Source organism: Rhizobium sp. CB2179, assembly GCF_057653455.1.
In genome coordinates this window covers 1,685,645-1,741,116 of record NZ_CM172781.1, presented here as the reverse complement: position 1 = coordinate 1,741,116, position 55,472 = coordinate 1,685,645, and the positions used below count along the sequence as shown (strand labels likewise).

Here is a 55,472-nt window from a genome sequence, read left to right as displayed (position 1 = left end):
CATGAGCGCATGAAGGAATCCGGCGTTCCGCCATCTTTCGACGAAATGAAGGATGCTCTGGACCTCGCCTCGAAGTCCGGGATTCATCGCCTGATTACAGCGCTCGAGGAGCGAGGCTTCATTCGCCGCCTACCGAACCGCGCCCGTGCGCTCGAGGTCATCAAGCTTCCGGAGGCCTACAGCCCCAGCATCCAGCCGCGGCGCGGCTTTTCGCCGAGCGTCATCGAAGGCAGCCTGGGCAAACCTCAGCCGGTCGCCGCCCCTGCTCCCGCAAAACCCGTCGCCGACAACGGCAACTCGGTTTCCGTGCCGGTCATGGGCAGAATCGCCGCCGGTGTGCCGATCTCGGCGATCCAGAACAACACCCACGACATCGCCGTTCCGGCCGACATGCTCGGTTCCGGTGAACATTATGCCCTGGAGGTCAAGGGCGATTCGATGATCGACGCCGGCATCTTCGACGGCGACACCGTGATCATCCGCAATGGCAGCACCGCAAGTCCTGGCGACATTGTTGTTGCACTCGTCGATGACGAAGAAGCGACACTCAAGCGCTTCCGCCGCAAGGGCGCCTCGATCGCACTGGAAGCGGCCAACCCGGCTTACGAGACCCGGATTTTCGGACCAGACCGTGTTAAGGTGCAGGGCAAACTCGTCGGCCTCATTCGCCGCTATCACTGACATCGGTTAGGCCGGATTCGGTAAAGCTGTTGCTGCGCCAGTCAAAGGCGCGATGGCGCATCCATGGTCGCGACAATGCGTCAAATGCGGTTGCCACCTCCAGGCCGGCGTCCGCGAAGCGCAACTCGATGGATCCGGTCCTGCGCAGCGTCTCGCCGGTGAAGAGCGTCGCACCTGAGCGGCAGCTGTTGAAACGCAGGCGGACCGACGTCACGATGATATCGGCCGCGTCGCATGCCGGGCCGAGATAGGCGGCATTGTCGATGACAGCAACCACACGACCATTGCCAAGCCTTGATGCGCACCAGGCCCTCTTGACGCAGGAAAAGCGGTTTGCTTCACCGGCCGCTGCGGCCGCCCGCATCGCTGTCCTCGCTTCGTTCTGCTGATCGCGGGAAAGCTTGACGCGGCGGTCTTCTCCTACCTGCGGGATAGCAGGACCATCCAGCATCTTCGGCGGATCATGTCTCGGCAGGACCAGGGCTCTCTGCCACTGGTCGAAGATGAAATCCGGTGGTCTTTCACGGTTGGAAGCCATTGCTGCCGCTTCGACCACCGCGACGAGACTGCCATCCTCCGAAATCACCAGATCCGGCGGCCGGGGAACCGGTAGAAGCAACAGGATGAGCGTTGCGACCGCGATGATTGATGTGCCGATATGGCGCAGCCGGGTGCGGAGCAGCGTCAGCAGCAGAAAGCCTGCGACGGCTATCGCGAAATACCAGGCGGGCAAGCGGCCGACGTCGATATTGCCATCCCAGCCGGACACCGTCTTTGCGACCGCGATCACCAGATCGAGGCCGAATCCGACGACCTTCCAAGCCCAAACATCCAGACCGAAAGGCATGAGTAGCATCGCCAGCAAGCCGGCCGGCATGATGATGAAGGAGATGATCGGCATTGTCGCGAGGTTTGCCGGCAGGCCATAGGCGGTCAGGCGATGAAAATGCTCGATCGAAAACAACGCGGTGGAAAAACCACCGATCAGCGAGGTCAGGAAGACGCCGCCGAAGAAGCCCGCAACAGTAACGAAGGGCCTGATGATCGGCAGCTTCAGAAAGGCGTTTTCGCGGATGCGCCGGTCCTTCCACAGCTGATAGCCCGAGACCAGCGCCAATGTGGCGGCAAAGGACATCTGGAAGCTCGGACCTAAGACCTCGGACGGTGAAATGAGGATGATGACGAGGGCGGAAAGCGCGACATTGCGCAGGCTGATCGACGGCCGGTCGAAGAAGACGGCAATCAACATGATGGCCATCATGATGAAAGCGCGCTCGGCAGAGACCGCAAAGCCCGAAATCAGGAAATAGGCAGTAACGGCGATGAGCGCGCCGGCGGCAGCGATCTTCTTCGTCGGGTAGGCCTCAGCGATACCGGGAAAGATGCTGAGCAGCATCCGAAAGCCGACGAAGAAGATGCCGGCCGACAGCGCCATGTTGAGACCGGAGATGGCGATGATATGAGCCAGACCGGACTGGCGTAGTGCCTCCGTCGTCGCATCCGAGATGGCGCGCCGCTCGTCCGTCACCAGTGCGGCGGCAAAAGCGCCGGTATCGCCGGGCAGGATCGACCTTATTCGGTCGCCAATGCCGCTGCGCAGCCGGTAGAGCCCTTCGAGCAGCGCTTCCACCGCCGATCTTGCAGCCTGCGGACCTGCCTGCGCATCGACCTTCGTCGGCGCACCGTAGAAGAAGCCGTTGGCGCCGATGCCGTCGAAATAGGCACTGAAGGAGAAGTCGTTGAGCTCGGGAAGTGCTGGGCCCGCCGGCGGCGTCAGCCGCGCCCTGCCGGTGATGATATCGCCGATCTCGAAGGCTGCGTCCGCACCGCGGGCGATGGCGGTGATGCGTTCCGGCGGCCGCTTGACCTGAGGCGCTTCAGTGCCGGTGACGGCAAGAATGTAGCGCCACCGGCCGCGACCATCGCCTTCGCGCCGCTCGACGCGGCCGGTCACCGTCGTCGTCACTGATGAATCGAGGATCACGGTCGAAGCCCGCCAGCTTTCGAACTGCGCCGAGACTATGCCGCAAGCCACGAGCGAAAGCGCCAGCAGCGCTGCCCGCAATGCCGCCCGGTTGCGGCTGGCGATGAGAACTGCGACGGTCAGCACCAACAGGCAGAGCAGCGATGCAGTGTGCGGAAAATCCGAAGCCGCGAGAAACCAGATGGCTGACCCGGCGCCGAGGAAGACCGGCGAGAACAGCAGCAGGCGGCCATGGTCCGTCTCCTCGCCCAGCATGCGCATGCCGGCACGCAGCAAGTGCGAGGCTGCGGCCGGCAGCCGGTGGCGCAATGGTATTGCCGACTGCGTCCTTGCCGGTCGCGTCACCACGACTGGTGGTGAAAAATTGGAGGAGCCGGCAAGGCCTTCGCCTGTTTCCGGCCGCAATTCGACTGACGTCAACTCCTGCATGAACCGCCCAAGCCCGGCTGCGAAGGCAGTCAGAATGCAACCTTCAATCAAATCCGGCAAGCATAATCGATTGAAATATGAGGCAAAATCGCGAGCCCCAAAAGACCAGTCGAATCATCGGCTTCCGATATGCGTGTGGCTCATCGCTGCAGTGCCTAAAAGGTGATACCGCATTGCACAAAATGCCATCACAGTAACTTGGCATTAGCTTCGCGATCATATAGCTATCGGTGAGGACGCTTAACCCCTATGGCGCTTTTATGGCGCCACCGCCATTTCGGAGGATCAGCATGACGGATCAAAGCGCTACAATAAAAATCGGTGACAAGTCTGTCGACCTTGCTGTCAAAAGCGGCACGATCGGCCCGAGCGTCATCGATATCGGTGCCCTCTACAAGAACACCGCTTCCTTCACCTACGATCCGGGTTTTACCTCGACCGCATCCTGTGAATCGAAAATCACCTACATCGACGGCGACGAAGGTGTCCTGCTGCATCGTGGCTATCCGATCGAGCAGCTCGCCGAGCATGGCGACTTCCTCGAAGTCTGCTATCTCCTGCTTTACGGCGAACTGCCCACCACCGTGCAGAAGAAGGATTTCGATTACCGAGTTACGCACCACACCATGGTGCACGAGCAGATGAGCCGCTTCTTCACCGGCTTCCGCCGCGATGCGCATCCGATGGCCGTCATGTGCGGCTGCGTCGGCGCACTGTCGGCCTTCTATCACGACTCCACCGACATCACCGATCCGCACCAGCGCATGGTCGCCAGCCTGCGCATGATCGCCAAGATGCCGACGCTTGCCGCGATGGCCTACAAATACCATATCGGCCAACCCTTCGTTTATCCGAAGAACGACCTCGACTATGCCTCGAACTTCCTGCGCATGTGCTTTGCTGTGCCCTGCGAGGAATATGTGGTCAATCCGGTGCTTTCCCGCGCCATGGACCGCATCTTCATCCTGCATGCCGATCATGAGCAGAACGCCTCGACCTCGACCGTCCGTCTCGCCGGTTCATCGGGTGCCAACCCGTTCGCCTGCATCGCCGCCGGCATTGCTTGCCTCTGGGGGCCCGCTCACGGCGGTGCTAACGAAGCAGCCCTCAACATGCTGACGGAAATCGGCACGGTCGACCGCATTCCGGAATATGTCGCCCGCGCCAAGGACAAGAATGATCCGTTCCGCCTGATGGGCTTCGGTCACCGGGTCTACAAGAACTACGATCCGCGCGCCAAGATCATGCAGAAGACGACGCATGAAGTGCTCGGCGAACTCGGCATCAAGGACGATCCGTTGCTCGAAGTGGCGATGGAGCTGGAGCGCATCGCGCTCACCGACGAATATTTCATCGAGAAGAAGCTCTATCCGAACATCGACTTCTATTCCGGCATCACGCTGAAGGCGCTGGGCTTCCCCACGACCATGTTCACCGTGCTCTTCGCGCTCGCCCGCACCGTCGGCTGGATCGCGCAGTGGAACGAGATGATCGAGGATCCGGAACAGCGCATCGGCCGTCCGCGCCAGCTTTATGTCGGCGAACCGAAGCGCGACTACATTCCGGTTTCGAAGCGCTGATCGCTTCAGAAAGAACCCAAAAGAAAACCCGGTCAGAAACGACCGGGTTTTTTCTTTTTCAGCACGTCGAGAAGGATCTCGGCAGCGTGTTCGCCGGGCGGCTTTTCGGTCTGCATGCGTTGCCAGACGAGATCATAACCCTCGTTCATCGCCTTCAATTGGAACGTGTCGGCCGACAGCCGCTCCATCCAGCGCGCCAGGCTGGCGCCGCGGACGATCTCGTTCAGATATTCCGGCACGACGGCATAATCGGCGATGATATTGGGCAATGCGCCCGTCCATACCTTGATGCGCCGGGCGAGCAGGCGGATAATCCAATCCGTCTTGTAAACGGACACCGTCGGCACGCCGGCAAGGGCGAGTTCGAGGATCACCGTGCCGGAAGCTGCCATCGCCGCATCCGCCTCGGCAAGGGCCTTCCACTTCTGCGCCGGCCCGACCGCCACCTCCGGCGGCGTGGCCCAGCCGGCGACGAGCCCTTTCACCAGCGCTTCGTTGTGCGGCACGGTCGGCAGCAGGAATCGCATCGGGCCGTTGCGTGCGACAAGTTCTTTGGCCGCATCCTCGAAGAACGGAAGCAGTTTGGCGATTTCGGAGGATCTTGATCCAGGAAGCATCAGGATCGCCTTGCCGGCTCCCTCGACGGGTGCGCGCATGGCGCGCTGCCGCCGCACTTCGAGCAGCGCCGGATCGGCGGTCAGGCGATGGCCGACATAGGTGGTCTCAGGCCCGCCGAGCGCACGCATTGTTGCCGGCTCGAAGGGCAGGACGGCGAGCACATGATCGACATAGGCGAGCATGCGCGTGGCGCGATATTCCTTCCAGGCCCAGACGCTTGGACAAACATAATTGACAACCGGCAGATCCGGCAGAGCGATGCGGACACGCTTTGCGACGCGATGGGTGAAATCCGGGCTGTCGATGATCAGAAGAATATCCGGCCTTGCGGCGATGATGGCAGCCGTCGTCTGGCGGATCAGCGTATAGAGCTTTGGCAGCCGGCTCAGCACCTGGGTGATACCCATGATCGACAGCTCGGAGAAATCGAACAGGGATCGCAAGCCTTCCGCCTGCAGCCCCTCGCCGCCGACACCGACGAGCTCCACCGGTCCGCTATGAACCCGCTTCAGCGCGGCGATGAGATCGGCACCGAGCAGATCCCCCGACACCTCGCCGGCAATGACGGCGATCTTCAGCGGCGCCCCGTTCATTCAAGCCCCCATGCCGGCAGGCCGCGATCGATGCCACAGACGAAGAGCCCAGCCTCATCGGCGGCTTTGATGACGGCGGCGCGATCGAGCACCAGCGAGCGGCCGGCCTCGACGGCGACGCCGGCAAGGCCGGCTTTCCTCGCGTTCAGAACCGTGGAAACGCCGATCGCCGGCAAGTCGGCGCGGATATCCTGTTGCGGCTTGCAGAGTTTGACGAGTGCGCCACGGCGGCGCGGCGAGATGCGCCCGGCGGCTCTGAGACCCGCGACACGCTCCAGCATCTCGTCCGTGCCCTCAAGACCCTCCAGCGCGACGATACGCCCGCCGATGGCGACGGCGCCCTGACCGACATCGAGCCGGCCCAGCATCTCAGCGGCATCGGCTGCGCGCCTGATATCGCGCCGGTCTTCCTCGCCAGGCGCTGCAGCGCCAAGCGGACCGACGTAGGCAAGAAGGTCGGGAGCGATCTCATGAGCGCCGACGACCCGGCGGCCGTTTCCCTCGATCAGCCGGATCACCATCTGCAGCACCGTATCGTCGCCACCGGACAGCAAGGTGCGGATCACGGCCGGCATCTTCATCAGAGTGCGCAGCGTCGGGCGCACCTCGCGCCATTCCGGCCGGCGCCGCACGCTGCCGGACATGACGACACGGCCGATGCCGTAGCGGTTCAAGAGGCCCTCGAGAGCTGCAAAATCGCCGACGCCGATGACGGCATGGTCATACCCTTCCCAGCGCCGGTCGCTTTCGTCCTTCAGCGCGACGATGACGGGATTTTCGCCCGCCGCGCGCGCAGCTTCGGCGACATAGGAAGGCAGAAGGCCGCCGCCGGCGATGATCGCCAGCCGGCCCGCAGCGGTATCGCCGGAAAGAGTCACGGACTAGCCCTTCTGCCCCCGAGTTGGCGAGGACAAGGCGCGGTCGCTGTCGGCGGCGATGAAGTCGAGGATGTGGACCGCCTGCTCGCAATCAGCATATTCTTCGCGGATGGCGGCGGCGTTTTCGCGGACGGAGCCCGGTCCTTCGAAGATCGACTTGTAGGCGCGCCGCACCCTGTGAATGACGGCGCGGTCCACGCCGGCGCGCGTCATGCCGACGACGTTGAGGCCGCTCAGCAGCCCGGGATTGCCGTTCAGCATGCCGTACGGAATGACGTCGTAACTCACTGCCGAGAGCCCCCCGACGAAGGCCTGACGGCCGACGCGGGTAAACTGGTGAACGGCCGAGCCGCCGCCCAGGATGACGCGATCTTCGATGACGACATGGCCGGCGAGCATGACGTTGTTCGACATGATCACATGGTTGCCCACCCGGCAGTCATGCGCGACATGCGAATTGGCAAGGAAGAGGTTATTGTCGCCGACGATCGTCTGGCCGCCGAAATCGGCCGTGCCCGTATTCATCGTCACGCCCTCGCGGATCGTGCAGTTGGCGCCGACCGTCAGCGTCGTCTCCTCGCCGCCGTGATGCACGCTCTGCGGATCGCCGCCAACGACCGCCATCGGGAAGATGCGTGTGCCCTTGCCGACCACGGTGCGGCCGGTCACGACCGCATGCGACAAAAGCTCGACATTCGCATGCAGGACGACGTGCGACCCGACATGGCAGAAGGGACCGATCTTGACGCCCTCACCGATGGTCGCGCCGTCTTCGACGACAGCCATCGGATGAATGCGAGCGCTTTCGGCGATAGTGCTCATGCCTGATCCTTACGAACGATCATCGCGCCGATATCGGCTTCGGCGACAAGTGCGCCGTCGACCTTGGCGTCGCAATGGAATTTCCAGATATTGCCGCGCTGCTTGTGCTTCCTGACATGGAATTCAACACGATCGCCGGGTACGACGGGCTTGCGGAAGCGCGCATTCTCGATGGTCATGAAATAGACGAGGTTGCCTGGCTGGCCATCCTTCTTGGCACAGATCGCACCCGCGGTCTGGGCCATGCCCTCGATCAGGAGAACGCCGGGCATGATCGGAGATTCCGGAAAATGACCGGTGAAATGCGGTTCGTTCACCGTGACGTTCTTGATGCCGATCGCCGTGTTGTCGCCGTCAATCTCGATGATCTTGTCGACCATGAGAAACGGGTAGCGATGCGGCAGCAGTTTCATGATCTCGATGATGTCAGCCGAAGAAAGCGTTGTCGTGGCTTCCTCAGTCATTTTTCTTGCCTCCAGGTTTCGTCCCGCGCAGCTTCGTCCTTGACATCTGTTGCGCGACATCTCTCAGATAGTCATTCAGCGGGCGCCCAGGTGTACCACCATATTGTCCGCCGGCGGCAAGATCGGTCATGATACCGCTTTGGGCGGCGATCTGCACGCCGTCACCGATCGTCACATGCCCCTTGATACCGACCTGGCCGCCGATCTGAACGCCATTGCCGATCTTCGCGCTGCCGGCGATGCCGACATGCGCAACGATCGCGCAATGGCGGCCGATCTGAACGTTGTGGCCGATCTGTACCTGGTTGTCGATCTTGGTGCCTTCGCCGATGACCGTATCGTCCATGGTGCCACGGTCGATCGAGGTGTTGGCGCCGATCTCGACATTATCCTGGATGATCACTCGGCCGATCTGGACGATCTTGATCATGCCGCGCGGGCCCGGCGCATAACCGAAACCATCCTGGCCGATGCGGGCGCCGTTGTGGATGATGACGCCATTGCCGAGCAGCGCGCAGAGAATGCTGGCGCCGGCCGCAATCGAACAATCCCGGCCAATCTTGACATTCGGACCGATGATGCTTTGGGCGCCGATGCGCGTCCCTTCGCCGATCTCGGCATGCGCTCCGATGACGGCCATCGGCTCGACGATCACGCCCTTTTCAAGCTTGGCGCTCGGATCGATCACCGCGCTCGGCGCGATCTCGCTTTCACCGGAAAAGACGACCGGGCGCAATGCCGCGGGATAAAACAGGCCGCCCGCCATCGCGAAAGCCGCATGTGGATTGGACGACAGGATGACCGGGATATGGGGGGGTACGAGATCGGCGAGCGCCTTATCGCAGATCACTGCCGAGGCCTCGCATGTCGCCAGTTCATCGCGGTTACGACGCGACAGGATATAGCAGACGTCTCCCGCCCGAGCCCGGCTGATGGGGGCAACGGACCTGACGACAACATCGGCATGGTCGGAATTGGCGAGTTCCGCCCCAAGAAACTCTGCCAGCTCAGCGAGCTTCAGACCTTCATGGGGCAGAAAAAAAACGTTTTGCTCCATCGGCAATGCTCCAGAACGGAATTGAGTCTTACAGTTCCGGACTGCCGATATCAGAATTGGTTGTTGATGCCAAACTTGAAGTTCTGCGTCTTGTCGAAGTCTTCCTTGAGAACCGGGATCGCGTAATCCAGACGCAATGCACCGAAGGGAGACTGCCAGACGACGCCGACACCGACGGAGGCGCGCAGCGAAGCGCTGGTACCGTCGGCCTGGTCTGACCCAAGAAGCTCGACGTCATTGCCGAACAGCGTACCGGCATCGGCAAAGACTGCGCCGCGCAGGTTGAAGTCACGCGGGAAGCCCGGCATCGGGAAGGTGGCTTCTGCAGACGCCGTGAAATAGGTCGTGCCACCGAGCGGGTCATCGTGATCCCCGCGGATGCGCGGGCCGATACCCTTGTTCTCGAAGCCGCGAATATCGCCGTTGGTCAGCGTGAACTGGTCGAAGACGTTCAGATGGTCGCCCAAGGGAACGACATAACCAGCCGAAGCGGAGACCGAGCCGATGATATCGGCATCGTCAGCGAGCAGGTGGTAATAACGGGCCTTGCCGTAGATCTTGTAGAACTGCGAGTCGCCGCCGAGGCCGGCAAGTTCGTGCGTCGCCGTCGCATAGATGCCTTCACGCGGCAGGACGGTGTCGTCAAGCGTGTTGTAGGTCAGCGTCTGCGAGACGGAAGAGCGTGTCCACGGGCTCTCGTCGACCAGATTGGCGTAGGTCGCCGAAAGATCAGAGGTATCGCCGTCATACTTCATCTGCTTGTAGTTATAACGGAAGGTCGTCGCCAGATCTTCGGTGATCGGCGCAGTCACACGCAGGACGACGCTGGTTTCTTCGTAATCGTAGTCGTCGTTGCTCGACGTTTCGCTGCGGTTGACGTCGAAGCCTGCCGCCAGACGGTAGCCGAGGAAATAGGGTTCAGTGAAGCTGACGCCGTAGGCGCGTGAGCCTTCCTGGCCGCCACCGGCCGAGATGCGGATGTACTGACCACGACCGAGGAAGTTCTTTTCCTCGATCGATGCTTCGAGCAGCAGGCCGTCGCCGCCGGCGGCATAACCCGCGCCGACACCGAACGAACCGGTCGACTGATCCTGCACGTCGACGACCACCACGACACGGTCAGGCGAACTGCCCGGCTGGGTGGAGATATTGACGGAAGAGAAGTAACCGAGCGCTTCGAGGCGACGCTTGGCCTTAGTGATCATCTGCTGGTTGAAGGCATCGCCTTCGCTCATGTCGAATTCGCGGCGAATAACGTAGTCGCGCGTGCGGCTGTTGCCGCGGATCTCGATGCGCTCGACATAGGCGCGCTCGCCCTGGTCGACCAGATATTCGACACCGATCGTGTTGTTGTTGAGGTCGCGGTTACCGCGCGGCGTGACGCGCGCAAAGGGATAACCGGCTGACGCCACCTGATCGGAGATCGCCTCGATCGACTTCTGGACTTCCTTGGCGTTGTAGACCTGGCCTTCGCGGGTGCGCACCAGCGGCTGCAGCTGCTCTGAGCCGACGCCTTCAACGGTCGATTGGACGGTCACCGGTCCGAAGTCGTAACGCTGGCCTTCCTCGATGTTGAAGGTCAGCGTGTATTTGTTGGTCGCGTCGTCGAAGGTGGCATCGGAAGAGACGATGCGCATGTCGGCGTAGCCGCGATTGTAATAGAACTGGCGCAGCGCTTCTTCGTCGGCGTGGAGCTTGTCTTCGTTGTAGACATCCTTGCGAGTCAGGAACGACAGGAAGTTCGAACGCTTGGTGGCGATGACGGCAGCCAGGCGGCCGGCGCTGTAGGCATTGTTACCGACGAAGTTGATCGAATCGATCTTGGTGCGGTCGCCCTCGTTGATGACGAAGGCGAGGTTGACACGGCCTTCGCCGAGCGGCACCACCTGCGTCGTGACTTCGACCTCGCTGCGGCCGGTGGCAGCGTAAGCTTCCTTGATCGACTGAATGTCGGCCTGGATCTGGGTGTCGCTGTAGGGACCGGCAGCGTGGGTCTGGACGATCGTCGCGAGCTTGTCGTCCTTGATCTTGCGGTTGCCGTTGAAGACGACCTGATTGACCAGCTGGGCTTCCTGAACGTTGACAACCAGCGTGCTTCCGGAAACCGAGATCTTGACGTCGGAGAAGTAACCCGTGCCGTAGAGCTGCTTGACCGAGGCATCGATATCGCTGTTCGAAAAACTCTTTCCGGGAGCGATGGTGAGGTTCGACCGAACGGCTTCCGCGCCGACACGGCTTGCGCCGCGCACATCGATGCGCTGGATAACCGCGGCCTCAGCGGCCGTAGCGGAAACGAACGTCAAAGCACCTGCGCCCGAAGCAACAACACTAGCAGACAGCGCAACCGCCGATACTGCGTTCAAAAACTTTGAACCAGCCTTCATTTCACCCATTACCTTTTGTTTCCCTCGTCCCCGGCTTCAGGAAACCCCGATTCCGGTCACGTGTGTCGTTTTACCCGCTTTTGACATACAAGCAAGGCAGGTCGTTAATTTCTGTTTACTTCATTTGCAAGCGTGACCCATTCGCCACTACAGCCTTGAAACATCGTAAATAAATAGTAATTAGCCTCGCCTTGCTCGTTTACCCTCTTAACGAGCCAATGTCGTTCCAGGTCGTGAAAACCATCAATGTCAGTATCATCGCCAGGCCGATGCGAAATGCAATTTCCTGGGCCGAAGAGCCGAGCGGTTTCCCCCTCACCGCTTCCACCGCATAGAACATCAGGTGGCCGCCATCAAGTACCGGAACCGGCATCAGGTTAAGCAATCCTATCGAAACAGAAAGCACCGCCGCAAGCTGCAACACTGCGCCTATTCCAAGCGACGCCATCTGGCCCGAAGCTTGCGCCACGCGGATCGGCCCGCCCAATTGATCGGCGCGCATCGTTCCGCTGAAGATGTTGCCGATATATTTGAAGGTGCCGGTGACAATGTCACGGGTCTCAATCACAGCCTCGCGCAACGACTCCAGCGGCGTGTAGGTCTTCAGACGGAAGTTGCCGGCCTCCCGGCTGGTGACGATGCCGATCTGGCCGAGCTCGACCTTGTTGCCGAACTGGTCGGTCTGGTCTACGCGCTGCGGCACCATCGGCACATCGAGCTTCTGGCCGGCGCGCTCGATCGTCACGACGATCTTCTGGCTCGGGCGGATGCCGACATAGCGGCGCACGTCGTCGAAGGTCTCGACCTTGCCGCCGTCGATGGCGACCAGCAGATCGCCTGGAAGGATGCCGGCGGCAGCGGCTGCGCCGTCTGGCTTGACCTCGGCAACGACGGGATCGGCGATCGTGCGGCCATAGACCGAGAAAAGAATGGTGAAGATGGCGATCGCCAGCAGAAAATTGGCGATCGGGCCAGCCGCGACGGTTGCAGCGCGTTTCCACAGCTTGGCGCCGGCAAAGGAGCGCGCCCTGTCCTCCTCGGACATGGCGGCGATCTTGTCGGTGTCGGGCTTGCTCGAGGCATCCTCATCGCCGAAGAACCGGACGTAGCCGCCAAGCGGGATTACCGCAATCTTCCAGCGTGTCCCGTGGCGGTCGGTGAAGCCGAAGATCTCCGGACCGAAGCCGACGGAAAAGGCAAGGATGCGAATGCCGCTCCAGCGCCCGACGAGGTAATGGCCCATCTCATGCACAAAGACGAGCAGTGACAGCACGAGGATGAAGGTAACGATGTTCCCCATCAGAAATGCGTATATGCCGCTCATCGTTTCCATGAGTCCCTTCCGTCAGACTGCCGCGTTGTCAGAGTCCGAACAATGCCGCACCAAGCGACGTCATTCCGGCCCCCTTTATCAGGGAAAAAAGCCCAGCAAGCAAGAACGCCGAAAAACAGGCGAAAATCAGTCCGTCGACACGGTCCATGACGCCGCCATGACCCGGAATGAGACGGCTCGAATCCTTGACGCCGAATTTTCGCTTGATGAACGATTCGAAAAGATCGCCCGACTGGCTGCAAACCGAGAGAACCAATGCCACGCCGGCGGCGATGATTTCAGCGCCCGGAAGGAGAAAATGGACGAGAACGACGCCGGCTACGACCGCCGAAACGGCGCCGCCGATTGCGCCCGACCAGGTCTTTCCGGGCGAGATCGAAGGGGCAAGCTTTGGCCCGCCGAGCGCCCTGCCGACGAAATAGGCAAGGATATCGGTTGCCCAGACGACAGCAAAGACGAAGAGCATGGCGTAAAGGCCAAGCCCGTCATCGCTTCTGATCGCGGCAAGCGACAGGCCGGTGGCGCCGGCATAAAACAGGCCCACTGGCAACCAGCGGCTCGTGCCCTGCAGGATGATCAGGGCGATGCCGACGGCGGTGACGCCGGCCAGCATGCCGGCGGCGAATTCGAAATTGCCGACAAGCACGAGAAAGGCAATCGCCGCCTCGCCGATCCAGCCGACGGCATTGGCGACCCAATCCCGCGCGATGCCTGTCATTTTCGACCATTCATAATAGATCAGCAGGCCGATCACGACCGCCAGGATACGGAAGGCAAGGCCACCATACCAGGTGGCGGCAAGAACGATGGCCGCAAGAATCAGTCCTGAAACGATGCGGAGCTTCAGTTCCTGCTGCATCAGGTGCCGACCGCGGCCGCCTGCGACGACAGGCCGCCGAAGCGCCGGTCACGAGAGGCGAATGTATCGAGCGCCGAGCGGAAGATCTCGGGGCTGAAATCCGGCCAATATTCCGGAAGGAAGATGAATTCCGAATAGGCGGCCTGCCAGAGGAGGAAGTTGGAAAGCCGCTCCTCGCCGCTGGTGCGGATAATGAGATCCGGATCGGGGATGCCGGCCGTATCGAGACGGGCGTTGATCAGCGCCGGCGTAATATCTTGCGCTCTCAGGCGGCCGGCCTCGACATCCCGGGCGAGGCTGACGACGGCGCGGGCGATCTCGTCGCGCGAGCCATAGTTGAAGGCGATGACGAGCGTCAGCGACGTGTTGTCCTTGGTCGTCTCCTCCGCCTCCAGCAAGAGGCCCAGAATGTCGCTGCGCAGGCTGTCGCGGTCGCCAATCACCTTGATCCGCACGTTCTGGCGATGAAGCTCGGCGAGGTCGCGCCGGATAAAAGCCTTGAGCAGGCCGAGCAGATCGGAGACCTCTGCTTCGGGCCGGCGCCAGTTCTCCGAGGAGAAGGCAAAGAGGGTCAGATATTTTATGCCGGCCGCACCAGCGGCGCGGACTGTCTCACGCACCGCCTCGACGCCCTTGCGATGGCCCATCGTGCGCGGCAGGCCACGTTGCTTGGCCCAACGGCCATTGCCGTCCATGATGATGGCAACATGCTCTGGCACAGTCACAAATACAGATTCCGACATTTCCCGTCCGGTCTTTCCAGGCAAAGGCACAGATCCACTAGACCTGCATGATTTCCTTTTCCTTCTCGCCAAGCAAGCGGTCGATTTCGGAAATCGTCTCGTCCGTCATCTTCTGTACACGTTCCGACTGCGCCCGGCTCTCGTCCTGGCCGATTACGCCGTCCTTTTCGGCTTTCTTAAGGCCGTCCATGCCGTCGCGGCGGACATGGCGAATCGCCACTTTGCTCTTTTCGGCATAGTCGTGCGCCACCTTGACGAGCGACTTGCGGCGCTCCTCGTTCAGCTCCGGCAGCGGAATGCGCAGGTTCTGGCCGTCGATGATCGGGTTGAGGCCGAGATTGGATTCTCGGATGCCGCGCTCGACGGCGCTGACCATCGACTTGTCCCAGACGGAAACCGACAGCATGCGCGGCTCAGGCACGGTGATGTTGGCGACCTGGTTCAGCGGCATGCGCGAACCATAGGCCTCGACCGTGACCGGGTCGAGAATGTTGGCCGAAGCACGGCCGGTGCGCAGCGATGCGATGTCGCCCTTGAATACGGAAATCGCGCCGTCCATGCGGCGCTTCAGTTCCTTGATGTCGATACCTTCACTCATGTCGATGCTCCCGTCCAGAGCATGATGCCGAAAAGTGTCAGCGGTTTTCGGGCGACATCATGCTCTTACTATTTAATGTAGAACATGATTCAGCTTTCAGGCCAAACGGGCCTAAAATCATCATGTTCTAGCGAGGGCTGCGCCGAAACCGCGGCGCAGCTTTATCAGTTGTCGGAGACGATGGTCTTGAGGCCACCGCCCGTCAAGATTTCAGCAAAACCACCCTTCTCGTGGATCGAGAAGACGATGATCGGAATGGAATTTTCTCTGGCCAGCGCCACGGCGGCAACGTCCATCACCGCCAGCCCCCTGTCCAGCACTTCCTGGTGCGTCAGCCGGTCGAGGCGGGTCGCATCAGGATATTTCTTCGGGTCGGCGGTGTAGATGCCGTCGACCTGCGTGCCCTTGAAGATCGCTTCCGCACCCATTTCGGCGGCGCGAAGTGCTGCGGCGGAATCGGTGGTGAAGAAGGGGTTGCCGGTGCCGCCGGCAAAAATCACCACGCGTCCCATCGACAGATGATAAAGGGTCGCGCGCTGCGAAAAGCTCTCGCAGATCTCGGGCATGGAGATGGCCGAAAGCACCACCGTATCGATATTCAGCTTGCGCAGCGAGGTCGCCAGCGCCAGCGCATTGATGATGGTGCCGAGCATGCCCATATGGTCGCCGGTGACCCGGTCGCCGCCCTTGGACGCTACCGCGACACCGCGGAAGATATTGCCGCCACCGACGACGACGCCGACTTCCACGCCCATATGCCGTGCCTCGGCGATGTCTGATGCGATGCGGTCCGCCACCGTCACATCGATCCCGAAACCCTGGCCACCCATGAGCGCTTCGCCGGAGGCCTTGAGTAGAACGCGTTTATAGACAGGCTCTAAAGACATCTTGGCTCCTCGTAAATTGCCGTGAATGCCCGATACACGAAGGGCACCGCGTTGTCACGCGATGCCCTTCGTGTTTTCCCAATTATGGCTGGAAGATCAACCCTTGACGGCAGCCGCGACTTCGGCCGCGAAGTCGGTCTCTTCCTTCTCGACGCCTTCGCCGAGCAGAAGACGGGCCATGCCTGCGACTTCGATCGGCGCGCCGACGGCCTTTTCAGCTTCCTTGATGGCGGCAGCGACCGTCAGATCCGGATTGATGACGAAAGCCTGCGAGAGAAGGGCGACTTCCTCGAAGAACTTTCGCATGCGGCCGTCGACCATCTTCTCGATGATATTGTCCGGCTTGCCGGAAGCGCGCGACTGCTCGATGAAGACGTTGCGCTCGCGCTCGGCGACAGCGGCATCGACTTCTTCCGGGCGGATTGCCAGCGGCGCGGTGGCGGCGATGTGCATGGCGACCTGACGGCCGATGGCGTTCAGGGCATCCTTGTCACCGGTCGACTTCAGCGCGACGAGAACGCCGAGCTTGCCGAGGCCGTCGGAAACAGCATTGTGGATATAGGTGGCGACGACGCCGTCTTCGACCGAGAGAGCGACCGAACGGCGCAGGTTCATGTTCTCGCCGATCGTTGCGATCGCATCCTTGATCGTGTCGGACACGGACTTGCCGGATGCCGGGTAGGTCGCAGCGGCAACGGCATCGACGGTTCCGTCGGTCGAGGCGGCGACCTTGGCGATGCCGCGGACGAGTTCCTGGAAGGCATCGTTACGGGCGACGAAGTCGGTCTCGGAATTGACTTCGACGACGACGGCCTTGGTGCCCTGGCTCGCAACGCCGATGAGGCCTTCGGCAGCGGTGCGGCCGGACTTCTTGTCGGCCTTGGCGATGCCCTTGGCGCGCAGCCAGTCGATCGCCGCTTCCATGTCGCCACCGGTTTCAGCAAGAGCCTTCTTGCAGTCCATCATGCCTGCGCCGGTCTTTTCGCGCAGTTCCTTCACCATTGCAGCCGTAATCTCGCTCATTAGCTTCCTCTTATCGGTTCATACGGTGGGCCGCAAAGCGCGGCTCGGCACCGGATTGAGGCACGAAATGTACCTGTATGTATGACAGCGTGATGAAGACGCGTCATAACGAAACTTATCGGACGGAGAGCCTGACGCCCTCCCCTTGAAACAGGCAAGGCCGCCGAACTTCGATGAGTCGCGAGCGGCCTTTCCCAGTCTCTGTAAGCATTGGCGGACCTTTTCGATCCGCCCGCTTTCATCAGCCTTCGGCTGCTTCCTCGAGAGCCGGCTCGACCGGAACTTCGGAGGATGCGCCGAGATCGCGGCCGGAAGAGCCCTGCTGACGCGCGATGCCGTCGATGGCGGCGCGGGAGATAAGCTCGCAGTAAAGAGCGATGGCGCGCGATGCGTCGTCGTTACCCGGGATCGGATAGTCGATCAGGTCCGGATCGCAGTTCGAATCGATGATGGCGACAACCGGGATGCCGAGGCGCTTGGCTTCGTCGATCGCGATCTTTTCCTTGTTGGTGTCGATGATGAACATCAGGTCGGGCGTGCCGCCCATATCGCGGATACCGCCAAGAGCCTTGTCCAGCTTCTCACGTTCGCGCTCGAGGTTCAGGCGTTCCTTCTTGGTGAAGCCCTGGGCTTCGCCGTTCAGGATCTCGTCGAGCTTGCGCAGACGCTGGATCGAGTTGGAGATGGTCTTCCAGTTCGTCATCATGCCGCCGAGCCAGCGCGAGTTGACGTAGTACTGGGCCGAGCGCTTGGCGCTGTCGGCAATGATCTCAGACGCCTGGCGCTTGGTGCCGACGAAGAGAACACGGCCGCCGCGGGCAACGGTGTCGCTGACGACCTGAAGGGCGCGCGACAGCATCGGAACGGTCTGGGCCAGATCGATGATGTGAATGTTGTTGCGATCGCCGAAGATGTACGGCTTCATCTTCGGGTTCCAGCGATGCGTCTGGTGGCCGAAGTGGACGCCTGCTTCAAGAAGCTGACGCATAGAAAAATCAGGCAATGCCATGCCTTGTTACTCCTTTTCCGGTTGAACCTCCGCAAGGCGAACAGCATCCTCTTCGAGAATGCCACCGGGCGGAACAGTCCGGATTTCTCCCGGACGATCCCATGCCTTACGTGTGGAATGCGGGTGCCCATACATTCGATTTGGCGCAAAAGCAAGGCTTATGCCGAAAAAACCTGGCTCACGCACCGGCCACGGCGCGTGGATCTCAATAAAAGAGACAAAGGCGACTGCCTGCCCTTGGAATGCCGCACTCAGCCTGCCAGCGTCGGCAGCAACATCGACAGGATGAATATCAGTCTCAGGGGCTGCGGAAGGCAACGAGGCCTACTTGCAAACCTCGGCCTTGCGGTCGAGCAACTCCAGCTTGGCGAGCTTGCCGGTCAGGACGAAATCGCCGTAATCCATCGTCAGGTCGCGGGTGATGCCGTTCTCATAGAGCTTGAAGGACATGCGGTAGACCGGCAAAGCATCCGATTTCGCACTCTCGTTGAAATAGGCGATCGTCACCGGCCAGAAGGCCGTCTTGGAGAAGGCGCCGGCATTGCCGGCATCGGCTTCCTCGGCGATCGGTGTCTCCTGCTTGCCGACGATCGTAGTCGTCGCCAGCGATTTGTCACCGTCATCGGAACCGTCGAAGACGCGCGCCTCGAAGAAGCGCTTGCCGTCCTTGGCGTGCTGGATCACATCGAGCATATGTTCCGTGGGAAAGCGGCTTTCTAAAAGCTGCAGCTCGCGGCTCGCCGGCTGCTTGAGATCTACCTTGACACCATCAGGCTGGTCCTGAGCCGCACCGTTGACCTCTTTATCGAGCTGCTCGTCGGTGAAGGATTTGGTGTCGAAGGTGAACTTGCCGTCCTTCAGGTTCTCGAAGGTCTTCGTCTGCTGGTCGCTGACACGCACGCTGTCGCCGGTGTCGATCTGCGTCACGAAGCGGAAGTTGGTGGTGAAGCCCTGGCAATAGCTGCCGTCGAATTCATAGACCATGCGACCGTACATGGCGGCGATGCCGGAGCGGTCCGAAGCGTCCTTCAGTTCCAGATCGTAGACCGCGCGATGGGCGACGAGGCCGGTCGCGATCGCAGCGCTAACCGCGGGCGCAGCCGCCCATGCATTGGCGGAAACGCTGGCGAAAAGCAGAGCGACAAGACTCGATCGGAACATTCATTAACTCCTGTTGGACTCGGTCGCGATGTTATAAGAACGCTTTCGGCCAAATCGAGGCTCGAAACTGTCATATTAAAGATTCTAGTCTTGATGCATAATTTTTGAAGAATTGACAACAAAAGCGGAGACGAAAATGTCCGATGAAATTGCAGCGCGCCTGATTGAGATGGGGATAACCCTGCCCGAAGCTGCAGCACCTGCTGCAAATTACGTTCCCTATGTCATCAGCGGCAATCTTCTCTACATCTCCGGTCAGCTGCCGCTCGAAGGCGGCAAGGTCACTGTCTCGGGCCATCTCGGCAAGACCGTCGACGTAGCAACGGGCCAGCGCGGCGCCGAACTCTGCGCCATCAACATCCTTGCCCAGGCGAAGGCGGCACTTGGCGGCGAACTCGGCCGTATCCGGCGCGTCATCAAGCTGAACGGCTTCGTCGCCTCGGCGCCCGACTTCGTCGAGCAGCATCTCGTCATCAACGGCGCTTCGAACCTGATTGCCAGCGTGCTTGGCGAAGCCGGCAAACATGCGCGTGCCGCCGTTGGCATGGCGGCCCTGCCGCTGAATGCCGCCGTCGAGATAGACGCTATCATGGAAATCGCAGAATGACCAATGTTGGCTGGATCAGGGACCTGCCGGTTGCCCATCGCGGCTATCACGACCTCAACACGCAGGTCTGGGAAAACACGCTTTCGGCTTTCTCGCGCGCCGTCGAAGCGGGCTTTGCGATCGAATGCGACCTGCATTACGCCTCCGACGGCGTGCCGGTCATATTTCACGACGAGGATCTGCAGCGCCTGTGCAACCTCCACGGCGACATCCGCGAGCGCACCTCTCGGGAACTCGGACTGATCGCCGTTGGCGGCACCAGCGACAAGGTGCCGACGTTGCGCCAACTCCTCGACCTCGTCGAGGGCAAGGTGCCGCTGGTGCTGGAGCTCAAGGGGCGCGAGGCCGACGACGAAGGTTTCGCCGAAGCTGTTCTCGAGGTGCTCGAAGGCTATGAGGGCAAGGTGGCGCTGATGAGTTTTGACCACTGGCTGCTGCGCGATCTGAGGGCGCTTGGCTCACCCTACCCGCTCGGGCTGACGGCCGACGGCAACACGCCGGAGGCGTTCAAGACACATGCGAAGGCGATGGAGATCGGTCTCGATTTCATCTCTTATCACTATGGCGACCTGCCGAACCCCTTTATCACCAGCGAACGCGAAAAGGGCATTCCTGTCATCACCTGGACGGTGCGTGACGAAGAGGCGCGCCGGCTTACATTTGCAAACGCAGACCAGATGACCTTCGAAGGCTTCGATCCGCGTGTGGCTGCTTGACGCTCGCTTTTTGGCCAAGATCATGCGCAGACTACTGCATAATTCCTTAAGTCGGATCGATTTCAGGATAAAATTATGCAGGAGCTCAAAGTGTTACAGCGTCCTTTGCGCGTCTGAAAGACTCGCAGCGCTGTAAGGCAGAGCCGAGACTACCCTCCCACAGGTTTCGCATTTGTCCCATGACTGATGAATTATCCATTCGCGTAGAACGCTCCTTCACCGCGATTTCCCCGGAGAGCTGGTCCAAGCTTTCCGGGGCGTCGAAAACCTGTGATACGATTGCCTACAACCCTTTCGTTTCGCACGCCTTTTTATCGTCGCTGGAGGAATCCGGCTCGGCCGACGCCGAGACCGGATGGCTCGGCCACCATCTGCTGCTTGAGACCGGGCGCGGCGAGTTAATCGGCGCCCTGCCCGGCTATCTCAAGAACCACAGCCAGGGCGAATATGTCTTCGACCATGGCTGGGCCGACGCCTTCGAGCGGGCCGGCGGGCGTTATTACCCCAAACTTCAGTGCTCGATCCCGTTCACCCCGGCGACAGGCCCGCGTCTTCTTGTCGCCGAGGGGCTGCAGCGGCTGCCGATCCAGGGCGCGATCGCCGAAGGCCTGAAGGAGGTGGTGCGCCGGCTCGGCATCTCTTCGGCCCATATCACCTTCGTGCCGGACGAAGAGATCGGCGTCTTCGAGATGGACGGCTATCTGCACCGCACCGACCAGCAGTTCCATTTCATCAACGACGGCTATGCCAATCACGAGGAGTTTCTCGAAACGCTCGCCTCGCGCAAACGCAAGGCGTTGCGCAAGGAGCGCCGCGCCGCACTCGAAAACGGTATCAGCATCGACTGGCTGACCGGCCGCGACCTGACGGAACGTATCTGGGACCAGTTCTTCAAGTTTTACACGGATACCGGCGGGCGCAAGTGGGGCCGGCCCTACCTCACCCGTAAGTTCTATTCGTTGATCGGCGAACGCATGGCCGACGACATCCTGCTCGTCATGGCCAAGCGCGACGGGCGCTATGTCGCCGGCGCGATCAACTTCATCGGTGGCGACACGCTCTACGGCCGTCACTGGGGCTGCATCGAGGATCATCCCTTCCTGCATTTCGAGGTCTGCTATCACCAGGCGATCGACTTCGCCCTTTCGAAAGGGTTGAAACGGGTCGAGGCTGGCGCGCAGGGCGAACACAAGCTTGCCCGCGGTTACCTGCCGGTGACGACGCATTCCGCCCATTATGTCGCGCATGCCGGCCTTCGCCGGGCGATCGGCGACTATCTCGCGCGAGAGCGCGCCGATGTCGAACAGATGAGCGAACTGCTGACCGAACACAGTCCTTTCCGCAAGGGCGAGCGCCTGCAGGAGGATTGACGCCGCCGCACCGGCCGCGTTACCCGATCAACCATGAATTGAGGAGATTTCGTGATGACCAGCCCGGCCGCCTATGACGACAACAACATATTCGCCAAGATCCTCCGCGGCGAAATCCCCTCGCACCGTGTTTACGAGGACGAGCATACCGTCGCCTTCATGGATGTGATGCCGCAGGCGCCGGGCCATGTGCTCGTCCTTCCCAAGGCGCCGTCCCGCAATCTCCTCGATGCCGATCCAGCCACCCTCACCCACGCAATTACTGTCGTCCAGAAGATCGCCAATGCGGTGAACGACGTCTTCGAAGCCGATGGCGTGTTCATCGCCCAGTTCAACGAACCGGCGGCCGGGCAAACGGTGTTCCATCTGCATTTCCACGTCATCCCGCGGCATGAGGGCGCGGCGCTGAAGCCGCATTCCGGCAAGATGGAGGACGGTGCCGTGCTCGCCGCCAATGCCGAAAAGATCAGGGCAGCGCTGGCGTAAGGTCAACACCCGTCGATTTCAAAGAATTCAATCCAGACAATCATTTGGAACAAGATCATGATCCGCCATACTGTCGCGTTCCGCCTGAAGCACGAAGCCGGCTCGGCTGAAGAAGCCTCGTTTCTCGCCGACGCGCTGGTGCTTGCCAAGATTCCGAGCGTGCGGAATTTCGAGCAGCTTCGGCAGACGAGTCCAAAGAATGCTTTTGCCTTCGGCTTTTCGATGGAATTCGACGATCAGGCTGGCTACGACACGTACAACCTCCATCCCCTGCATGTCGCCTTCGTGCGCGACCGCTGGGTGCCCGAGGTCGCCGATTTTCTCGAGATCGACTACACCAGGCTCTGAAAAGGGCGCATGCAGATCCGAAAACGAAAAAGGCCGCAGTGACGCGGCCTTTTCCAATTCGGTGACGGTATCTTACTTCTTGCGTGGAACCTTCGGAACCGCGCTTCCCTTCTTCGGGGCGTCGCGAACCTCGGGCTCGGCCTGCGGCACTGCTTTGGCGCGGGTCTTGCGGGCCGCCTTGGTCTTCAGCTCGCCGTCATCCCCATCATCGCCTTCGGGATGCACGACCTCGGCTTCGGGCTTCGGCTTGATCGGCGCCGTTTCCGAAATGGCTTCGAGCACGATGCCGGGCTTGCCGTCTTCCTTCGGGCCGACAGTGACGTTGACGACGCCGCCCTTCTTCAGCTTGCCGAAGAGGATTTCGTTGGCGAGCGGCTTCTTGATCGTATCCTGAATGACGCGAGCAAGCGGGCGGGCGCCCATCTTCTCGTCGTAACCCTTTTCCGCCAGCCAGGCGATTGCATCCTCGTGCAGGTCGAAGGTGACGTTCCTTTCGGAAAGCTGGGCCTCCAGCTGCATGATGAACTTCTGCACGACCTTGTGGATGACGGCCGTCGGCAACGCCGCGAAAGGAATGATCGCGTCGAGACGGTTGCGGAATTCCGGCGTGAACAGGCGGGTGAGCGCCTCCTCGTCCTCGCCGGTGCGCTTGGACGAGCCGAAGCCGATCGCCGCCTTGGCCATTTCGGATGCACCCGCATTGGTCGTCATGATCAGGATGACGTTGCGGAAGTCGATCTTCTTGCCGTTGTGGTCGGTCAGCGTGCCGTGGTCCATGACCTGCAGCAGGATATTGTAGATGTCGGGATGCGCCTTCTCGATTTCGTCGAGCAGAACCACGCAATGCGGGTGCTGATCGACGCCATCGGTGAGAAGGCCGCCCTGGTCGAAGCCGACATAGCCGGGAGGCGCGCCGAGCAGACGCGAAACCGTGTGCCGCTCCATATATTCCGACATGTCGAAGCGCAGAAGTTCGACGCCGAGCGACGATGCCAGCTGCTTTGCCACCTCGGTCTTGCCGACGCCGGTCGGACCGGAGAAGACATAGGCGCCGATCGGCTTGTTCGGCTCACGAAGACCGGCGCGCGCCAGCTTGATCGAGGTCGAAAGCGCTTCGATGGCGATATCCTGGCCGTAGACGACCGAGCGCAGTTCCTTCTCGAGATTGGCAAGCACGGCTTCATCGTCCTTGGAGACGGTCTTCGGCGGAATGCGCGCCATCGTCGCGACCGTTGCCTCGATCTCCTTTTCGGTGATCAGCTTGCGGCGCTTGGACGGCGGCAGCAGCATCTGCGCCGCACCGGTTTCGTCGATCACGTCGATCGCCTTGTCGGGCAGTTTGCGGTCGGAGATGTAGCGGGCCGACAATTCGACGGCCGACTTGATGGCGTCGTTCGAATAACGCAGGTGGTGATACTCTTCGAAATAGGGCTTCAAGCCCTTCATGATCTCGATCGCATCTTCGATCGACGGCTCGCTGACGTCGATCTTCTGGAAACGACGGACCAGCGCCCGGTCTTTCTCGAAGAACTGGCGGTATTCCTTATAGGTGGTCGAACCGATGCAGCGAATCGCGCCCGATGACAGGGCCGGCTTCAGCAGGTTCGATGCATCCATCGCGCCGCCCGAAGTGGCGCCGGCGCCGATCACCGTGTGGATCTCGTCGATGAAGAGCACGGCGCCCGGATATTCTTCCAGTTCCTTAACGACCTGCTTCAGGCGCTCTTCGAAGTCGCCACGGTAGCGCGTGCCGGCCAAGAGCGTGCCCATGTCGAGCGAGAAGATCGTCGCATCGGCGAGTGCTTCCGGAACCTTGCCTTCGACGATGCGCTTAGCAAGGCCTTCGGCGATCGCCGTCTTGCCGACGCCGGGATCACCGACATAGAGCGGATTGTTCTTCGAACGGCGGCACAGGATCTGGATTGTGCGGCTGACCTCGGCGTGACGGCCGATCAGCGGATCGATCTTGCCGCCCTTGGCCTTCTCGTTGAGATTGACGCAATAGGCCTTGAGCGCATCCTGCTGCTTCTTCGGGCCGCCTTCTTCCTCGCCGCCGCGCGCCGTCGGCTTGCTGCTTTCGGCTTCGTCCTCAGCACCGCGCGGGGGACGCACATCCGAAGCGCCCGGCCGCTTGCCGATGCCGTGAGAGATGTAGTTGACGGCATCGTAGCGGGTCATCTCCTGCTCCTGCAGGAAATAAGCGGCGTGGCTTTCGCGCTCGGCGAAGATCGCGACGAGCACGTTGGCGCCGGTCACCTCTTCGCGGCCGGACGATTGCACGTGGATGACGGCACGCTGGATGACGCGCTGGAAGCCGGAGGTCGGCTTCGAATCCTCGTCATAACCGGTGATCAGGTTGGAAAGTTCGTTGTCGACATATTCGACGAGCGTCTTGCGCAGCGCGTCGAGATCGACATTGCAGGCACCCATGACCGCGGCCGCATCGGCATCGTCGATCAGGGCGAGCAGCAGATGCTCGAGCGTCGCATATTCGTGGTGCCGCTCGTTGGCAAAGGTCAGTGCCTGATGGAGCGCCTTCTCTAAACTAGGCGAAAATGTTGGCACGTTCAGATCCTCACTTCTTTTCCATGACGCATTGCAGCGGATGCTGGTGCTGCCGGGCGAAGTCCATCACCTGGCTGACCTTCGTTTCCGCTACCTCGTATGTGAATATTCCGCATTCGCCGACGCCGTGGTTATGGACATGGAGCATGATGCGGGTGGCACTTTCACGATCCTTCTGAAAAAAACGCTCCAGAATATGAATGACGAATTCCATGGGAGTGTAGTCGTCATTCAAAAGCAGCACACGATAAAGATTGGGCTTCTTGGTCTTCGGCTTGGTGCGCGTGATGACCGAGGTTCGATTTGCGTTGTCCCCGTTCCTTTCGCTGTCGTTCTGCATCCGGATCGGCTTTGCGATCATTGTCATTCATTCCTCAAGCAATCCAGCGGAGCATGGGAGGGTGCTTTTCCCGCCGAATATCTGAAACACTAACTTAGTTCATAATAGGCTGATTTTAAGCCCCCTGTCAGACACTGCAATCAAGAAATGGCCGGCATGCACGGGAAAGACCAAAAAAGTCCCCGGTCGATCCCATGCGGGCGCTGCAGCGAAAGTGGAAACAAAAAGACCGGCTACAGATGCGTAGCCGGTCTTCATTTTTCAATATGTAGCGCAGGTTGCGCCTTTGAAATCAGTTCAAGCAGCAGCAGGCGTCGCCGCCGACACCGACTTGGCGGTCTTGACGACCGCAGCGGCGATCGGTGCCTCATAGGGCTTGTAGGCTGATTTGGCGAGATCGGCATACATCTCACTGAGCTTCGTCGTCTCGGAGACAAAGCCTTCAAAATACGCCTTGACGTAGCTCGTCTGCAGCTCGAAGGCAGCCTCGAAGCTCTTGACGCCGGCCAGCGTCTCGAAATGCGTCACCGCGTCCTGAAAAGATTTCTTCGAATATTCAGTGGCTTCGGTGGCGATTGCCTGAAAGCCCTTGGACGTGTCGGTATAGGTCTTCAGGGCCGTGTCGACGGCTTCCTTGCTCTTCTTGTTGGCGTCTTCAAAGTTGAACATGAGCCATCCTCCGTTGGGCTGTTGGTGGCCGCAGGGTAGCTGCAATGCACAAATAGTCAAGTAGTCTTGTGCGTTGCAAAACATCCAACGGTTGCATTACAAAAAGATAACAAAGGCAGCGCGCCGGGGCACGTACGTCTTTAATTGATTTTGCTAAAATATATCAGAATGCCGCAACCGGAAGTTTTGAATAAATTCTCGTTGCGAATCGAAAAAACGAAAAAAGGACCGAACGGATCGCGCCGTTCGGTCCTTTTGAAGCTTTCGAACGCGATCAGAGATCGACGTCGAGGATCGCCATCGAAAAGTTGTAGGAGCGGTCGCCGTCCTCGTCATCGATATAGACGACACCCAGAAATTCTTCGCCGAGATAGACTTCCGCAGAATCATCCTTGCGCGGACGCGCCTTGACGATCATCTGCGGGTTGAACATGCGCTTGAAATAGGCGTCGAGCTTCTTGATTTCTTCTGGCTTCACTCTGTCATCTCCGTAAGCGGTCTTGGTTGGCCGCTTCTTGCACAGGAAATGCAGCGGTGTAAAGGCAAGGTTGCCGTTTGCTCATGGCTCTCCCCGCTCGGATCCCGCCGACTTTTCCTATCCTTGTTTCCAACGGGCGCTCAGATGTCGGCGCCGATCACCTGGTCCATGTTGCGCGACGGCTCGGAACAACCGGCCTCGCCGACGACCTTGGCCGGCACACCCGCGACTGTCTTTTTGGGCGGCACCGCCTTCAATACGACGGAGCCGGCGGCGACGCGTGAGCAATAGCCGATCTCGATATTGCCGAGGATCTTGGCACCGGCGCCGATCATGACGCCGGAGCCGATCTTTGGATGGCGGTCGGCGCCCTCCTTGCCGGTGCCGCCGAGTGTGACGCCGTGCAGGATCGAGACGTTGTCGCCGATGACGGCCGTCTCGCCGACGACGAGGCCGGTGGCATGATCCAGGAAGATGCCCTTGCCGATACGGGCGGCCGGGTTGATGTCGGTCTGGAAGACGCTGGAGGAGCGGCTCTGCAGATAGAGCGCAAAATCACGCCGGCCGCGGTTCAGCAGCCAATGGGCGAGACGATGCGTCTGCAGCGCATGGAAGCCCTTGAAATAAAGCACCGCCTCCATGAAGCGCAGGCAGGCGGGATCGCGGTCATAGATCGCCTGGATATCGACGCGCAGGATGGAGCTCCAGTCCGGCCAGTCGAGGAGCATTTCTTCGAAGGTCTGGCGAAGCAGGTTCGCCTGCATGTCGGGGTGATCGAGACGTTCGCAGATGCGGTGGATGACGCATTCCTCGAGCGAATGGTAGTTGATCACGGTCGAATAGAGGAAGGCGGCGAGAACCGGGTCCCGTTCGGCGGCGAGCCGGGCTTCCTCGCGCAGGCTGTCCCAGATGGGATCCATCACCTTCAGCGGATGGCCTGTGTCAAAAGCACGAATGTCAGTCTTTGCGACCATCGCCGCTCTCCTCGCTGCCAGCCGGAATGCCGTTTTCGGAATGCCAATATATAGAGGAAAACGGCAATAACATAAATGGGTGCCGTCGCCATGGTTTTTTAGCATGGTTTTTCGGCATCACGATGTTGTCAGCAATGGGCGACCCTTGCATAGAAGGCCAGCACCGCCTGCTTGAAAACCCTGTCGCCGACGGCGAGCATATGATCGCGGCCCGGAATATCGAGCGCTTCGGCATTTTGCATCAGCGCCGCCAATTCCTGCGGCGAGCCGGCGATATCATCCTTGGTGCCGACGCCGATCAGCGTCGGCATGTCGAGCTTGGCCATATCGGAGCGGGCGACGAGATCGCGCGAGCCGCGGATGCAATCGGCAAGAGCGACCCGGTCGCTCTTGGTCTGCTCGGCGAAGGCGCGGAACATGCGGCCTCGGGCATGCGTCACCGCGTCCAGCGAGGGCGCCAGCAGCGCATCGGCAATCGGGTCCCAGTCGCCGACGCCGTCGGTCATGCCGATGCCGAGGCCGCCGAGCACCAGCGAACGGACGCGATGCGGATTGGCAAGCGCGGCAAAGACGGAAATGCGCGCGCCCATCGAATAGCCCATGACATGGGCTTCGGGGATGCCGAGATGGTCGAGCAGCGCGATCGCATCGCCGGCCATGACCCATGGGCGATAGGCTTCGGCATCGTGCGGCTTGTCGCTTGCCCCGTGGCCGCGATTGTCCATAGCGATCACCCGGTAGCCGGCATCGCCAAGCGTCTTCAACCAGCCCGGATGCACCCAGTTGACGTTTGCGGTCGAGGCAAAGCCGTGGATCAACAACACCGGCACACCGGCCGGATCGCCCTCATCGAAGAAGGCGAGCTGCAATCCGTCATGGGTGAAGCTTGAAAATGTGGGTGTATTCAGGTTCATCTGGCCTTCCTTTTTGGCGCGACCATAATCGAGCGGCCTTTCATCGTGAAGCCAAAAACTGTGCCTGGCGTAGTGCTTTGGCTCTACACATTTGCGGCGAAGGCTTATAAGGTTCGCGCACATTTCAAAGCATTCGGAGAGCGACATGGCCGGCCACAACATTCCTCACTTCCAGAACGACGGCGGTCACCGCGTTATCGAAGTCGGCGTCAAGGAATTCATGTGCACCGGCGCTTCGGCTCCCTTCGATCATCCGCATATCTTCATCGACATGGGCGACGACAACGAGAAGGTCTGTTCCTACTGCTCGACACTCTATCGCTTCAATTCCGCGCTCAAGCCCAGCCAGACCAATCCGGCCGGTTGCGTTTTCCACGTGAAGGCGGCGTAGTCAGTCCAGATTCGGATCGGACCGACAATGCCGGTCGAACATGCCGCCATCATCGGCGCCGGGATATCAGGGCTGACAGCTGCCCTTGCGCTTTCGCGCCGGGGCATCAGTTCGGAGATCTTCGAGCAGGCGGGCGAACTCACCGACATCGGCGCCGGGTTGCAGGTTTCGCCGAACGCCTCCCGCATCCTTGCCGAACTCGGCATCCTTGAAGGACTGTCAAAGGTCTGGCTCGAGCCGGACGCGATCCGGCTGATATCGGGCGGGTCGCTCCGCCAGCTCGCGGCCGTGCCGGCAGGCAAATTCGCGCGGGAACGCTGGGGCGCTCCCTATGGCGTTCTGCACCGCACTACGCTGCAGAAAGCCCTTTTGGCAGCGGTTACGGCCGATCCGCGCTGCCGGCTTCACCTTGGCGTGCGGATCGATGCGACCCTACCGCCTTTCGAGCGGGCGGCCGATGTCGTGATCGGCGCCGACGGCGTCTGGTCGAAGCTCCGGCAATCCATTTCGGGCAGCCCCTCGCCGCGCTTTTCCGGCAATATCGCCTACCGCTTCACCATTGCCGAAAATGAGGCGCCCGGTTTCCTCGATAGGGCAAGCGTTTCGGCTTTTCTCGGCGGCTCGGCGCACCTCGTCTGCTATCCGCTCAGAGAAAGCGGCAGCTTCAACATGGTGGCGATCACCGCCGGCAATACCGCGCCGCAGGCCTGGCAAAGCGAGCCGACGGCCGAACAGCGCGCCGAGCTGCGGGCACGCCTTTCCGGCTGGAATGCCGCAATCGTCTCGCTGCTCGACAGACAGAATAAGCTAACGTTCTGGCCGCTGTTCGAAACCACATCAGGCACGTGGCAGGACGGCCGAAAGACGGTGCTGATCGGCGACGCCGCCCACGCGATGATGCCTTTTGCCGGACAGGGAGCGGCGATGGCGATCGAAGACGCCTACGAACTGGCGGCGTTTCTTTCGAATAGCCCCATGGCGGAAGCGCTGGCACGCTTCGAAAGGCATCGGGCGCCACGCATTGCGAGACTTCGCCAGCGCGGCGCCTTCAACCGGTTCGCCTATCATGCGAAAGGGCCGATCCGGATCGGCCGCGATCTCGTGCTCGGCCTCAAGCCGCCGCTAAGCCTGGCGGCCGATCTCGACTGGATCTACGGCTATCGGGCTGCAGATCTGCCTTGAGGTTTCACAAGCGACGACAAAGCTTGTCTGATCAGACCGCGCTTGCCGCCGCAAAACCCCGTTCGATATCGGCCTTCAGATCGACCACGTCCTCGATGCCGATCTGCAGGCGGATGACCGGACCATCCGTGGGCGCCTTGGCGACCTTGCGATCGTTGAGATAGGCATGCAGAGCGAGGCTTTCAAAGCCACCCCAGGAATAGCCGAGACCGAAAATCCTGAGGGCGTCGAGGAAGGCATGCGCCTTTGCTCTTGATTTCTCGGGGCCGTCGGCGGCCAGCACGAAGGAAAAGATGCCGCTGGCGCCTTTGAAATCGCGCTTCCAGAGATGATGAGAGGGAAAACTCGGCAGAGCCGGATGCAGCACGCGGGCGACATCCTCCCTGCCCTGCAGCCATTCCGCAATATCAAGCGCGCTTTCATAATGCCGCTCGAGGCGCAGGCCCATGGTGCGCAATCCGCGCAGAATCTGATAGGCATCATCGGGTGCGCCGCAGATGCCGAGCACGCCGTTTGCCTCCTTCAGCCGCTCCCAGTGCTCGGCATTGGCCGAAACCGTTCCGAGCAGGATGTCGGAATGGCCGGACGGATATTTCGTCGATGCATGGATCGAGATGTCGACGCCGTGATCGAGCGGCCTGAAATAGAGCGGCGTCGCCCAGGTATTATCCATCATGACGACGGCGCCGTGGCGGTGCGCGACCGCCGAGATCGCCGGAATATCCTGCATCTCGAAGGTGTTGGAGCCGGGAGCCTCGGTGTGAACGAGCTTCGTGTTCGGCCGGAACAGCGTCTCGATGCCGGCGCCGATCGCCGGATCGTAATATTCCACCTCGACGCCGAGGCGCTTCAGCATCGTGTCGCAGAAATGGCGCGTCGGGCCATAGACCGAGTCGACCACCAGCGCATGATCGCCGACCGCGACGAAACCTAGGAACGGAATGGTGACGGCCGCAAGGCCCGAGGGCACGAGGATCGTTCCGGCCGAGCCTTCGAGTGCGTCGATCGCCTCGCAGAGCGCATCCGTCGTCGGGGTGCCGCGCGTTCCGTAGGTGTATTTCTGCGTGCGCGTCTCCATCGCCCGGGCGTTCGGAAACAACACCGTCGAGGCATGCACGACCGGCGGATTGATGAAGCCGTGATAGTCGAAAGGATCGTTGCCAATATGGGTCAGGCGGGTGTTGATGCCGGCATTCTGTAGCAAGCTGTCTTTGTCTTTCATGTCGGGAATAGCCTTTGCGAGGGGTCGCGAAACCTGACTTTTGGACGCCCGGCCGTTTCGGGTCAACCCCTTGAAGATCGGTTGCAGGCGACGGTCCGAAATGATGGAAATTTCGTTTTTCGCGTTATTTTTCCGCAACTGGACGCCTATTTCCTAGCCAACCGCCCATGAATGCAGCGCTATCTGCCAAAATGTTGCATTTCGCCGCAATTATTAGGCGCGACACTTGACCATAGTGACATTTGCGACTGTGATAGGGTCACTCGCGCCGGGAGGGTGTCGAGACAAATGGGGAGGCGGCACGGATTGTCGGCACGCACTCTCCACAAGAAAAGATAAGACAACGGAAAAGGTTGGGAAAATGAAAAATAAGCTCCTGTCCGCCGCCATCGGCGCAGCAGTTTTGGCAGTTGGCGCCTCGGCTGCCTCCGCCACCACTCTCTCAGACGTCAAGGCAAAGGGTTTCGTTCAGTGCGGCGTCAATACCGGCCTTACCGGCTTTGCCGCACCTGACGCTTCCGGCAATTGGGCCGGCTTCGACGTCGACTTCTGCAAGGCCGTCGCTTCGGCCGTGTTCGGCGACCCCACCAAGGTCAAGTACACGCCGACAAATGCGAAGGAACGCTTCACCGCTCTGCAGTCCGGCGAAATCGACGTCCTCTCGCGCAATACGACCTGGACGATCAATCGCGACACCGCACTCGGCTTCAACTTCCGTCCTGTCACCTATTATGACGGCCAGGGGTTCATGGTTCGCAAGGGCCTGAATGTGAAGTCGGCTCTCGAACTCTCCGGCGCCGCAATCTGCGTACAGTCGGGCACGACCACGGAGCTGAACCTCGCCGATTACTTCAAGACGAACAATCTGCAGTACAATCCGGTCGTCTTCGAAAATCTTCCTGAGGTCAACGCGGCCTACGACGCCGGTCGTTGCGACGTTTACACGACCGACCAATCCGGTCTCTATTCGTTGCGTCTGACGCTGAAAAATCCCGACGAACACGTCATCCTTCCCGAGATCATCTCCAAGGAGCCGCTTGGCCCGGCCGTCCGTCAGGGTGATGATCAGTGGTTCGATATCGTTTCCTGGACAGCTTATGCGCTGATCAATGCCGAAGAGTTCGGCATCACCCAGGCAAATGTCGACGAGATGAAAAACTCGCCGAACCCGGATATCAAGCGCTTCCTCGGCAGCGAGACCGACACCAAGATTGGTACTGATCTCGGCCTGACCAATGATTGGGCCGCCAACGTCATCAAGGGCGTCGGCAATTATGGCGAAATCTTCGAGCGCAACATCGGCCAGGGTAGCCCGCTCAAGATCGCACGCGGCTTGAATGCTCTCTGGAACAAGGGCGGCATCCAGTACGCACCGCCGGTTCGTTAATCGAGCTTTGACATGAAATCCCGGGAAGGCGGCCAAGCCGCCCTCCCATCTTCCAAAAAGCAAAAAGAAAGCCCGAAAACGGGCACAAGGGGATTGGCGCGGCATGACGCATGAGGCTGTGGATACGACACCTTTGCATGGCACCGGCTGGAGTTTCCGGTCGGCAATGTACGACCCGAAATACCGGAGCATATTTTTCCAGGTTCTAACAATTGTTATTCTCGTGGGCTTTGTGTGGTGGGTGGCCCACAACACGGCCGTGAACCTTGCCCGCAGCAATACGGCATCGGGTTTCGGCTTTCTTCGCGGTCGCGCCGGTTTCGAAATCGGCCAGTCGCTGATCGGCTTTTCAAGTGACTCGACTTATGCGCGCGCACTTGTCGTCGGCATTCTGAATACCTTGCTGGTGGCGGTGACCGGTATTTTCACGGCGACCATCATCGGCTTCCTGATCGGGATCGGCCGGCTGTCGCGCAATTGGCTGATTGCCAAGCTCTGCACGGTCTATGTCGAGGTTTTCCGCAACATTCCGCCGCTGCTCGTCATCTTTTTCTGGTATCTCGGCGTTCTCTCCGTCTTGCCGCAGCCGCGCGAGTCGGTGGGGCTGCCGTTCAGCATGTACCTCAACAATAGAGGACTAGCCTTCCCGAAGCCAATCTTCGAGACAGGCATGATAGCGGTCGGCATCGCCCTGCTGATTGCGATTGTCGCGACCATCATCATCGCGCGCTGGGCCCACAAACGCCAAGCCGCAACCGGCCAGCCGTTCCACACCGTATGGACTGCGATCGCGCTGATCGTCGGCTTGCCATTGCTGGTCTTCGTTGTCTCTGGCTTTCCGCTCACCTTCGACGTTCCGGTTGCCGGAAAATTCAACCTCACGGGCGGCTCCGTCGTCGGCCCCGAATTCATGTCGCTGTTTCTCGCTCTGTCCTTCTATACCGCCTCGTTCATCGCCGAGATCGTTCGTGGCGGCATTCGCGGCGTTGCAAAGGGACAATCCGAGGCCGCCGGCGCGCTGGGGCTGCATCCGTCGAGCGTGACGAGACTTGTCGTGGTGCCGCAGGCGCTGCGCATCATTATCCCGCCGCTGACGAGCCAGTACCTGAACCTGACCAAGAACTCCTCGCTCGCCATCGCGATCGGTTTCTCGGATCTCGTTGCCGTCGGTGGCACGATCCTCAATCAGAGCGGTCAAGCGATCGAGATCGTCTGCATCTGGGGTATCGTCTATCTCAGCTTGAGTATTCTCACGTCGCTGTTCATGAATTGGTTCAATGCCAAGATGGCACTGGTGGAGAGATAAGATGTCGGTCGCCGATAAACCCTTCGTCAGAACGTCCATCCTAGCCGCCGAACCGCCGCCCCCCGGCGAGAGGGGAGCCGTCGCCTGGATACGTCGCAATCTCCTGGCAACTCCGAAGGACGTGATCCTCACGATCCTGGCTCTTGCGCTGATCACATGGGCCGTGCCGCATCTCGTCAACTGGCTGTTCATCCAGGCCGTATGGTCCGGGCCGGACCGCACATTCTGCGCGACGACGATCCAGGGCGGCATCCAGCCGGACGGCTGGAGTGGCGCATGCTGGGCTTTCATCAGCGCCAAGTACGATCAGTTCATCTTCGGCCGCTATCCGCTCGGTGAGCGTTGGAGGCCGGCGATCGTCGGGATCCTGTTCATTCTGCTGCTGGTTCCGATGTTGATCCCGTCGGCGCCGCGCAAGGGCCTGAACGCCATTCTTCTCTTCGCCGTCCTGCCGGTCATCGCCTTCTGGCTTCTTCACGGCGGCTTTGGCCTCGAAGTGGTGGAGACTCCGCTCTGGGGCGGGTTGATGGTGACGCTCGTGCTGTCCTTTGTCGGTATTGCCGTCTCCCTACCCGTCGGCATTCTGCTTGCGCTGGGACGCCGCTCGAAGATGCCGGTCATCCGGATGCTCTGCGTTACCTTCATCGAGGTCATTCGAGGCGTTCCGCTGATCACCGTTCTGTTCATGGCAAGTGTCATGCTGCCGCTCTTCCTTCCCACAGGCTGGAACGTGGACAAACTGCTGCGGGCGCTGATCGGTGTGTCGATCTTCACGTCGGCCTATATGGCTGAAGTGATCCGCGGCGGCCTTCAGGCGATCCCGAAGGGACAGTTCGAAGGCGCCGATTCGCTCGGCCTCGGCTATTGGCAGAAGACCCGGCTGATCATCATGCCGCAGGCCATCAAGCTGGTCATCCCGAGCATCGTGAACACCTTCATCGGAACGTTCAAGGACACGTCGCTGGTCACCATTATCGGCATGTTCGATCTGCTTGGCATCGTCAAGCTGAACTTCTCCGATGCCAACTGGGCAAGCGCCGTCACGCCGATCACGGGCCTGATCTTCGCGGGCTTCATCTTCTGGCTGTTCTGCTTCGGCATGTCGCGCTATTCAGGTTTCATGGAACGCCATCTCGATACCGGCCACAAACGATAAGAACGCTACAACGATAAGAATGAGGGAAAATAGTCATGGCTGAAGCTCCAGCGAAAAAGCTTACCGTTTCCGCAACGGAAGTGGCGGTCGAGATCGTCAACATGAACAAGTGGTACGGCGATTTCCACGTGCTGCGCGACATCAACCTGAAGGTCATGCGCGGCGAGCGCATCGTCATTGCCGGCCCGTCGGGTTCGGGCAAGTCAACGATGATCCGCTGCATCAACCGCCTTGAAGAGCATCAGAAAGGCAAGATCGTCGTCGACGGCACCGAACTCACCAACGATCTGAAAAAGATCGACGAGGTGCGGCGCGAAGTCGGCATGGTGTTCCAGCACTTCAACCTCTTCCCGCATCTGACGATCCTCGAAAACTGCACACTGGCGCCGATCTGGGTGCGCAAGATGCCGAAGAAGCAGGCCGAGGAAGTGGCCATGCATTTTCTGAAGCGGGTCAAGATTCCGGAGCAGGCCAATAAATATCCGGGACAGCTTTCCGGCGGCCAGCAGCAGCGCGTGGCGATCGCCCGGTCGCTGTGCATGAACCCGAAGATCATGTTGTTCGACGAGCCGACCTCGGCACTCGATCCCGAAATGATCAAGGAAGTGCTCGACACCATGGTGGGTCTTGCCGAGGAAGGCATGACCATGCTCTGCGTCACGCATGAAATGGGCTTTGCCCGCCAGGTCGCCAACCGCGTTATCTTCATGGACCAGGGCCAGATCGTCGAGCAGAATTCGCCGGCCGAGTTCTTCGACAATCCGCAGCACGAACGCACAAAGCTGTTCCTCAGCCAGATCCTGCATTAAATCGAAGCGTCCTTTGAAAAGACCCGCCGCACCTTCCGGTTCGGCGGGTCTTTTGCGTTCAGCGGGAAGCTGTTGCCTGCAGCAGACTGCAGAGACCGGCAAGACCGGAATCGGAGCCGCCTGAACCGGAGATATCAGCGCAACGGACGAGCATCTTGCGCTGCTCATTGACGGGCCTCGCCCGGAAGGCCTCCAGGGTGCGGATCTGCGACGCGCTGAGGCTGCGCTCAGCCGCGGGTCTGCCGTTGCTGCCTGCCCCATCTACCCTGCCGATGGCGAGATCGGCATCGACGCCATTACCGCTGCCGACCGAGGCCGTGGCGTTGGCATCGAGCCCATCAGAACCGCCGGCGCGTGCATTGAGATCGGCATTGACGCCGCGCCCACCACCGATCCTGGCGTTGGCGTCTGCGTCGAGACCATTGCTGCCGCCGGCGCTGGCATTGACAGCGGCATCGATGCCTCGGCCACTACCGGCATTGGCGGTCGCATCGGCATTGACGCCATTCGAGCCGCCAGCGGAAACATTGGCATCGGCGCTGATGCCGCTCCCGCCGCCAATCGAAGCCCCGACATCGGCGCTGACGGCATTGCCTGCATTTACCGACACACCGACATCGAGCGCACGCGCATCGCCTGCCGGCATGGCAAGGAGGGCGCAGGCGGATGCGAGCACTGCAAAGGAGAGTCTATTGTGGTTATGGGTCATGTTTTCCTCCGTTTCCATTCCGCCGAGCGATCTGCCCGGCAGTCGAAAATCGAGGAACGCGCGTACCTTCGATCGATCGGACGCCTGCAACTACAGGACGTCCATGGCAAGGCAACGTGGAGAGATGACGAAGGTTTCACGAGACGGCGCGGCAAGTCGGTTCGGGGGCGTGCGATGATGTTTTACGGTTATTGGAATACGAATTATCTGACAGACTGTGCCAAAAGCAAACATATCTCGCAGCGCCTGGAGAGCCGACGGAGTATTTCCACCCCCATTGGACCAGGAAACTTAGAGCCAGCAAGCAAATCTCAGTTCGCGATACGATTGGCCCTGATTGATCCATTTGCAGCGTTTTCGTGTAGATCGACTACACCCTTCCCCCGAATGGACTTTTCCACCTCCGATTTAGATTGCTAAAAATAACTCCCCTTCCGTCTGGATATATCAGGCGGGAAGTCCATGTTTCAGCTTGTTCTCATCTGATGGAACTGGAGGTTTAGAATGGGCATTTTCGACAAGATCAAACATGCAATCTTCGGAGAGGCGAAAGCAGCCGAACCCGTTGCTGCCGGCGCGCCGAAGACAGAGCCGGCGCAAGCGCCTGCCTCACCGTCGGCTGCCCCCAGTCCGGCGCCTGCGGCCTCTGCTCCGCAGAGCAAGCCGGTCCCCACGGCCACCGCGCCAGGCACAGCCACAGTCGATATCGTCCCGATCCTTGACGCTGCCGTGAAGAAGAGCGGCCAGAAACTCGACTGGCGCCGCTCGATCGTAGACCTGATGAAAGCCGTCGGGATGGATGCCAGCCTCACCGAGCGCAAGGAACTTGCCGCCGAACTCGGCTATACCGGCGACACCAACGATTCCGCAAAAATGAACATGTGGCTGCACAAGGCGCTGATGAAGCGGCTTTCGGAAAACGGCGGCAAGGTACCGGCCGACCTCCTGGATTGATCGATGACGGATAGCTGCCGCCATTTCTGTGGCGGCAGCTGTGCGGGTAACGTCTCGGGCAGATGCGGACGCCGGAACAGGGCGTCCGCTTGCCCGCAGGCACTGGAACCAATAACGTTCGGCTCGATACTTCGATAATCGATCAGGGGAGAATTAAATCCGATGAGATTGATGGCAGTCGTTGGTGTTGCACTTAGCCTTGCCTGTATTTCGGCCGCAGAATCTCCTTCAAACTATCAATCCTATAGCGGCATTCGGGTCGACACCGACCCGGTCCTCCTTGCTCGATACGACAAGGCACTGCAACGCTGCGTGCCGGAGGCAAGCTCATGGCGACGAGGCTCGCCGAACCCGCGAAGCCTGCATTACAATGCGGCTCTCAGAAATTGCCTCTATAGGCGCAGCTTCGTCGACAGAGGCGTCTACGCCTATCCCATCCCCCAGATCTACTTCGAACATTTCCTGGATCGCTGAGAAGAGCCGTGCCCTTCAGAAGCCTATCAAACAAAAACCCCGCCATTTTGGCGGGGCTGTCTTCAATCGCGACCTCTGCATAGTTCCTTAAATCGGAAAGACGCGCGGCGCTATAGTCAGCGTTTGCCGCCAGCTGGCGGCCGACCCTTGCCCGCCGGGCGATTGCCGCTTCCGGACGAGGTCTTGGCGTCATTGCCCTGACCGAAGTTGGTGCCGCCGAGATGGCCGCCGCCGCTGGTATTGGCAACCTGGCGCTGCGCTTTGCGCAACAGTGCCTCTGCATTGGTCTTGCTCATGAAATTCTCCTCAATGGCTGGAAAACCCAGCCGGAATGCCGCCACTGACATCCGCGGTCAAAGACCGAAGGCATATCAGGCAGCGGCGATGGTGTTGGCGGAGGCTTGCGTCAATCAAAGAATTGACTGCATTCATGACGATTCCCCCTCAACCGGCATGACAATCACCCTCCGGCTGCTGCCGGACGGCGCAGAAATCGATTTTGAAAGGAAAGATCAGCTGGGACGCCGGGGCGCAAACCAAGCTCGACAAGCAATTTCGATAGATGAATCAATATGACGGCAATGTGTTTAAAACAAGTTCCCGGCTTCCTGCCTGGAGAAGCGTTGCCGACTGCTTTGCCGATTCATAGAAGATAATCATCCTGGGGCGTCAGTTGGAACGCTTCTTGCAGAGTTACTAATATGTTTATGATGCAAGGACCAAATGTAATGAATCGGTACACATCGCATCAGTTTCCCGCGCTGAGGATCCTCATGAGCGGCCAGGAAAAATACAGCATCGTCAGAACCCTCGGAGATGCAGCCACCATGCTCATTTCCGAATGGCCGGGCGATGATGGCGAGGAGTACGTCGTGGCGGTCAGGACATGCCTCGACGCCATCCGCGGCACGACGCCGCCAAACGCCGCACGGGAAGCGCTGATGAGAGCGGCGGATGAAGCCGGCATCCGTTACCTCTCAGTCGTTCACTGAGATCGCTCAAGCAGATTCCAGAGAAGAATTTGCGGAAACGCTCGAGCAGTGCAAATCCGCCGCTCGAACAGATAGGGACACCGCGTTCCTGAGCTTTAACGAATAACGGAACGACTGCCGAATTCGAGCCGCGCACATCTTCCTGGCTTCGCCATTTCAAGCGCGTTTGATGCAAGGCATTTCTGCCTTCTGATCGGCCTTCGCAATTTCGCAGATGGTCTATCCCGCGTCACACGAATCGAAATAAACATCAAACGTCGATCAATGGGTCATCAAAGGAATAATATAATAATGCGCGCTGGTATCGTGACAGTATTGATTGCCATGGGATTGCTGACTGCCTGCACGCCAACGCGTCAGGAGTATGATTCTTTCGTCACATTAACGCAGGGCAGTGCAAGAGCGAGAAATGAAGCAGTCAATATTTGCGTGAAGAGCTTCGATGCAAACGCCCGTCACAATGCTGGTCTTGTGACAAACGCTTCGGACAAAGATGCTCCGCGGGTTGCCTGCAGCCGGCTTCTCGCAGCGATGATTTCTGGTCGCGCCACCTATGACGATTTCGTTGACATCAAAAGCCACAGGTTCACACCGAAGCTGATCAAAATTTTTCAAGGTCGCTAAACAGGCTTGCGGTGTCAGGCTCGCAGGCCGGCGACAGATGGCTATCTGTATGCCATCACCAATCTGCCGTGTGAGATGAGATGACCTACGAGAAGATAGCCGGAGGTCCGGAACTGCTGGCGTGGTTCGGCCAGAAGCCGACCTTTCATGACGCGGAAATTTTGAGCCTCACACTCAATCGCACCGGCATCTGCGAGCTGAAGATACACGGCTGGATTTGCACCGATGCCGTTGATCAAGATGGATACCGCATCCTTGACAAGCACGCAGTCGTCACCTTCGCCTTCGAAGATATCATGGACCTGCAGCTGGACGGCTTCAGCCACCAGAACGTGATCAATGGTCTCATCCTCCGCTACGCAACAGATCGTGGCCGAGCCGGCTACTATGCCCTGCCAAAAGGACCGGAAGACATCGAAATCGAACTCCAGCCCTGTTACGGGTTGGATGGTTTCATCCGCGCGAAAAAAGTCGTCGTGACGTTCCGTCCGGGACGGCCTGCTGCAGACAGACCAACTGCCGCAGCGGTCCCTTGAGGAAACCTTTGCTTCTCGGCCCAACTCATAGCCTGTCCCGCCGCTTCTCCCGTGACATCAGTTGGCTGGCGAATGCAGCGGAGAGCGCGTCGTCGGCATATTCAAACGTACCGGCTGTTTTGACCTCCATAGCGGCGCGCATCAACGCACCCAGCGCTGCCCGCGCGAAAGAGCCGCCGACGCTCACGCGCCGTACTCCGGCGCTCGACAGTTCGGCAACCGAGTATTTTCGCCCTTTCAAACCCATGACCACGTTGACTGGCTTGTCCACGGCCCCACAAACGGTTCTGATTGCCTCGATATCAGGCAAGCCGGGGGCGTAAAGCACATCTGCCCCGGCGGCCGAAAATGCTTGCAGCCGTTCGATGGTGTCCTCCAGATCGGGTCTCTCCCAAAGATAATTCTCCGCCCGCGCAGTGAGAAGGAAAGGTAGACCGCGTGCAGCCTCCGCGGCAGCATGGATGCGCTCAACGGCCTGCGATAGGTCGTAGATCGGGGCAGCAGGATTGCCTGTTGCGTCTTCGATTGATCCGCCGACAAGTCCGGTTTCGCAGGCCAGGCGGACGGTTTCCGCACAGATTTCTGGCGACGCACCGAAGCCATCTTCAAGGTCGGCAGACACAGGAAGATCAACAGCGCCAACGATCTCGGCGGCGTTCTCAAGGAGCTCATCCCGTCCAAGGCTCGCAAATGAATCCAATTTGCCTTTGGAAAAGGCGTAACCCGCGCTGGTAGTCGCAAGCGCCTCGAAGCCAAGGCTCGCGAGCAGGCGAGCCGAACCGGCGTCCCATGGGTTCGGGATGACAAAAGCCCTGTCGCCCTGGTGAAGCGCCTTCAGTCGCTCAAACTTGCCCCTTTGATCCATAAGGCCTCCCCTCGCCCGTCGCGGAAGGTGAGCCTAGCACCATAGGAACGAAATGTGAACACGCTCCGCGAACTTGCTTTGGAGAGAATAGCGACGATGGCTCTTGAGGCGCCTTTCAGTCAGTCTCACGCTTCTGGACCAGGCATCAGTCCGCAGCCAAAGTATAGTCACACCGCATGCCCGATGGTCTCGGCGGGAACGCGGTGGCGCTTGAAATGCTGGGCAATGGGTTGGTCGAATCGATACTGTCGACCTCCCATTACCATCTCGATCAGCACCAATCGTAAGGCGATGCTGCCCAAAATTGCCGAATTCAGAAAAAAATGTCGATTCCGCATTTGGCGGGAGCAATCCAGCCACGCGCATCAGGTTTTTCTAAAGTTTTCAATGGACGCATGTCGCTCTGGTTGCAGAAAGAATAACTCGCGGCAGGCGAGATATTAATACCGCCACATTTTGGGCGACTCGAAATTCACCAAATATTTCAAAACGTAACTTTGGATCGATTCGGATATTGTGGCAGCAATAAGGCTATGCTTCTCAAGCACTTACTGTTGCGTTGCTGTTGCGCCCTCCAAAATGTCGCCCTATAACCTGCCGCCGTAAAGCAGGATTAACCACAAATATTAACGGGCGGGGGTTGAGGAACAAGACCATGACAACATACTACGTAGCGACAACTGGCAGCAACGGCGGCAACGGCAGCACCTCCTCTCCCTTTCGCACGATCAGCGAGGCGATGTCGGCGAACCTTAAGCCCGGCGACGAGGTCGTGGTGAAGGCGGGGACCTACAACGAAGCTATTAACTTCGACAAAGACGGCTCGGCGGCAGCCGACATCACGCTGCGCTCGGAAGTGCCCGGCGGGGCGCTGATCCGGCCGCCCGCGGGCTCGTGGAACGCGATCAGCGTCAACGCCAACTACGTGACAATCGACGGCTTTGACATCGGCGGCGCCAAAGGCGACGGCATCGAAGCGAACAACGTCCACCACATCTCAGTTCTCAACAACAAGGTCCACGGCAGCGGCGAGTCCGGCATCCAGTTCAACCAGTCGGACTTCATCAAAATCGAAGGGAACGAGACCTACAATAACGCATCGACGGGCTGGTTCTCGGGCATCTCGATCTACGAGAACCGGAACATCACCGGCGATACTTCGACGGAGGGCTACCGGACGATCGTGCGGAACAACATCTCGCACGACAACGTCACGAAGTCGGGTGCGCACACCGATGGCAACGGCATCATCATCGACGATTTCCAGAGCACGCAGGCGAGCGGTCATCCGAACTACACGTTCAAGACCCTGGTCGAGAACAACCTCGTCTACGAGAACGGCGGCAAAGGCATCCAGGTTACCTGGAGCGACTCCGTCACGGTGAAAAACAACACCGCATACCACAACAATCAGGACCCACAGAACAGCGGCACCTGGCGCGGCGAGCTCAGCAATTCGGCGTCGAGCAACAACACCTGGGTCAACAACATCGCCGTGGCGGACCCATCGCTGAACAAGAACAACACCGCGATCGATAACACGTCGACCGACAGCTACAAGAACACTAACGTCGTCTGGGCCAACAACATCACCTACAACGGCACGGCCGGCCAGGCCTCGGTCAAGACCGACGGCGGCAACGCGATGCCGAGCGCGGCGAACGGCAACCAGCTCGGCGTCGACCCGAAATTCTCGGGGGCAGCGAGCGATAACTTCCACCTCGGCTCCGGCTCGCTGGCGATCGACCACGGAACCAACAAGTACGGCGTCGCCTCGGACGATCTGGACGGCCACGCTCGCGTCGTTGGAACTGTCGATGTCGGTGCCTACGAATCGAGCTCCAGCGCAGCACCGGGAACGCCAACCACGCCGACGCAACCGGGAACGCCAACCACGCCGACGCAACCGGGAACGCCAACCACACCGACACAACCGGGAACGCCAACCACGCCGACGAAGGAATTCGTCGGGACCAACGGCAACGACATCATGCCACACACCGGCCAGTCCAACGGCGGCAACGAAACCTTCAAGGGTCTCGGCGGTAGTGACGTGTTGAAGGGCGGCGCCGGCGCGGACGTGCTCGACGGCGGCACTGGCAACGACACCGCCAGCTATGCGGGCTCCACCGCGGTCAACGTCAACTTGGCGACTAAGGCCGCATCGGGCGGGCAAGCCACCGGTGACAAGATCGCCGGCATCGAAAACTTGACGGGCTCCAGCTACAACGACGTGCTGACCGGCGGCAATGGCGGCAGCAACGTTCTCAATGGCGGGGCTGGCGCGGACAAGCTCAGCGGCGGCGCCGGCGGGGACGTCATCAATGGTGGTACCGGACAGGACACGGCGGGCTATGCGGGCTCCGGCGGGGTCAACGTCAACTTGGCGACTGGGGCCGCATCGGGCGGGCATGCCACCGGCGACAAGTTCGTCAGCATCGAAAACTTGACTGGCTCCAGCTACAACGACGTGCTGACCGGCAATAGCGGCAGCAACGTTCTCGATGGCGGGGCCGGCGCGGACAAGCTGAACGGCGGCGCCGGCACGGACGTCATCATCGGTGGTGCCGGCAAGGACATCATGACCGGTGGCGTCAGCGCGGATACGTTTGTCTTCAAAGCACCGACGGAAATCGGGTCCGGCTCGAACCGCGACGTCATCACCGACTTCCAGCACGGCGTCGATAAGATGGACTTCTCGGCGATAGATGCGAATGGCTCTGCGCAGGGCAATGGAACCTTCCATTTCCTGGCGCAGGAGGATGCCTCTTTCGACCACAAGGCTGGCGCGCTCGCTTGGCACTATGAAGACAAGGCTGGATCCGCGAACGACGCTACCGTTATCCAGGGCGACCTGAACGGCGACGGCGTTCGTGATTTCGAGGTTCAGATGAAGGGCCTCGTCCACCTGGGGACAGGCGATTTTCTTCTGTAGGCCGTACCCGTTGTGGCGGTCGTCCGATCGCCACAACAATCGTGCCAACAATCCGGAGATATGTCGACGCCGGAGTAAAAACCAGCCACGCGGCGCGCAATCTGCGCGCCGCGATTTTTCGACAGGTGTCAGCCGGCCTTTCGGGCGCGGCTTTGCGCGAGGCGATAGCTGTCGCCGTTCATCTCGAGGATGTTGCGTGGTGGGTGATGCGGTCCAGCAAAGCGCCGGTCAGGCGCTCGAATCCCAAGGTCTCCGTCCATTTCGTCGAACGGAAGGTTGCCGGTGATCAAAGTGGCGCCGCGTTTCTAGCGTTGCGAGATAAGTTCGAACAATAATTCCGCACCGGTATAGAGCGCCGTGCGTCCTTTCGGACGCACGGCGCTCTAACTCTTTGAATCTACGCATCGTGCTTTAGCGGCGAGTCCTCCGTTTCCAGAAGCAGTTGTGCGGCCGCACGCTGCTGATCGTCGACGAACTTGGAGAGCGGTACGAAGCCCACTAATCAGCGAGATGATGGAGGCCCGTGACGGTTCGGTCGCGCAAAGGACCGGCCGCTGCGCGACCGGACTCAATCCTTCTAGCTAAAGCATGTCGCGCAAAAGTGCGCAGCGGTTTTGCGACAACGACATGCGCGAAAACAGAGACCTAAAGCGCGAGGAGCGAAAGATCGCGACGCGCTTTAGGGACGCCCGTCCGGCCGCCGTACGCGGGATTGGCCGGACGGCGGTCAATGTGAGCGCCGCGTGACCGGGCCCCTTCGGGCTGGTCACGCGGCGGCTTCAAGTCATTGGATTTGTGGCGACCCCTGCAGGAATCGAACCTGCGACAACCTGCTTAGAAGGCAGGTGCTCTATCCAGCTGAGCTAAGGGGCCGTCTGTTGGCCGCGTCTCACGAGCGCGACCGGATGCGGCATATCTGGACGAGAAATCTCAGTGCGTCCAGGGCTGCGTGCGGGTATAGCGGAAATTGTCGGGATAGGCGACAACCTGGCGGACCGGATCCTTCGGTGCGATGACGCGGTATTCGATGCCGTTGCGCTGGGCATAGGCTTCGGCGAGTTCCTGCGTTTCGAAGGTGAGCTTCACCTGCTGGCGCATATCGCCCGACGAGGTATAGCCCATGATCGGATCGATCTTGCGCGCCGACTCCTGATCGTATTCAAGCACCCAAAGATGGGTCTTGGCCTTGCCGGACTGCATGGCGGTCTTGGCTGGACGATAGATCTTGGCAGACATGACTGCAGCGTCTCCGACTATGCGGGCAGCGCCCGCCTTTCATGATCTCAATCCCGTTGCCGGCCCGTACCGGACCTTTTGCATCATCGCTGAGGATAACGCAAAGAGATGAATTTTGCTTAGCCGCGAATCCCCGCTTTTTCAAGAAAAAAGGCGGTGAAGGACGCCGCTGCCGACTCCGTTTGCATGTCGAGGGGATGCCGGCCCCGCCTCCCCTTCAAATCCGGGGATTGCCGGCCGGATTTCGCAATATTACCGCTTGTCTCACCTTGTGATCACAACCTGATTGCCGCTGCCTTCCCTCGGCACTAGTTTACGGCTCAATCGATTTCAGTGGATTTGCACGCATGATGAGACGTTCGGCGGAGTTCAATGCCATTGTGATAGGTGCTGGCATCACAGCTTTCTTCTACCTTGCCATCAGCTACGCCCAATATATCGGCCTGCTCGCCCGCGGCTAAGGCCGATCCGTCCCGACGTCCATTGCGCCTCGCCGGCAAATTGACGGCACATCCGAGATTATTCTAACTGCATCCACAGGCTGGCGAGAAAATCTCCAGCCTGTGCTGGATTTATGGGTTGCGACGGGGAGGTGAACCGTGTATCTCCCCTGCCATTCACGGCACGGAGTGTAGCGCAGCCTGGTAGCGCATCTGGTTTGGGACCAGAGGGTCGGGAGTTCGAATCTCTCCACTCCGACCATTCAAATATCCCGATATTGTTGAATTCCTTGACAGCCGCATCGCGGCTCGCATGCGCCGTCACTTCGCCTTCTTGGTCGTCGTAGCGCTGACGATCCTGTCGCCAGGTTTGATTCCCAGTTTGGCGACGATGCCGGCATTGAGTTCAACGACGTATTTCACCGCAACCATCGAATCGATGATGTCGCGCGAATAGGGCACTGCCTTTTCCTTGATGTGGCGAATCGTGCCGGTGTCGTCGGCAAAAAGCATGTCGAGCGGCAGGATGGTGTTTTCCATCCACATGGTGACGCGCCGCGGCTCGTCGAAATCGAAGATCATGCCGGCATCGTCGGCCATCACCTTGCGAAACATCAGGCCGTGGGCGCGCTGATCCGGGGTCGAGGCGATTTCGACGGTGAAATGCAGCACCTTGCCCGCAGCGGTCTGGATCAGCAGCGGCTCCTTGTCGAACCGCATCTCCTCGTCAGCCAAGGCCGGCAGCGCGACCATGAAAAAAAGCGCCAATAAGGCGCTTCTGATGGCATCAAATAGGATTAGGCCGCGCATGTTCAGTGCGACCGGCTTGCCGGGCTCGGAACGTCGGGATGGATCTCTGCGGCCATCAAGCCCTTTTCGCCGTCGCCGAAGCGGACAAGAACCACCTGGCCGGGGCGGAGCTCCGTCAGGCCGAAGCGGCGCAGCGTCTCCATGTGCACGAAGATATCTTCGGTGCCCTCGCCGCGCGTCAGGAAGCCGAAGCCCTTGGTGCGGTTGAACCACTTGACGAGTGCACGCTCGAGGCCGCTCGTCGCGGTGACCTGCACATGGGTGCGCACCGGCGGCAGCTGCGAGGGATGAACCGCGGTTGACTGGTCCATCGAGAGGATCTTGAAGGCCTGATAGCCGCGCTCGCGGCGCTGGATAAGGGCGACGATGCGCGTTCCCTCGAGGATCGTCTGGTAACCGTCGCGGCGCAGGCAGGTCACGTGCAGGAGAACATCCTGCAAGCCGTTATCGGGCACGATGAAGCCGAAACCCTTGGCGACATCGAACCACTTGACGACGCCGGTGATTTCAACAAGATCGACCGCCTCTCCTGATAGCTCGTCGAGGTCGGAGTATTCGTTCGATGAAATCCTGTCAGCCATTGTCGCCAGCCCCTCGAATACGCGTCACACTGTTACGGTTAACTGATTCTTGAAATCAAGATTAACATCTTGGTAACGGATAAGCGCAAGTCCTAGTTTTCGGTTATTCCCAGGTGCACATTTTATAAAGTTGACTTGCCCGAAGCTGACCTCGGTTCGCCGAAAAAAGCCAGCCCCAATAAAGGAGTAAATAGAATGCGTTATCTACATACAATGGTTCGTGTCAAAGACCTGGACGCCTCGCTTGCCTTTTACACCACGCTGTTCGGACTGGAGGAAATTCGCCGCCACGAAAACGAGAAGGGCCGCTTCACCCTGGTTTTCCTGGCTGCTCGCGACGATGTCGACCGTGCGCGCAGCGAAAAAGCCCCCTGCCTCGAGCTTACCTACAATTGGGACACGGAAGATTATAGCGGAGGTCGCAATTTCGGCCACCTCGCTTATGAGGTCGACGATATTTACGCCACCTGCCAGAATCTGATGGACAACGGCATCACCATCAACCGGCCGCCGCGCGACGGCAACATGGCCTTCGTGCGCTCGCCCGATGGCATCTCGATCGAAATCCTGCAGAAAGGCAGCCCGCTTCCGGCCGCTGAGCCCTGGGCCTCGATGGGCAATACCGGCGCCTGGTAAGGGTTTTCGTCGCAAGGCTTTTGCGAGGCTTGCGGCTTTTTCGATTTCGGGTCCGGCCGGCGCCTCGGCGCTTGCCGCGATCCGACGCCGCAGGCAATCTCCTGGCGACTCGAAGCGGAAGAGAAGCGTTTTTCGCCGATTTTCCGCATCAACTGGAGACTGTCGCTTGCTTAACATGCAGATGCGGATGCCCGTGACGGGCGCTTTGCTGATCGCCACCTCGGTGCTGGCGCTGTCCGGCTGCGCGTCGGACAAGAAGGCGCTCGATTCGGCGGCGGCGGTTCCGGCGGTGCAAGCCGCAGCAGCACCGCAGCTCGCCACGGCAGCGCCTGCAAGCCCTGCCCCACGTTCGGTCTATAGCGATCCCCGGCTGGTCAACGTCTCCGGCGCCCAAGGCGCGCCTCAGGTCGTAGCACAAGATCCGAATGCAGCCGTCCCGCCCGCCGGTTCGGCAACGGCGGCGCCCGCCAATATCGGCGGGCTCGTCCTGCAGTCGACTAGGATCAACGCGCAGGCGATGAGCATCTTTTCCGATCACCAGCCGCCGCCGCAGAACAACAGCACGTCCACCGTCATTCAGCCGCAGGCCTATGTGCCGGTGGAAGGTGCAGCACCGTCGCGAAGCAGCGTCTACAGCCAGCCGCCCGTGCCCCAGCAGCCGGCGGAGCCGGTGCTGCCGCAGCAATCCTCACAGAATAGCAGCACGCAGCTTGCGCCCGTGCAGACAGCGTCGTTGGCGACGGGCAGCATTCCCACCTCGACGATGAACGCGCTCTACAGTGCGCCGAAGCAGAACCTGCTTGGCAGCCTTTCCGGCCTGCTGCACAAGGCGGCCCTGCCCGGCATGACGCGCATCGCGCCGAACGGGCTGCATCTCCAGAACGACAAGGTCGAGGTCGGCTGCTTCAAGCCCGACCTGCTGAAAGTGATCAAGATGGTCGAAAGTCATTTCGGCCGGCCGGTCATCATTACCTCCGGCTACCGTGACGAAGAGCATAACCGCCTCGTCGGCGGCGCTGACGAATCGATGCACAAGAGCTGCGAGGCCGCCGACATCCAGATCGACGGCGTGACGAAATGGGACATCGCCGCCTATATCCGCTCGTTGCCGGACCGCGGCGGCGTCGGCACCTACTGCCACACGGATTCGGTTCACCTCGATACCGGCAAAACCCGTGACTGGAACTGGGGCTGCGGCGGCAAGCGCGCACCAATAGCGACGGCAAGAGCGATCTGACGGCCGCGCGGTTTTCGCATTACGTTACGGCAGCAGCACCTCGTCTCGTTAAAGAAACAACCGGCAGCCTATTGATTCAGCTTCAATAATCGGCTTCTCGACCGCGCTCGGATTTCCTGTCATTTTTTTGAAAGAAAACCGCAATTCCGCTTGCGGGATTCAAAACGCCTGACTATAAGGGCGCCACCACGAAGGAAGCGCCCTTCGTCTATCGGTTAGGACACCAGATTTTCATTCTGGGAAGAGGGGTTCGACTCCCCTAGGGCGTACCACTTTCTCTCCATATAGAAGCCATCACTTCCGCTTGCAGAAGCCGGCGCGCGCTCCTATTTTAACGAAGCTGCCTGCGCCCTTCGTCTATCGGTTAGGACGACAGATTCTCATTCTGTAAAGAGGGGTTCGACTCCCCTAGGGCGTACCATCCTGTTGATAGGCCGTCGTCATTCGATCGACGTCGGCCGGCCCTGTCAGTCCCCTCGAGGAGAACCCTTCGGTTCGCGCGACGCTGCCCATCCTAGCCCGCCGGTTTGATTTGTCTCCGCTCCGCCGCAGCTTGCGCCTCATTTTTCCACAGCCAAAATAAATCGGCGAAAACGATGATTTTTTCGCGCCTTGGCGCTTGCGGCCTTCGAAGGCGCTGACTATAAGGGCGCCACCACGAAGGAAGCGCCCTTCGTCTATCGGTTAGGACACCAGATTTTCATTCTGGGAAGAGGGGTTCGACTCCCCTAGGGCGTACCACTTTCTCTCCCTTGACACTCCACATCGTCAGCGCTCTTGCGCGACTGCTCTATTTCGCCGGCGCTGCATCGCAGACGCGCAGCTGGATGCGGCGTGCGCCCTGGTAATGATCGGCACCGAGCGAACCGGCGACATGCAGGTTGGCGCCGCGTGAATTGATGAGAAGATTGCCAAGCGGCGTATCGGCGGCGCGGAAGGCGATGCCGTCGAGTCGCGATCCGTCCATGGCCTCCAGCGTCACCTTCACATGTTTCTCGCCGACCAGGCGGGCGTCGCGCAGGCGATGCGCCGGTATGGCAAAGAGCGGCTGTGCGTGACCGGAGCCATAGGGGCCGGCGGCCTCCAGGCGGTCGATGAGTTCGAGGGTGGCGCCGCTTGCGCCGATCGCGCCGTCGATCTTCAGCGTTTCGTTGGCGACGAGGCTGGCCACCGTCCTCTCGGCCTTCTCGGTGAAGAAGGTCCTCAGCCTGCCGAGATCGGTGCGCTCAACCGTCAGGCCCGCGGCCATGGCGTGGCCGCCGCCTTTGACGAGCAGACCCTCGTCAACCGCAGCCCGGACCATCCTGCCCATGTCGAAGCCGTTGATCGAGCGGCCCGAGCCGGTGCCGCGGCCGGAGGGATCGAAGGCGATCGCGAAAGCGGGCCGTTTGAATTTTTCCTTCAGCCGCGCCGCGATCAGCCCGACGATGCCGGGATGCCATTTCTCATGGGCGGTGACGATGACGGAGGCACCCTCGCCGTCGCCATATTCGGCAAGCACCTCGGCTTCGGCCTCCTGCAGCATGATCGCCTCCATCGCCTGGCGTTCTCGATTGAGCTCGTCGAGGCGCTGCGCGATCACATCAGCCTCTCCGGCGTCGTCGAGCGTCAGCAGGCGGCTTCCGAGTGCCGCGTCGCCGATCCGCCCGCCGGCATTGATGCGCGGGCCGATCAGGAAGCCGAAATGATAGGGTGTCACCGGGCCGGCGAGCCCCGCCTTGCGGAAGAGTGCAGCCAGCCCGGCATTGCTCTGGTGGCGGGCAGCGATCAGCCCCTTCACCACATAGGCGCGGTTAAGGCCCTTCAGCGGCACGACATCGCAGACCGTCGCAAGTGCTACGATATCCAGCCACTGCAGCAGGTCGATCGCCAGGATGCGCTTATTGCCGGCCGCGCGCAGCAGCCGGAGCGTCGCGACCAGCACCATGAAGACGACGCCGGCGGCGCAAAGATGCCCCTGCCCCGAGAGGTCGTCCTCGCGGTTCGGGTTGACCAGCGCATGGCAGGGCGGCAGCTCATGTGTCACCTGGTGGTGATCGATGACGACGACATCGATGTTGCGCGCGGCAGCGGCGGCCAGCGCCTCGTGGCTGGTGGAGCCACAATCGACGGTGACGATCAGCTCAGCACCGTTATCGATCAACTGGTTGATCGCCGCCGGATTAGGGCCGTAACCTTCGAAGACGCGGTCGGGGATATAGATGGTCGCCCTGACGCCGAAATGGCTGAGAAAGCGAAACATCAGCGCCGAGGAGGCTGCACCGTCGACGTCGTAGTCGCCGAAGATCGCGACGCTCTCGCCGCGCTCGATGGCACGCAGGAGGCGATTTGCGGCCTTTTCGCAATCGGTCAGCTTATGGGGATCGGGCATCAGGCTGCGGATCGTCGGGTCGAGGAATTCGATCGCCTCGTCTACCGTCACGCCGCGCCCGGCCAGCACCCGGGCGATCAGATCCGGCAGTCCGTGGATCTGCGACATGGCCAGCGCGCGGTTCTGCCCTGCCTGGTCGAGCCGCGCGACCCAGCGATTGTCGAGCGCGGATTTCTCCACGCCGAGAAACGCGCGCTGTACCGGATCGACGAGATCTGCCATGCCATACTCCGCTGACTTCATCTGCTCTTTCTACAGGAGCAGCGGAGATAACATAGCGATGGATTTGCAGACACGGGTTTTTACCAGAATACCGCCCAGACGATCAGGGCGATGCCGGCGAACTGCACCAGCAGGAACGAAAACAGCGTCAGCAGAATGGCCCAGTTACGGCCTTCCGTGTTTTCCTCGTCTTCAGCCTCATCAGAGACCTCTTCAGGAATTTCACGGTAGGCCGGCTTGAGGATTTCCTCAGGCATATCAGGAGGGTTCGGCGGCACATCGCTCGGGTAGCCATACCCCTTCCCGGCGTGGCTGTCCTTACTCATGAAATTCTCCACCCAGACGACTCACCATCTTAGGTTTAGTTATATCAATATTTCGATATCTGTTAATATAGACTTCCGTAACGGAAGGTTGAATAGATAACAGAAAAAACTGCCCTGCAGGAACAGGGCGGCTTAACGGTCCTCCGGGACGGGAAAAAGGCTCAGCCTTCCTCTTTCGGCCGCTCGATGCGAATCACCTGCGGCTCGCCGAAGAGGTAACCTTCCGACTTGATCGAAGCGACTGCCTTGCGCACCGAGTCTTCCGTCGTCGCGTGGGTGACGAGAATGATGGTCTGGTGATGCGATGGCGCCAGGTGCTGCTTGGAGCGCTGGACGATCGATTCCAGCGAGATGTTGTTTTCGGCCATGCGGGTTGCGACGCTGGCAAAGACGCCGGTGCGGTCGAGCACGGTCAGGCGGATGAAATAGCCGCCCTCGTGGCTCTGCATCTGCGCCTTGCGATAGGGTTCCAGTGTGGTTGCGGGATGGCCGAGCACCGGCACCCGCTGGGCGCCCGGCTGGCTCTTGGCGATATCGGCGATATCACCAAGCACCGACGAGGCTGTGGCGTTGCCGCCGGCGCCAGGGCCGACCATCAGCAGTTCGCCGAGCACGTCGGATTCGATCGCCACTGCATTGGTAACGCCGTCGACCTGGGCGATGACCGAATCGACCGGCACCATTGTGGGATGGACGCGCTGTTCGATGCCGGTATCGGTGCGCTGGGCAACGCCCAAGAGCTTGATGCGATAACCGAGTTCGGCAGCGGCGTGGATATCCTCGATCGAGATGTTGGTGATGCCTTCGAGATAGATGTCGGCGGCGGCGATCTGATTGCCGAAGGCGAGCGTCGTCAAGATGGAAAGCTTATGGGCCGTGTCGTTGCCCTCGATATCGAAGGCCGGATCGGCCTCGGCATAACCCAGCCGCTGCGCTTCCTTGAGGCATTCGGCGAAGGAAAGCCCCTCCTTCTCCATCTTGGTCAGGATATAATTGCAGGTGCCATTCATGATGCCATAGATGCGCGAGACGGAATTGCCCGTCAGCGATTCACGCAGGGCCTTGATGACCGGGATGCCGCCGGCGACCGCCGCCTCGAAGTTCAGCAGCGACCCCTTCTCCTCGGCGATCGTCGCAAGCTCGACGCCGTGATAGGCAAGCAGCGCCTTGTTGGCTGTCACCACATGGAGACCACGCTGGAGTGCCGTACGCACCGAGATGTTGGCAGCCCCTTCGGCGCCGCCCATCAGCTCGACGAAGACGTCGATATCGCCCTTTTCGGCAAGCTCTTCCGGCCGGTCGAACCAGGTAACAGCGGAAAGATCGATGCCGCGGTCCCTCGCCTTGTCACGTGCCGAAACGGCGGTGATGGTGATCGGACGCCCGCAGGTGACGGCAAGCTCGTTGCTTTTCTGCTGAATGATGCGGACAAGCGAGGCGCCAACGGTGCCCAAGCCCGCAATGCCGATTTTGAGGGCATCTGCCATGGATCGATCCTGAAATGTCTGTGTGGCGGCAGCCGCATGACGCGGCTGCCCAACGGTTGGATTAGCGGTGTGCGTTCAGCGAGATGACGTTGTGCATCGTCTCGTCTGCCGTCGACATGAACTTCTTGATGTTGCGCGCAGCCTGGCGGATGCGGTGTTCATTCTCGACAAGTGCCAGACGGACGTAGTCGTCGCCCATTTCGCCGAAGCCGATGCCCGGGGCAACGGCGACGTCGGCCTTCTCGACCAGCAGCTTGGAGAATTCCAGCGAACCGAGATGACGGAACTTTTCCGGGATCTTCGCCCAGGCGAACATCGTCGCAGCCGGCGGCGGCACGTCGAACCCGGCCTTGCCGAAGCTTTCGACCATGACGTCGCGGCGACGTTTATAGACGTTGCGGACTTCCGCAATGTCGGAACCATCGCCGTTCAGCGCGTGCGTTGCCGCCACCTGGATCGGCGTGAAGGCGCCGTAGTCGAGATAGGACTTGACGCGGGTGAGCGCTGCGATCAGTCGCTCGTTGCCGACGGCAAAGCCCATGCGCCAGCCGGGCATGGAGAAGGTTTTCGACATCGAGGTGAACTCGACGGTCACGTCCATAGCGCCCGGCACTTCGAGAACCGACGGCGGCGGGGCGCCGTCGAAGTAGATTTCCGAATAGGCAAGATCGGAAAGCACGATGATGTCATGCTTTTTCGCAAAGGCGATGACGTCCTTGTAGAAATCGAGCGTCGCGACAAAAGCCGTCGGGTTCGAGGGATAGTTGAGGATCAGCGCCAAGGGCTTCGGGATCGAATGCTTGACGGCGCGTTCCAGCGGTTCGAAGAAGCTCGCATCCGGCTCCACCGACATGGAACGGATCACGCCACCCGCCATCAGGAAGCCGAAGGCGTGGATCGGATAGGTGGGATTCGGGCAGAGGATCACGTCGCCAGGCGCCGTGATTGCCTGCGCCATGTTGGCGAAGCCTTCCTTGGAGCCCAAGGTGGCAACCACCTGGGTATCCGGGTTGAGCTTGACGCCGAAACGGCGGGCATAATAGGCGGCCTGGGCGCGGCGCAGCCCCGGAATGCCCTTGGAAGAGGAATAACGGTGCGTGCGCGGATCCTGCACGACCTCGCACAGCTTGTCGACGATCGACTGGGGAGTGGGAAGGTCGGGGTTTCCCATGCCGAGATCGATGATATCGGCGCCGCCCGCTCGCGCGCTTGCCTTCAAACGGTTGACCTGTTCGAAAACATAAGGCGGCAAACGCCGGACTTTGTGAAACTCTTCCATCTCATTCCCCATGGAAAGGCGGCATTTCGGGCCGCAGTCGAAGTTCGTTCCGTCTCCCGGCGGCTGCGACACGAACTTCAGAATCGCAACGCCGTATTCATCAGACCCAAGCGACGCGGCGAATCTTTGACGGAAAGGCCGCGTAACGCGCTTTATCAGGAAAATTGCATCTTCCGATCCATTCGGAATGGCTTTGCGTCCAAATTGCCTGAAAGGCAAGGTCTATTTGGAGATTTCAGACAGCGTATCAGTGCCGTGCTCGGCGGCCAGCCGCCGCATTTCGGCGACCTTGGCCTGATATTCGGCTTCCGAGATCGTGCCGGCCTTGCGCCGGGCGCCAAGTGCCGTCAGCTGATGCTGCAGTTCGGCCGCCTGCTCGTCGCTCATCTGGACATTGGCGGCGGTCAGCGGCGCGCCGAAATTCGGATAGCCGTCCGGGTATTTTGCAAGGCCGCCCTCGGCCGCCTCGCCCTTAGTGGCCGGCATGACGACGGCGGTCGGCGCCGCTCGCTTGGCGGCGGCTGCGGCCTTTTGTTCCGCCGTCAGATTGCATCCGGCAAGAGCCATCGCCGCCGCGACGCAGATCAGTGCGGTGCGGTTGAAGGTTGCGATGCGCCGAATGCCGTTCTTCGTCATGCCTCAAAAATCCAGTTTTGACTGCTTCGACTGTTAAATTTGTCGCAGCCACAAAGCAATAGCATGAGCCGATGCGGGTGGAACTTGTTTTCTCGTTCG

The 55,472-nt window shown here is 60.2% G+C and carries 55 protein-coding genes, 5 tRNA genes and 1 pseudogene (1 of these 61 cut by a window edge); 26 read left to right on the top strand and 35 right to left on the bottom strand.

The annotated features are described in order from the left end of the window. Positions 1-681: the 3' portion of a transcriptional repressor LexA gene (gene lexA / locus AC244Q_RS08780; RefSeq protein WP_012757322.1), read on the top strand. Its footprint begins 39 nt before the window's first position; 681 of the gene's 720 nt are visible here — the last part of the coding sequence; the start codon falls outside the window, past its left edge; the stop codon is at positions 679-681. Here the strand turns inward: lexA and AC244Q_RS08775 are convergent. Beyond that, positions 662-3,094: a ComEC/Rec2 family competence protein gene (locus AC244Q_RS08775; RefSeq protein ID WP_113546027.1), complete on the bottom strand. Its 2,433-nt coding sequence runs from the start codon at positions 3,092-3,094 to the stop codon at positions 662-664. The two genes, lexA and AC244Q_RS08775, sit on opposite strands and share 20 nt — an antisense overlap. A gap of 290 nt (positions 3,095-3,384) precedes the next feature. On the opposite strand from AC244Q_RS08775, the gene gltA reads away from it, so the two are divergent. Then, on the top strand, positions 3,385-4,674 hold the full coding sequence (gene gltA / locus AC244Q_RS08770) for a citrate synthase (protein WP_012757320.1): 1,290 nt from the start codon (positions 3,385-3,387) through the stop codon (positions 4,672-4,674). Positions 4,675-4,706: 32 nt separating this feature from the next. On the opposite strand, the gene lpxB is transcribed toward gltA, so the two are convergent. The 14 genes from lpxB to AC244Q_RS08700 form a co-directional block, all read right to left on the bottom strand. Further along, the gene (lpxB, locus tag AC244Q_RS08765; RefSeq protein ID WP_113546015.1) at positions 4,707-5,885 is read right to left on the bottom strand and encodes a lipid-A-disaccharide synthase; all 1,179 of its coding nucleotides are present in this window, start codon (positions 5,883-5,885) and stop codon (positions 4,707-4,709) included. After that, positions 5,882-6,763: an LpxI family protein gene (locus AC244Q_RS08760; protein ID WP_003559080.1), complete on the bottom strand. Its 882-nt coding sequence runs from the start codon at positions 6,761-6,763 to the stop codon at positions 5,882-5,884. The genes lpxB and AC244Q_RS08760 overlap by 4 nt, the downstream gene beginning before the upstream one ends. 3 nt (positions 6,764-6,766) lie before the next feature. Beyond that, on the bottom strand, positions 6,767-7,585 hold the full coding sequence (gene lpxA / locus AC244Q_RS08755; protein ID WP_003559078.1) for an acyl-ACP--UDP-N-acetylglucosamine O-acyltransferase: 819 nt from the start codon (positions 7,583-7,585) through the stop codon (positions 6,767-6,769). Next, positions 7,582-8,049, bottom strand: a complete 468-nt coding sequence (gene fabZ / locus AC244Q_RS08750) for a 3-hydroxyacyl-ACP dehydratase FabZ (protein ID WP_003539296.1) — start codon at positions 8,047-8,049, stop codon at positions 7,582-7,584. The genes lpxA and fabZ overlap by 4 nt, the downstream gene beginning before the upstream one ends. Then, positions 8,042-9,106 (bottom strand): UDP-3-O-(3-hydroxymyristoyl)glucosamine N-acyltransferase, encoded by a 1,065-nt coding sequence (gene lpxD, locus AC244Q_RS08745; protein ID WP_113546016.1) that lies wholly within the window; start codon positions 9,104-9,106, stop codon positions 8,042-8,044. Before lpxD ends, fabZ begins: the two co-directional genes overlap by 8 nt. A gap of 50 nt (positions 9,107-9,156) precedes the next feature. Beyond that, complete coding sequence (gene bamA / locus AC244Q_RS08740; protein WP_032996633.1) at positions 9,157-11,490, bottom strand: outer membrane protein assembly factor BamA; 2,334 nt, start codon at positions 11,488-11,490, stop codon at positions 9,157-9,159. Positions 11,491-11,689: 199 nt separating this feature from the next. After that, positions 11,690-12,823 carry an RIP metalloprotease RseP gene (gene rseP / locus AC244Q_RS08735; RefSeq protein WP_017993982.1) on the bottom strand — a complete coding sequence of 378 codons (1,134 nt, stop codon included), beginning with the start codon at positions 12,821-12,823 and terminating at the stop codon, positions 11,690-11,692. A gap of 28 nt (positions 12,824-12,851) precedes the next feature. Next, entirely contained in the window at positions 12,852-13,682 is an 831-nt protein-coding gene (locus AC244Q_RS08730; RefSeq protein WP_113546017.1) for a phosphatidate cytidylyltransferase, read from the bottom strand. Then, on the bottom strand, positions 13,682-14,425 hold the full coding sequence (locus tag AC244Q_RS08725; protein WP_012757314.1) for an isoprenyl transferase: 744 nt from the start codon (positions 14,423-14,425) through the stop codon (positions 13,682-13,684). Before AC244Q_RS08725 ends, AC244Q_RS08730 begins: the two co-directional genes overlap by 1 nt. 37 nt (positions 14,426-14,462) lie before the next feature. Further along, positions 14,463-15,023: a ribosome recycling factor gene (gene frr, locus AC244Q_RS08720; RefSeq protein WP_011651816.1), complete on the bottom strand. Its 561-nt coding sequence runs from the start codon at positions 15,021-15,023 to the stop codon at positions 14,463-14,465. A gap of 164 nt (positions 15,024-15,187) precedes the next feature. Continuing rightward, a complete protein-coding gene (gene pyrH, locus AC244Q_RS08715) occupies positions 15,188-15,910 on the bottom strand; it encodes a UMP kinase (RefSeq protein WP_003539289.1) in 723 nt (240 codons plus the stop codon). Positions 15,911-16,006: 96 nt separating this feature from the next. Continuing rightward, the gene (gene tsf, locus AC244Q_RS08710) at positions 16,007-16,933 is read right to left on the bottom strand and encodes a translation elongation factor Ts (RefSeq protein WP_012757313.1); all 927 of its coding nucleotides are present in this window, start codon (positions 16,931-16,933) and stop codon (positions 16,007-16,009) included. A 241-nt stretch (positions 16,934-17,174) separates the two neighbouring features. Continuing rightward, complete coding sequence (gene rpsB, locus AC244Q_RS08705; RefSeq protein WP_003539287.1) at positions 17,175-17,942, bottom strand: 30S ribosomal protein S2; 768 nt, start codon at positions 17,940-17,942, stop codon at positions 17,175-17,177. 324 nt (positions 17,943-18,266) lie between these two features. After that, complete coding sequence (locus tag AC244Q_RS08700) at positions 18,267-19,103, bottom strand: cell envelope integrity EipB family protein (RefSeq protein WP_012757312.1); 837 nt, start codon at positions 19,101-19,103, stop codon at positions 18,267-18,269. 136 nt (positions 19,104-19,239) lie between these two features. Between AC244Q_RS08700 and AC244Q_RS08695 the strand changes: the two genes are divergently transcribed. From AC244Q_RS08695 to AC244Q_RS08675, 5 genes are all read left to right on the top strand, one after another. After that, the gene (locus tag AC244Q_RS08695; protein ID WP_113546018.1) at positions 19,240-19,710 is read left to right on the top strand and encodes a RidA family protein; all 471 of its coding nucleotides are present in this window, start codon (positions 19,240-19,242) and stop codon (positions 19,708-19,710) included. Continuing rightward, complete coding sequence (locus AC244Q_RS08690; protein WP_017993980.1) at positions 19,707-20,426, top strand: glycerophosphodiester phosphodiesterase; 720 nt, start codon at positions 19,707-19,709, stop codon at positions 20,424-20,426. Before AC244Q_RS08695 ends, AC244Q_RS08690 begins: the two co-directional genes overlap by 4 nt. Before the next feature lie 179 nt (positions 20,427-20,605). Continuing rightward, a complete protein-coding gene (locus AC244Q_RS08685) occupies positions 20,606-21,796 on the top strand; it encodes a GNAT family N-acetyltransferase (protein WP_017993979.1) in 1,191 nt (396 codons plus the stop codon). Between the two features lie 54 nt (positions 21,797-21,850). Then, positions 21,851-22,282 (top strand): HIT family protein, encoded by a 432-nt coding sequence (locus tag AC244Q_RS08680; protein ID WP_113546019.1) that lies wholly within the window; start codon positions 21,851-21,853, stop codon positions 22,280-22,282. A 57-nt stretch (positions 22,283-22,339) separates the two neighbouring features. Beyond that, positions 22,340-22,630 carry a Dabb family protein gene (locus AC244Q_RS08675; protein ID WP_113546020.1) on the top strand — a complete coding sequence of 97 codons (291 nt, stop codon included), beginning with the start codon at positions 22,340-22,342 and terminating at the stop codon, positions 22,628-22,630. A 72-nt stretch (positions 22,631-22,702) separates the two neighbouring features. On the opposite strand, the gene clpA is transcribed toward AC244Q_RS08675, so the two are convergent. The 6 genes from clpA to AC244Q_RS08645 form a co-directional block, all read right to left on the bottom strand. Beyond that, entirely contained in the window at positions 22,703-25,195 is a 2,493-nt protein-coding gene (gene clpA / locus AC244Q_RS08670; RefSeq protein WP_017993976.1) for an ATP-dependent Clp protease ATP-binding subunit ClpA, read from the bottom strand. Positions 25,196-25,205: 10 nt separating this feature from the next. Next, on the bottom strand, positions 25,206-25,556 hold the full coding sequence (clpS, locus tag AC244Q_RS08665) for an ATP-dependent Clp protease adapter ClpS (protein ID WP_017988219.1): 351 nt from the start codon (positions 25,554-25,556) through the stop codon (positions 25,206-25,208). 276 nt (positions 25,557-25,832) lie between these two features. Continuing rightward, positions 25,833-26,204: a phasin family protein gene (locus tag AC244Q_RS08660; protein ID WP_012757305.1), complete on the bottom strand. Its 372-nt coding sequence runs from the start codon at positions 26,202-26,204 to the stop codon at positions 25,833-25,835. A gap of 274 nt (positions 26,205-26,478) precedes the next feature. Continuing rightward, a complete protein-coding gene (locus AC244Q_RS08655; protein ID WP_003539277.1) occupies positions 26,479-26,682 on the bottom strand; it encodes a DUF3126 family protein in 204 nt (67 codons plus the stop codon). Positions 26,683-26,822: 140 nt separating this feature from the next. Further along, positions 26,823-27,656: a serine O-acetyltransferase gene (gene cysE / locus AC244Q_RS08650; RefSeq protein WP_003539276.1), complete on the bottom strand. Its 834-nt coding sequence runs from the start codon at positions 27,654-27,656 to the stop codon at positions 26,823-26,825. 128 nt (positions 27,657-27,784) lie between these two features. Further along, complete coding sequence (locus AC244Q_RS08645; protein ID WP_113546028.1) at positions 27,785-28,570, bottom strand: alpha/beta fold hydrolase; 786 nt, start codon at positions 28,568-28,570, stop codon at positions 27,785-27,787. Positions 28,571-28,715: 145 nt separating this feature from the next. Between AC244Q_RS08645 and AC244Q_RS08640 the strand changes: the two genes are divergently transcribed. Both AC244Q_RS08640 and AC244Q_RS08635 read left to right on the top strand, forming a co-directional pair. Beyond that, on the top strand, positions 28,716-28,961 hold the full coding sequence (locus AC244Q_RS08640; protein WP_003539274.1) for a zinc-finger domain-containing protein: 246 nt from the start codon (positions 28,716-28,718) through the stop codon (positions 28,959-28,961). 27 nt (positions 28,962-28,988) lie between these two features. Next, positions 28,989-30,143 carry an FAD-dependent monooxygenase gene (locus AC244Q_RS08635; protein WP_113546021.1) on the top strand — a complete coding sequence of 385 codons (1,155 nt, stop codon included), beginning with the start codon at positions 28,989-28,991 and terminating at the stop codon, positions 30,141-30,143. A gap of 31 nt (positions 30,144-30,174) precedes the next feature. Here AC244Q_RS08635 and AC244Q_RS08630 read toward each other — a convergent pair whose 3' ends face one another. Continuing rightward, entirely contained in the window at positions 30,175-31,365 is a 1,191-nt protein-coding gene (locus AC244Q_RS08630) for a cystathionine beta-lyase (protein ID WP_026157341.1), read from the bottom strand. Positions 31,366-31,726: 361 nt separating this feature from the next. On the opposite strand from AC244Q_RS08630, the gene AC244Q_RS08625 reads away from it, so the two are divergent. The 4 genes from AC244Q_RS08625 to AC244Q_RS08610 all read left to right on the top strand — a co-directional run bounded on the left by AC244Q_RS08625 (position 31,727) and on the right by AC244Q_RS08610 (position 36,023). After that, positions 31,727-32,752 (top strand): amino acid ABC transporter substrate-binding protein, encoded by a 1,026-nt coding sequence (locus tag AC244Q_RS08625; protein ID WP_003559026.1) that lies wholly within the window; start codon positions 31,727-31,729, stop codon positions 32,750-32,752. A gap of 103 nt (positions 32,753-32,855) precedes the next feature. Then, entirely contained in the window at positions 32,856-34,058 is a 1,203-nt protein-coding gene (locus tag AC244Q_RS08620; protein ID WP_017993972.1) for an amino acid ABC transporter permease, read from the top strand. Position 34,059: 1 nt separating this feature from the next. After that, positions 34,060-35,214: an amino acid ABC transporter permease gene (locus tag AC244Q_RS08615; RefSeq protein WP_017993971.1), complete on the top strand. Its 1,155-nt coding sequence runs from the start codon at positions 34,060-34,062 to the stop codon at positions 35,212-35,214. Positions 35,215-35,249: 35 nt separating this feature from the next. Continuing rightward, positions 35,250-36,023 carry an amino acid ABC transporter ATP-binding protein gene (locus AC244Q_RS08610; RefSeq protein WP_012757299.1) on the top strand — a complete coding sequence of 258 codons (774 nt, stop codon included), beginning with the start codon at positions 35,250-35,252 and terminating at the stop codon, positions 36,021-36,023. A gap of 58 nt (positions 36,024-36,081) precedes the next feature. Here the strand turns inward: AC244Q_RS08610 and AC244Q_RS08605 are convergent, their stop codons facing one another. Beyond that, positions 36,082-36,732, bottom strand: a complete 651-nt coding sequence (locus tag AC244Q_RS08605; protein ID WP_026157340.1) for a hypothetical protein — start codon at positions 36,730-36,732, stop codon at positions 36,082-36,084. A 504-nt stretch (positions 36,733-37,236) separates the two neighbouring features. On the opposite strand from AC244Q_RS08605, the gene AC244Q_RS08600 reads away from it, so the two are divergent. Together AC244Q_RS08600 and AC244Q_RS08595 are read left to right on the top strand one after the other, a co-directional pair. After that, complete coding sequence (locus AC244Q_RS08600) at positions 37,237-37,686, top strand: DUF3597 domain-containing protein (RefSeq protein ID WP_017993969.1); 450 nt, start codon at positions 37,237-37,239, stop codon at positions 37,684-37,686. Positions 37,687-37,848: 162 nt separating this feature from the next. Beyond that, the gene (locus tag AC244Q_RS08595; protein WP_128406748.1) at positions 37,849-38,160 is read left to right on the top strand and encodes a hypothetical protein; all 312 of its coding nucleotides are present in this window, start codon (positions 37,849-37,851) and stop codon (positions 38,158-38,160) included. A gap of 116 nt (positions 38,161-38,276) precedes the next feature. On the opposite strand, the gene AC244Q_RS08590 is transcribed toward AC244Q_RS08595, so the two are convergent. Beyond that, positions 38,277-38,456 carry a hypothetical protein gene (locus tag AC244Q_RS08590; RefSeq protein ID WP_003559012.1) on the bottom strand — a complete coding sequence of 60 codons (180 nt, stop codon included), beginning with the start codon at positions 38,454-38,456 and terminating at the stop codon, positions 38,277-38,279. Positions 38,457-38,469: 13 nt separating this feature from the next. Here AC244Q_RS08590 and AC244Q_RS08585 point away from each other — a divergent pair, with 13 nt between their 5' ends. The 4 genes from AC244Q_RS08585 to AC244Q_RS08570 all read left to right on the top strand — a co-directional run bounded on the left by AC244Q_RS08585 (position 38,470) and on the right by AC244Q_RS08570 (position 40,312). After that, the gene (locus tag AC244Q_RS08585; RefSeq protein WP_017993968.1) at positions 38,470-38,736 is read left to right on the top strand and encodes a hypothetical protein; all 267 of its coding nucleotides are present in this window, start codon (positions 38,470-38,472) and stop codon (positions 38,734-38,736) included. 125 nt (positions 38,737-38,861) lie between these two features. Continuing rightward, on the top strand, positions 38,862-39,152 hold the full coding sequence (locus AC244Q_RS08580) for a DUF982 domain-containing protein (protein ID WP_017993967.1): 291 nt from the start codon (positions 38,862-38,864) through the stop codon (positions 39,150-39,152). Positions 39,153-39,443: 291 nt separating this feature from the next. Further along, on the top strand, positions 39,444-39,776 hold the full coding sequence (locus AC244Q_RS08575; RefSeq protein ID WP_012757294.1) for a hypothetical protein: 333 nt from the start codon (positions 39,444-39,446) through the stop codon (positions 39,774-39,776). A gap of 80 nt (positions 39,777-39,856) precedes the next feature. After that, entirely contained in the window at positions 39,857-40,312 is a 456-nt protein-coding gene (locus AC244Q_RS08570) for an Imm50 family immunity protein (protein WP_113546024.1), read from the top strand. Positions 40,313-40,337: 25 nt separating this feature from the next. Here AC244Q_RS08570 and AC244Q_RS08565 read toward each other — a convergent pair whose 3' ends face one another. Beyond that, complete coding sequence (locus tag AC244Q_RS08565) at positions 40,338-41,177, bottom strand: isocitrate lyase/PEP mutase family protein (RefSeq protein ID WP_113546025.1); 840 nt, start codon at positions 41,175-41,177, stop codon at positions 40,338-40,340. Positions 41,178-41,832: 655 nt separating this feature from the next. Here AC244Q_RS08565 and AC244Q_RS08560 point away from each other — a divergent pair. Continuing rightward, a complete protein-coding gene (locus AC244Q_RS08560) occupies positions 41,833-44,112 on the top strand; it encodes a right-handed parallel beta-helix repeat-containing protein (RefSeq protein WP_245460513.1) in 2,280 nt (759 codons plus the stop codon). 128 nt (positions 44,113-44,240) lie between these two features. Here the strand turns inward: AC244Q_RS08560 and AC244Q_RS08555 are convergent. The 3 genes and pseudogenes from AC244Q_RS08555 to AC244Q_RS08545 all read right to left on the bottom strand — a co-directional run. Further along, a pseudogene (locus tag AC244Q_RS08555) lies at positions 44,241-44,459 on the bottom strand (ATP-binding protein); the annotation flags it as partial. 449 nt (positions 44,460-44,908) lie between these two features. Continuing rightward, positions 44,909-44,985: transfer RNA gene (locus AC244Q_RS08550), tRNA-Arg, on the bottom strand. Between the two features lie 57 nt (positions 44,986-45,042). Continuing rightward, entirely contained in the window at positions 45,043-45,348 is a 306-nt protein-coding gene (locus AC244Q_RS08545) for an ETC complex I subunit (protein ID WP_003539138.1), read from the bottom strand. Positions 45,349-45,973: 625 nt separating this feature from the next. Between AC244Q_RS08545 and AC244Q_RS08540 the strand changes: the two genes are divergently transcribed. Continuing rightward, positions 45,974-46,050: transfer RNA gene (locus tag AC244Q_RS08540), tRNA-Pro, on the top strand. Between the two features lie 59 nt (positions 46,051-46,109). Here the strand turns inward: AC244Q_RS08540 and AC244Q_RS08535 are convergent. Together AC244Q_RS08535 and AC244Q_RS08530 are read right to left on the bottom strand one after the other, a co-directional pair. Beyond that, the gene (locus AC244Q_RS08535; protein WP_017993877.1) at positions 46,110-46,598 is read right to left on the bottom strand and encodes a DUF192 domain-containing protein; all 489 of its coding nucleotides are present in this window, start codon (positions 46,596-46,598) and stop codon (positions 46,110-46,112) included. A 2-nt stretch (positions 46,599-46,600) separates the two neighbouring features. Then, complete coding sequence (locus AC244Q_RS08530; RefSeq protein ID WP_003539135.1) at positions 46,601-47,179, bottom strand: cold-shock protein; 579 nt, start codon at positions 47,177-47,179, stop codon at positions 46,601-46,603. Between the two features lie 195 nt (positions 47,180-47,374). On the opposite strand from AC244Q_RS08530, the gene gloA reads away from it, so the two are divergent. The 5 genes from gloA to AC244Q_RS08505 all read left to right on the top strand — a co-directional run bounded on the left by gloA (position 47,375) and on the right by AC244Q_RS08505 (position 49,793). Continuing rightward, complete coding sequence (gene gloA / locus AC244Q_RS08525) at positions 47,375-47,815, top strand: lactoylglutathione lyase (RefSeq protein ID WP_128405721.1); 441 nt, start codon at positions 47,375-47,377, stop codon at positions 47,813-47,815. A 166-nt stretch (positions 47,816-47,981) separates the two neighbouring features. Further along, the gene (locus AC244Q_RS08520; protein ID WP_128405722.1) at positions 47,982-49,052 is read left to right on the top strand and encodes a YcbK family protein; all 1,071 of its coding nucleotides are present in this window, start codon (positions 47,982-47,984) and stop codon (positions 49,050-49,052) included. A 197-nt stretch (positions 49,053-49,249) separates the two neighbouring features. Further along, a tRNA-Glu gene (locus AC244Q_RS08515) sits at positions 49,250-49,324 on the top strand. Positions 49,325-49,398: 74 nt separating this feature from the next. Further along, positions 49,399-49,473, top strand: a tRNA-Glu gene (locus tag AC244Q_RS08510). A 245-nt stretch (positions 49,474-49,718) separates the two neighbouring features. After that, a tRNA-Glu gene (locus tag AC244Q_RS08505) sits at positions 49,719-49,793 on the top strand. Positions 49,794-49,842: 49 nt separating this feature from the next. On the opposite strand, the gene recJ is transcribed toward AC244Q_RS08505, so the two are convergent. The 5 genes from recJ to AC244Q_RS08480 all read right to left on the bottom strand — a co-directional run bounded on the left by recJ (position 49,843) and on the right by AC244Q_RS08480 (position 55,373). Continuing rightward, a complete protein-coding gene (recJ, locus tag AC244Q_RS08500; RefSeq protein WP_128405723.1) occupies positions 49,843-51,645 on the bottom strand; it encodes a single-stranded-DNA-specific exonuclease RecJ in 1,803 nt (600 codons plus the stop codon). Between the two features lie 80 nt (positions 51,646-51,725). Then, positions 51,726-51,971 (bottom strand): hypothetical protein, encoded by a 246-nt coding sequence (locus tag AC244Q_RS08495; protein ID WP_012757285.1) that lies wholly within the window; start codon positions 51,969-51,971, stop codon positions 51,726-51,728. Between the two features lie 161 nt (positions 51,972-52,132). Continuing rightward, positions 52,133-53,458, bottom strand: coding sequence for a homoserine dehydrogenase (locus AC244Q_RS08490; protein ID WP_128405724.1), 1,326 nt, complete (start codon positions 53,456-53,458; stop codon positions 52,133-52,135). 61 nt (positions 53,459-53,519) lie between these two features. Continuing rightward, positions 53,520-54,737, bottom strand: coding sequence for an LL-diaminopimelate aminotransferase (locus AC244Q_RS08485; RefSeq protein WP_003558982.1), 1,218 nt, complete (start codon positions 54,735-54,737; stop codon positions 53,520-53,522). A gap of 222 nt (positions 54,738-54,959) precedes the next feature. Then, entirely contained in the window at positions 54,960-55,373 is a 414-nt protein-coding gene (locus AC244Q_RS08480) for a hypothetical protein (protein WP_113546997.1), read from the bottom strand. Positions 55,374-55,472: the final 99 nt, after the last annotated feature.

Excerpts from the sequence above, each read along its gene's own strand:
- AC244Q_RS08775 (WP_113546027.1), bottom strand. The coding sequence starts at position 3,094 with ATGCAGGAGTTGACGTCAGTCGAATTGCGGCCGGAAACAGGCGAAGGC.
- gltA (WP_012757320.1), top strand. The coding sequence starts at position 3,385 with ATGACGGATCAAAGCGCTACAATAAAAATCGGTGACAAGTCTGTCGAC.
- lpxB (WP_113546015.1), bottom strand. The coding sequence starts at position 5,885 with ATGAACGGGGCGCCGCTGAAGATCGCCGTCATTGCCGGCGAGGTGTCG.
- lpxA (WP_003559078.1), bottom strand. The coding sequence starts at position 7,585 with ATGAGCACTATCGCCGAAAGCGCTCGCATTCATCCGATGGCTGTCGTC.
- fabZ (WP_003539296.1), bottom strand. The coding sequence starts at position 8,049 with ATGACTGAGGAAGCCACGACAACGCTTTCTTCGGCTGACATCATCGAG.
- lpxD (WP_113546016.1), bottom strand. The coding sequence starts at position 9,106 with ATGGAGCAAAACGTTTTTTTTCTGCCCCATGAAGGTCTGAAGCTCGCT.
- bamA (WP_032996633.1), bottom strand. The coding sequence starts at position 11,490 with ATGAAGGCTGGTTCAAAGTTTTTGAACGCAGTATCGGCGGTTGCGCTG.
- rseP (WP_017993982.1), bottom strand. The coding sequence starts at position 12,823 with ATGGAAACGATGAGCGGCATATACGCATTTCTGATGGGGAACATCGTT.
- AC244Q_RS08730 (WP_113546017.1), bottom strand. The coding sequence starts at position 13,682 with ATGCAGCAGGAACTGAAGCTCCGCATCGTTTCAGGACTGATTCTTGCG.
- AC244Q_RS08725 (WP_012757314.1), bottom strand. The coding sequence starts at position 14,425 with ATGTCGGAATCTGTATTTGTGACTGTGCCAGAGCATGTTGCCATCATC.
- frr (WP_011651816.1), bottom strand. The coding sequence starts at position 15,023 with ATGAGTGAAGGTATCGACATCAAGGAACTGAAGCGCCGCATGGACGGC.
- pyrH (WP_003539289.1), bottom strand. The coding sequence starts at position 15,910 with ATGTCTTTAGAGCCTGTCTATAAACGCGTTCTACTCAAGGCCTCCGGC.
- tsf (WP_012757313.1), bottom strand. The coding sequence starts at position 16,933 with ATGAGCGAGATTACGGCTGCAATGGTGAAGGAACTGCGCGAAAAGACC.
- rpsB (WP_003539287.1), bottom strand. The coding sequence starts at position 17,942 with ATGGCATTGCCTGATTTTTCTATGCGTCAGCTTCTTGAAGCAGGCGTC.
- AC244Q_RS08700 (WP_012757312.1), bottom strand. The coding sequence starts at position 19,103 with ATGTTCCGATCGAGTCTTGTCGCTCTGCTTTTCGCCAGCGTTTCCGCC.
- AC244Q_RS08695 (WP_113546018.1), top strand. The coding sequence starts at position 19,240 with ATGTCCGATGAAATTGCAGCGCGCCTGATTGAGATGGGGATAACCCTG.
- AC244Q_RS08690 (WP_017993980.1), top strand. The coding sequence starts at position 19,707 with ATGACCAATGTTGGCTGGATCAGGGACCTGCCGGTTGCCCATCGCGGC.
- AC244Q_RS08685 (WP_017993979.1), top strand. The coding sequence starts at position 20,606 with ATGACTGATGAATTATCCATTCGCGTAGAACGCTCCTTCACCGCGATT.
- AC244Q_RS08680 (WP_113546019.1), top strand. The coding sequence starts at position 21,851 with ATGACCAGCCCGGCCGCCTATGACGACAACAACATATTCGCCAAGATC.
- AC244Q_RS08675 (WP_113546020.1), top strand. The coding sequence starts at position 22,340 with ATGATCCGCCATACTGTCGCGTTCCGCCTGAAGCACGAAGCCGGCTCG.
- clpS (WP_017988219.1), bottom strand. The coding sequence starts at position 25,556 with ATGATCGCAAAGCCGATCCGGATGCAGAACGACAGCGAAAGGAACGGG.
- AC244Q_RS08660 (WP_012757305.1), bottom strand. The coding sequence starts at position 26,204 with ATGTTCAACTTTGAAGACGCCAACAAGAAGAGCAAGGAAGCCGTCGAC.
- cysE (WP_003539276.1), bottom strand. The coding sequence starts at position 27,656 with ATGGTCGCAAAGACTGACATTCGTGCTTTTGACACAGGCCATCCGCTG.
- AC244Q_RS08645 (WP_113546028.1), bottom strand. The coding sequence starts at position 28,570 with ATGAACCTGAATACACCCACATTTTCAAGCTTCACCCATGACGGATTG.
- AC244Q_RS08640 (WP_003539274.1), top strand. The coding sequence starts at position 28,716 with ATGGCCGGCCACAACATTCCTCACTTCCAGAACGACGGCGGTCACCGC.
- AC244Q_RS08635 (WP_113546021.1), top strand. The coding sequence starts at position 28,989 with ATGCCGGTCGAACATGCCGCCATCATCGGCGCCGGGATATCAGGGCTG.
- AC244Q_RS08630 (WP_026157341.1), bottom strand. The coding sequence starts at position 31,365 with ATGAAAGACAAAGACAGCTTGCTACAGAATGCCGGCATCAACACCCGC.
- AC244Q_RS08625 (WP_003559026.1), top strand. The coding sequence starts at position 31,727 with ATGAAAAATAAGCTCCTGTCCGCCGCCATCGGCGCAGCAGTTTTGGCA.
- AC244Q_RS08620 (WP_017993972.1), top strand. The coding sequence starts at position 32,856 with ATGACGCATGAGGCTGTGGATACGACACCTTTGCATGGCACCGGCTGG.
- AC244Q_RS08615 (WP_017993971.1), top strand. The coding sequence starts at position 34,060 with ATGTCGGTCGCCGATAAACCCTTCGTCAGAACGTCCATCCTAGCCGCC.
- AC244Q_RS08610 (WP_012757299.1), top strand. The coding sequence starts at position 35,250 with ATGGCTGAAGCTCCAGCGAAAAAGCTTACCGTTTCCGCAACGGAAGTG.
- AC244Q_RS08605 (WP_026157340.1), bottom strand. The coding sequence starts at position 36,732 with ATGACCCATAACCACAATAGACTCTCCTTTGCAGTGCTCGCATCCGCC.
- AC244Q_RS08600 (WP_017993969.1), top strand. The coding sequence starts at position 37,237 with ATGGGCATTTTCGACAAGATCAAACATGCAATCTTCGGAGAGGCGAAA.
- AC244Q_RS08595 (WP_128406748.1), top strand. The coding sequence starts at position 37,849 with ATGAGATTGATGGCAGTCGTTGGTGTTGCACTTAGCCTTGCCTGTATT.
- AC244Q_RS08590 (WP_003559012.1), bottom strand. The coding sequence starts at position 38,456 with ATGAGCAAGACCAATGCAGAGGCACTGTTGCGCAAAGCGCAGCGCCAG.
- AC244Q_RS08585 (WP_017993968.1), top strand. The coding sequence starts at position 38,470 with ATGGCTGGAAAACCCAGCCGGAATGCCGCCACTGACATCCGCGGTCAA.
- AC244Q_RS08580 (WP_017993967.1), top strand. The coding sequence starts at position 38,862 with ATGTTTATGATGCAAGGACCAAATGTAATGAATCGGTACACATCGCAT.
- AC244Q_RS08575 (WP_012757294.1), top strand. The coding sequence starts at position 39,444 with ATGCGCGCTGGTATCGTGACAGTATTGATTGCCATGGGATTGCTGACT.
- AC244Q_RS08570 (WP_113546024.1), top strand. The coding sequence starts at position 39,857 with ATGACCTACGAGAAGATAGCCGGAGGTCCGGAACTGCTGGCGTGGTTC.
- AC244Q_RS08565 (WP_113546025.1), bottom strand. The coding sequence starts at position 41,177 with ATGGATCAAAGGGGCAAGTTTGAGCGACTGAAGGCGCTTCACCAGGGC.
- AC244Q_RS08560 (WP_245460513.1), top strand. The coding sequence starts at position 41,833 with ATGACAACATACTACGTAGCGACAACTGGCAGCAACGGCGGCAACGGC.
- AC244Q_RS08545 (WP_003539138.1), bottom strand. The coding sequence starts at position 45,348 with ATGTCTGCCAAGATCTATCGTCCAGCCAAGACCGCCATGCAGTCCGGC.
- AC244Q_RS08535 (WP_017993877.1), bottom strand. The coding sequence starts at position 46,598 with ATGCGCGGCCTAATCCTATTTGATGCCATCAGAAGCGCCTTATTGGCG.
- AC244Q_RS08530 (WP_003539135.1), bottom strand. The coding sequence starts at position 47,179 with ATGGCTGACAGGATTTCATCGAACGAATACTCCGACCTCGACGAGCTA.
- gloA (WP_128405721.1), top strand. The coding sequence starts at position 47,375 with ATGCGTTATCTACATACAATGGTTCGTGTCAAAGACCTGGACGCCTCG.
- recJ (WP_128405723.1), bottom strand. The coding sequence starts at position 51,645 with ATGGCAGATCTCGTCGATCCGGTACAGCGCGCGTTTCTCGGCGTGGAG.
- AC244Q_RS08495 (WP_012757285.1), bottom strand. The coding sequence starts at position 51,971 with ATGAGTAAGGACAGCCACGCCGGGAAGGGGTATGGCTACCCGAGCGAT.
- AC244Q_RS08490 (WP_128405724.1), bottom strand. The coding sequence starts at position 53,458 with ATGGCAGATGCCCTCAAAATCGGCATTGCGGGCTTGGGCACCGTTGGC.
- AC244Q_RS08485 (WP_003558982.1), bottom strand. The coding sequence starts at position 54,737 with ATGGAAGAGTTTCACAAAGTCCGGCGTTTGCCGCCTTATGTTTTCGAA.
- AC244Q_RS08480 (WP_113546997.1), bottom strand. The coding sequence starts at position 55,373 with ATGACGAAGAACGGCATTCGGCGCATCGCAACCTTCAACCGCACCGCA.